Genomic DNA, 56610 nt, shown 5'->3' on the forward strand with positions numbered 1-56610 from the left:
ACGAGGACCAATATCCACCGCTGGAACAGGCGAAGCAACTTCCTTTTCCGCCTCACCGGTGCCGGGGCACCCTCCCCAGCGCGGTGCCGTCGACGCGGCGCAGCACGACGACCGGGACCGTCGAGGCGTGCTTGCCGCTGCCCGGCGTGAACCGCTCGCGCTGCGGCCGCTGCTGGTAGAACCAGGCCAGTTCGGTCCGCGCGCGGGACACCGCCCGGCGTCGGCGCAAGTACCTGCGGATTCCCGGAGCGGCGAGCGCCAGTCCCGCCGCGATCACCACCGTCGACCACAACATCGCGTCCCCTCCCGTCGCGGAGGGGAAATGCGCGAGAACGCCGGTCATGATGCGAGCCGGGGACGCTCCACCCTTTTGGCCCAGCGCCGCTTCACGCTTTCAGCCCAACCGAACACCGAGCGTTGGGCGGATTCCGCTCCCACGACGGGGGCGGGCACGACGATGGCCCCCGCGGGTTTCGCGAGGGCCATCGAGTCTTGATTCGGGGGCGCTACCGGCTACGCACTCGCCGGTCCGGTCCTACGACCGCGCTACCGATCGCCGACAGCGCGGTTCAGGGGCCGCCCTTCGCAGTTCAGCGCTCCGACGCGGGCGGAGGCGTGGCGGATCGCCGTGCTGGATCAGCCGCCCAGCTGCTGGTTGCCGCCGAGCGGGCCGTGCGCGACCAGGTTGCCGACCTGCTCGGTCCCCTGCTGGAGCACCGGGTCGACCTTCTCCAGCGGGAGACCGCCCGGAGCCGCCTTGCCGACCGGCAGGCCCTGGGTCAGGTTGCCGGTGAGGCCGCCGACGACGTCGCTGCCGCCGCCCAGGACCTCGGTCGGGTCGCCGACGCGGCCCAGCGGGGTGCTGTTCACGACACCGTTGAGCGTCTCGCCGACCACGTCCACGTCCTGCGGGAGCTGCTGCTGCGGCAGCTGCGCGGGCTTGGTGGTGGGCTTCAGCTGGTCCACCGAGGGCGCAACGCCGGGCGGCAGCATGTCGGTGGCGCCGCTCCGGCCCACGGGCATGGTGTGCGCGACCGGGACGACGTCGCCGACCGGCAGGGTGCCGAGCAGCTGCTCCGGCAGACCGGTCACCGCGTTGGACTGCTCGCCGGACTTGCCCGCCACACCGGTGAGACCGCCGAGCAGGTCCTGGGCGGGCAGGCCGCCCAGAAGACCGCCGGTGAGGTCGCCGACCGGGTCACCGCTGCGACCGGTGAGCTGCTTGTCCAGCGGGATCACGTCGCCGACGGTCTGCTGCGCGGAGTGCAGCGTCCCCGCAGCGTGGAACGCGGTCTGCGCGAGGTTGTTGTCCGTGGGCAGTTCGGCGGGCAGCTGCCCCGGCGCCGGCGGCATCGGAACGGGTTCGGCGTTCGCAGCACCGGCGAATCCGACGGCACCGGCGCCGCCGACCAGCACAGCGGCCGCGGCCGTAAGGGTGCGCTTCATCTCGCAATGCTCCTCTCTGCACAGGCCGAAAATCCTGTGCCCGGCCGGAGATTACGGAAGGATCAACCACCACTATTCAGCGATCACTTAGGTGGGAAATGTAGACACCCGGTCACTGATTTCCCGGTCTCACGCCCCACTTTCGAGCGACGTAGACCTGTCGTGACTACTGTCTCGACCCGTCGATCGCTGCCGACCGCAACCGCCGCAGCGGAGAAACCGCCCAGCCGCCTCCTGCTCAGCCCACCGGGACGACGCCGCCCACCGGCACGGCACCGGTGGCGCCCTCGACCAGTCCGCCCAGCCCCTGCGGCAGGAGCTGACCGGCGTTCATCGCGTCGAGCGAGCCGGTGCCGGACTTGCCGGCGAGGTCGCCCAGGCCGCCGTTGTTCGGCAGGAAGCTGAACGGCTCGGTGATGGGCATGCCACCGGTCACGGCGTTCGTGAGCCGCGCCGGGTCGTCCAGGGCGCTGCGGCCGGTGAGCTCCTCGTCCAGCGGCACCACGTCGCCGACGGTCTGCTGCGCGGACGCCACGGTGCCCGCGGCGTGGAAGGTGGTCTGCGCCAGGTTGTTGTCCGTCGGCAGCTCCGCGGGCAGCTGCGGGGTTCCCTCCGCGCTCGCAACACCGGCGAATCCGACGACACCGGCGCCGCCGGCCAGCACAGCGGCCGCGGCCGCAAAGGTGCGCTTCATCTCGCAATGCTCCTCTCCGCACAGGCCGAGATCCTGTGTCCGAACGGAGATTACGGACGAATCAGCTCCCACTGTCCAGCGATCACGCGAGCGGGAACCATAGACGTTCAGTGACCAATTTCCCGGCGATGCGCCCCACTTTCGAGCGATAAAGGCCCGGCGTGACTACTGGCTCGGCCCGTCGGTCGCTGCCGACGGCAACCGCCGCGCCTGTTCGGCCCGCAGCGCGTCCACCGCGTCGGCGAACTCCGCGTACGCCTGGCGCTCGCTGTCGAACCGGCGGTACCGCCCGACGCGCAGCTCCACGGATTCGTACTCCCGCTCCAGGGAGTCCGCGGTCTGCTGCAGCGCCTGCGCGCGGTCCCGGTACTTCGCGTACCCGGCGAAGGCCGCGGACACCGCGACCAGCAGGCTCAGCAGCGCCGCTACCCAGCGCAGATCCACAATGGACATCGCGGTGGCGGTGACCGTCGCGGCCACTATCGAGCCGCCCACCACCACCGTCTGCAGGGCGTTGTCCTTCCACCGGTCGCGCCGCGCTTCGCCGCGGTAGCGCTCGACCAGCTCGGGCAGCTGCGCCCGGTAGCGCTTGTGCGCCCCCAGCAGGTCCCCGTTCCCCAGTTCGTCCAGCAGGTGCTCGCGGTGGCCGTGCTCCAGCGCACGCAGTTCTGTCTCCACCGCGCGCACCTTAAAGTGCTGCTGGTAGACGAACTTCGCCGCCACCGCGATCGAGGCGACCGCCAGCACGAACACCACCGCGGCGGGTACCGCGATCCCCCATAACGCCAGCGCGACCGCTCCGAGCACCACCAGCAGCAGGTTGCCCGGCACCGCCCAGAGCAGCAGCATCCGCTGGACCATCCGGGTGCGGTAGAGCTGCTCGGAGCGTTCCGCGATCCGGCGCTCCCAGTCATCCGGTCGGTTGTCCCCGGCGAGCACTCCGCCGCCGACGATCCCAGCCGTGTCCACTCGCTCCATCACTATCCTTCCAGCGCGTTAATGCGATCGAAGTAGCTACCGGAGCACCACGACAATCGGCCAGGAGGGTGATGGCAAGTTCGGCCTTCCGGACCACTTCCGGCTGCGCCGGGTGATCGCCGCTGGGTTCGGAGGTCGTTCGCCGCGCGATACTCCGCAGTGATAACAGCGGGTACCGCCCGTCGGGCGGCGCGACCGGCTCCGGGGCCTGCCACTGTGGCAGCGCCGATCGCGCGACGACCAACCGGGTCCGGACGCGGGGAACGCTTTTCAGCCGAGCAATTCCGCGGAGCGGTCGGCGTAGAACTGCACCGGGTCGACCGGTCGTCCGGCGACGTCGAGCTGGAAGTGCAGGTGCGGTCCGGTGGATTGGCCGCGGTTGCCCATCGTCGCGATGACCTCACCGGCCCGCACGGATTCCCCGACTTCCGCGAAGTCGGCGTCGATGTGCCCGTACGTCGAAATGACGTCGCCGTCGTGTTCGATCCTGATCCACATGCCGTATCCGCTCGCCGGTCCGGAATCGATGACCACTCCTTCCGAAGCGGCCCGGATCGGGGTTCCTTCGCCGTTGGCGATGTCGACCCCGTTGTGGGTGGTCCCCCATCGATCGCCGAATTCGCTGCTGATCTCGCCCTCGGTCGGCGGCACCCACTCCTCGTCGTGCACCGGGGTCGGCGCAAGCCTCGGAGCAGCGATGTCGGCGGCGAAGCCAGCCGCGGGACGGGGGTCCGGACGCGGCGCGGTCATGGCGGCGGACAGATCGGTCGCGGTGCACAGGATGCTGGTCGCGAACAACGCGGCGAGACCGCCGAGCGCGGTCTTCTCTCGAATTGCCATCGGATTCCACTCCTCCCCGCCGTCCGCCGCACCGGGCGGTGGCGGGCTGAATTCCGCAGAGGCGCCGAATGCCGTTCGATCCGGCGCGGGGCGGCCCGGGGGAGATTCCAGCCGAGGCGCTCGGGGAATGCATTCCGGAATGGCCCGATGGCATGAGCGGGAAAGGTTTTGCGCGCATCGACCGGAGGACTTCGGAAGTCCGCCACAAGAAACCGCGCCGAACACCCTGGGTCCACAGTGGTCACAATTCCCGGTGAACCGGACCCGGGTCGAATACGAAGATCGTTCGGCTCCTCACGGACGGTGCCGAGCGGGCAGCGGGGCTCCGATTCACCCCTCCAACTCGGCAAAGTCCACCTGATCGAGTGATCATCGTCCCGGCGTGGCGCCGCGATCGACGCCGATCCGCCGCAATCCCGGACCTCGACCCCAAGATCCACTCGTCCGGGTGACGGTAGGGCGGCCTGGTTGCGGTGAGCGATCGCGGGATCAGCGGCTTCCGCCCCGGTGACCGCGAACCTAGTGTGACGGCGGAACGGGACCATCCCGATGGAGGTTGCGATGGCGCGGATCGAGACGGTGGCGGTGCACGGCGGCGAACGGCGCCCGGGCCCGGAGGGCGCGGTGGTGTTCCCGATCTACCAGAGCACGGTCTACTCCGTGCCGCCCGGCACCGACTACCACGACCTGCCCTACATCCGGCTGAACTCCACGCCGTCCCAGGCGTACCTGCACGACAAGCTCGCCGCGCTGGAAGGCGCCGAAGCCGGGCTGGCGACCACGTCCGGCATGGCCGCGATCACCACCGCCCTGCACAGCGTCCTGCGCACCGGGGACCACCTGCTCGTCGGCAACTGCCTCTACGGCGGCACGCACGACTTCCTGACCGAGCACGCCGCCGACTTCGGCTGGGAGGTCACGTTCATCGACCCGCAGCGCCCGGACACCTGGGAAGCGGCGCCCAACACCAAGGCGATCCTGGTGGAGAGCATCGCGAATCCGCTCATGCGCGTCGGGAAGCTGCGCGAGGTGGTGGAGTTCGCGCGGCGCAACGGCCTGGTGAGCCTGATCGACAACACCTTCGCCACGCCGGTCAACTTCCGCCCGGCCGAGCTCGGCTTCGACCTCTCCCTGCACAGCGCGACGAAGTACCTCAACGGCCACTCCGACATCGTCGCGGGCGCCGTCATCGGCCGCGCGGAACACGTGGAACGCGTCCGCACCACGTTGAACCACTTCGGCGGAAGCCTCGACCCGCACGCCGGATTCCTGCTGGCCCGCGGCCTGAAGACGCTGGCGCTGCGCGTCGGAGCGCAGAACGCCAGCGCCCAGCGGCTGGCCGAATTCCTCGCCGCACGACCGGAAATCAGCGAGGTGAACTACCCCGGACTGCCGGCGCACCCGGACCACGAGCACGCCGCGGAGCTGTTCACCGGCTTCGGCGGAATGCTCAGCCTCCGCCTCACCGGCGGCGCACCAGCGGCCCAGTCCCTGATCGATGCGCTCGAAATCCCTTACGACGCACCGAGTCTCGGCGGCGTGGAGTCCCTGATCACGCGCCCGGCGGTGACCTCGCACGCGGGCATGAGCCGCGCGGACCGCGAAGCCCTCGGCATCACCGACGACCTGGTCCGCATCAGCGTCGGCATCGAGAACACCGAGGACCTCATCGCGGACTTCACCCGAGCCCTCACCGAGCTCTGACCCACGTCGCTCCGCAGAACTCCCGCAAATTCAATGGAAATTCGAGGTCTGATTTCCATTGAATTTGCGTCAGGACTTCGGTTCGACGAACTGGACGTCGAGCTGGATCTTGATCACGTCGCCGAGCAGGGCCTCGGCGGGGCCGAAGTCGATGCCGAAGTCGCTGCGGCGGATCTGGGCGGTGGCGTCGAAGCCCGCGTGGCGGCTGCCGTCGAAGACGTCCTGGACACCGCCGAACTCGACGGCGAAGCCGACCGGGCGGGTCACCGATCCGATGGTGAGCTCGCCGTCGAGGGTCCAGTCCTCGCCCTCGCCGCTGATCCGGGTGGAGCGGAAGGTCATGGTCGGGCGCTTCTCGACGTCGAGCAGGTCGGCGGCGAGCACGTGCGCGTCGCGGTCGGCGTTGCCGGTGTCGATGGAGCCGATCTCGACGTTCGCGCTGATCGAGCTGTCCTCGAGCCCCTCCCCGACCACGAGCTCGGCGTCGAACGCGCTGAACCGGCCGCGCACCTTCGACACCCCGAGGTGGCGGATCGCGAAACCGACCGAGGAGTGCAGCGGGTCGATCGCCCAACGTCCGGCGACGAGCGGGAGTGCATTGGTTCTGGTCATGCCCACAACCCTGCGGCCCGCGATCGGGGTGGGGGAGGCCGCGCTGAGACTGGCCCCACGAGGGACACCCTGAGCCCTGCGGAACGCGCTAGGTTCGCGTCGTGAGCGACAACGAGTTCGGCAACTTCCTGCGGTCCCGCCGCGAAGCGGTGCGTCCGGCGGACGTGGGGCTGCCTGCCGGCCCGCGGCGGCGCACGCCCGGGCTGCGGCGGTCCGAGCTCGCGATGCTGGCCGGGATCAGCGTCGAGTACCTGACCAGGCTGGAGCAGGGCCGCGACCGCCACCCGTCCGCGGAAGTCCTGGGCGCCCTGGTGGGAGCGCTGCAGCTGTCGCCGGGGGACCGCGAGCAGCTGTGGCTGATCCTCGGGCACAACAAGCCGACCGCGCTCTGCCCGGCGGCCGCCGAACCGCCGGTGCAGCAGATCCGGTCCGGGGTGCGGGCGGTCCTCGACCGCCTCGAACCGAATCCGGCGCTGGTGGTCAACCGGATCGGCGACGTGCTCGCGCACACCACCGCCTACCAGCAGCTTGCGGGCCCGCTCGGCGTCCTGGACGGTGATCCGCCGAACCTGCCGCGCTTCGTGCTCACCGACTCCCGCGCCCGCGCCGCCCACCCGGACTGGGAACAGCTCGCGGACGTGCACGTCAACCAGCTCAAGCTCGGTTCCCACGAGCAAGATCCGCATTCCGCTCAGCTCGTCGCGGAGTTGTCCGCGGTCGGCGCCGAGTTCACCAACCGGTTCCGCCGGCCGGCGACCCCGGTGGTGCGCCACGGGACGGAGCGGTGGCGGCACCCCGAGGTCGGCGAGCTGCGACTGGACTTCGAGGTCATGGACCTCACCGAGATCGACGTCCAACGCCTGATCGTCTACGTGCCCCACGACGAAGCCACCTCGCAGGCCCTCGACCGCCTGAACGGCCGCGGCCCCGGCGCCCTGCGCGCCGTGCGCAGCTGACCCAGCATCTGGACTTCGCCGCAGCCGCGCGGACTTCCGCACTAGGTTGTGGGGATGCGCAGGAAGATCGTGGTGATCGGCGGCGGCATCGTCGGGTCGTCGATCGCGGCTCTGCTGCCCGACGGCGTCTCCGTCACGGTGCTGGACCAAGGCCCCGCGGGTCGGCTGGCGGGTTCGACCGGCCACGCGCCCGGTTTCGTGGGGCTGCTCAACGAGGCTCCGGTTCTGACCGAGCTGGCGCGGGCGAGCGCGGAGCTCTACGACGACCTGGAGCTGGACGGCACCCGGGGCTTCGACCGGGTCGGCGGCGTGGAGGTCGCGGACAGCCCCGAGGCGGCGGAGAAGCTGGCGGAACGAGCCGAGCTCGCGGCTGCCGCAGGACTTCCCCACCGGCTGCTGGACGCCGCGGAAACCGCGTCGCTGGCACCGGATCTGATCAATCCCGCGCGCTGCCGGGCGGGCCTGCACTTCCCCGCCGACGGAACGGCGCGCGCCGGGGTGATCACCGCAGCTCTGCGCGAGCGCAGCAGCGCGCAGTTCGTCCCGGACGCGGCTGTCGTCGGCATCGACCTGCGCGGGGACCGGGTGGCCGCGGTCCGCACCGGAACCGAGACCTACCCGGCTGACGACGTGGTGCTGGCCAGCGGGATCTGGGGCCCGGTGGTCGCTTCGCTGGTCGACGTGCAGCTCCCGCTGACGCCCGTGGCGCACCCCTACGTCTACGGCCCCGAGCGCGCCTCCGGCCCGGCAACGCCGTTCGTGCGCTGGCCGGAGCACCACGTCTACGCCCGCGACCACGGCGGACGGCTGGGCCTGGGCACCTACGACCACGCCCCGCAGCCCGTCCCGCTGGACGAGCTCGGCCGCAACGCGGAACAACCGTGGCCGGGCGAGCTGTTCGACGACCCGGTCCGGCGCGCGATGCAGCTGCTCCCCACCCCGTTCGACCTGGCGGAACGCCTCAACGGCGTGTTCGCCATGACCCCGGACAACCTTCCCTTCCTCGGTCCGGTCCCGCACGTCCCGGGCCTGTGGTCGGCGGTGGCGATCTGGGTGACGGCGGCGGGCGGCGCGGCCCGAGCCCTGGTCGACCAGCTCCTCGGAGCCGAACCCCGCTTCCCGGACCTCCACACCCTCGCCCCGACCCGCTTCGCCGGCCAAGACCCGGCGAACCTCCAGGCCCGATCCCTCACCCTCTACAACGACATCTACGCCAGCCTGTGACCGCCCCAGCTTCGTGAGTGCTTTGGGGCGCTATGACACCCCAAAGCACTCACGAGCGAGCGGCCCGCGCTCACCTGGGGAAGCTGCTCGCCCGCGTCGCATCGTGAAGCCTTCGGGTTGCCCGATCCGGAATGCTCGTGAGCACTTTGTGGCGTTATAGCACCACAAAGTGCTCACGAGACCGTTCAGCTGGCGGTGCGGGTTCGCGCGGCTGTGATCGTGGCGAGCGCGGCCAGTGCGAGCAGGGCGCCGAGGCTGAAGGCCGCCGTCGGGGAGATCGCGTCCACCGCTCGTCCGCCGAGGAAGGCGCCGAGGGAGATCGCGATGTTGAACGCCGAGACGAACAGGGCTGATGCCGCTTCTCGGGACTGCGGTGCGGCGGTGAGCAGCCAGGTCTGCGTGCTGACCGAGACCCCGCCGTAGGCCAGACCCCAGACGAGCAGGACCAGGACTGCACCGAGCGGACCGATCGGCAGGACCAAGGCCACGACCGCCGCCGGGAGCACCGCGGCGATCACCATCAGCGTGTGCCGGGGCTGCTTCGCAGCAGACGCCCCGCCGAGGAAGTTCCCCACCACACCGGCCAAGCCGTAGGCCAGCAGCAACGCGCCGATCAGCTTGACGTCCACAATGGACTCAAGGATCGGGCGCACGTAGGTGTAGGCGGCGAAGTGGCCGGACACCAGGAACAGCACCACCAGGAGTCCACTTCGGATGGATCGGCCGCGGGCCACGTCGCGCACCGTGCCGAGCCGCATCGCCTCCTCCGCGGGCAACGGCGGGAGCAGCACCGCGAGCAGTCCCGCGACCAGCAGCGCGAGGACTCCCAGCACCGCGAACGACGTGCGCCAGCCGCCGAACTCGCCGACGAAGGTGCCGGCCGGCACGCCGAGGACCGAGGCGATCGCGATCCCGCTGAAGATCACCGAGGTCGCGGTCCCGGCGGACTCCTGCGGCACGAGACGTCCGCCCAGTCCAGCCGCGATCGCCCACACACCGCCGATGGCGACCCCGACCAGCACCCGCGCACCGACCATCAGCGCCAGGTTCGGCGAGACCGCCGACACCAGGTTCGCCGCGGCCAGCAGCGCCACCAGACCGGCCAGCAGCCACCGGCGGTCCATCCGGCCCGCGGCGACCGGGACCAGCGGTGCTGCGAGAGCGGCCAGCAGCCCGGGCACGGTCATGGTGAGCCCGGCGAGCCCCTCCGACACCCCCAGTTCGGCGGCCATCGGGGTCAGCAGGCCCACCGGCAGCATCTCGGCCGTGACGACGGAGAAGGTCGCAGCGGCCACGGCGAGCACCGCGGGCCATCGGGTCGTGAGGTCGGTGGTAGTCATGATCACAGCCTCGACGGGGCGCTGACCGGGAACAACGGCGTTGTCGTCATCCTTTGATTAGCGGGGCTCATCGAGGGAGGGCGGATGGCCGGCCTGGAAACGCGCGAGCTGGAGTGCTTCCTGGTGCTCGCCGAAGAACTGCACTTCGGCCGCACCGGCGAACGCCTCTACGTCTCGCAGGGCAGGGTGAGCCAGCTGCTGCGCTCGCTGGAACGCCGGATCGGCGCCCGCCTGGTCGAACGCACCAACCGCCGGGTCGCCCTGACCCCGCTCGGCGAACGCTTCCGCGACTCGCTGCAGCCCGCATATGCGCAGCTCAGCGCGGTCGTCGAGCAGGCCCGCGCGGAAGCTCGCGGGGTGACGGGCGTGCTCCGGCTCGGCTTCCAGGGTCCGGCCGACGAGTGCGTGGTCTCGGCGATCCGCACCTTCGAGTCCCGCTTCCCCAGCTGCACGACCGAGCTCACCGAGCTGCCGCTCAACGACCCGTTCAGCGCCCTGCGCCGCGGCGAGGTGGACGCGGCGATCGTGCTGCTGCCGGTGGAGGAGCCGGACCTGCTGGTCGCGGCGACGTTCCCCGCCGAGCAGCAGCACATCGCGATCTCGGCCCAGCACGCCTTCGCCGACCGCGACGAGGTGTCGGCCGAAGACCTGGCGGACCTCCACCTGATCGCCCCGGCATCCCCGGCCCCGACCTACTGGCAGGACGCCCAAACACCACCGCGCACCCCGTCGGGCAGGCCGATCCCCCGCGCCAGCACGGTCACCACGCTGCAAGAGGCCATCACCCGCACAGCCGCGGGCCAGGGCGCGATGCTGCTCTGCGGCCCCACGGCCCAGCACCACGCCCGCCGGGACATCCGCTTCGTCCCGGTGACCGGGCTGCCGCCGTCAACGCTCGGCCTGACCTACCCGCGAGCAGCGGAAACGTCGCAGCTGCGGGCCTTCGCCGCAACCCTCGCCGAAGCCTGACCGGCTCACACGCCGACGGTTCCGTCGATGGCTTCGCGGAGCAGGTCCGCATGCCCGTTGTGGCGGGCGTACTCGTGGACCAGGTGCAGCATCACCATCCGCAGCGAGACGTCCTTGCCCCATCGGGCGTTGTGCACGGTCACGTCGAGCGATTCGGCCTCGCGCTCGATCCTGCGCGCGTGCTCGATCTCGTTCTGCCAGGCGGAGAACGCCTCCTCGCGGCTGGATCCGCTCGCGTCGTAGGCGGCCTGGAAGTCGCCGTCGTCGGACCACACCAGCGGGAGGTCGTGCTCCTCGCCGATGGTCCGCCGGAACCACGCCCGCTCCACCTCGGCCATGTGCCGGACCAGCCCGAGCAGCGACAACGTCGACGGGGGCATCGCCTGCCGCCGCAGCTCGTCGTCCCCGAGGTCCGCGCACTTCATCGCCAGCGTGGCGCGGTGGAAGTCCAAGTGCCCCCGCAACATCTCGCGCTCATCGCCGACGACCGGCGGCGCAACTCGCTCCACGACAACTCTCCTCTCGGTTCCCCGATCATCATGCTCCCCGCCATCGCCCCGAAGTACGGGTTTCCGCTGGTGATCAGCCCTTGCGCATCAGCAGGTGGCCGTGGCGGACCGGCCGCTCGTCCTCGTGCGGCTCGCGCAGCATCCGACCGACCTCGACGAACCCGGCCTTGCGCGCCAGCTCCGCGAGGTCGTCGATCGGCCACCGGTAGGCGGTCGTCACCTTGTGGTCGAACGCCTCGACCAGCCCGTCCTCCGACTCGAAGAAGCCGAGCAGGAGGTGGCCGCCGGGCTCGAGCACCCGCTGGAACTCGGAGAAGTACGTGGGGATCTCCTGGGGCGGCGCGTGGATGACCGAGAACCAGGACAGGATGCCCCGCAGCGCGCCGTCGGCGATGTCCAGGCCGTCCATGGAACCGACCTCGAACCGCAGGTCCGGGTGCGCCTCGCGGGCCAGGTCGATCATCACCGGTGACAGGTCGACGCCGAAGACGTCCAGCCCCAGGTCCCGCAAGTGCGCGGTCAGGAATCCGGGCCCGCACCCCAGCTCCGCGACGGGTCCGGCGCCCGAGTTCCGAGCGAGCTCGGCGAACGCGGCGATCACGGCCCGGTCCAGCGGGAACCCGTCGAGCGAATCGCGGAAGAGCTCGGCGTAGAGGACGGCAACGGAATCGTAGGCGCCCGCCGTTGTTTCGAGGTACGAGGAAGGTTCAGCCACGAGCGAGCACTCTAGGGCCACCGACCGACCAGCGAGGTGAACACGGCATGCCGGCCGCGAACCACTCGCCGGCGCCGTGATCCCCGGAAATCCGCTCTGACCTGGCAGGATCAGATCATCGAAATTTTTTCGGCACGAGGTGTCGATCCCGGCGGTTCCCGTTCGATGCGTTGGTGGGAGCAAGCCGGAACAACCTAGGAGCACCACATGCGCACCCTGATCGCCAGTGCCTTCGTCTCGCTGGACGGCGTCGTCGAGGCCCCCGGCGGGGAGCCGGGCTACCGCAACGCGGGCTGGACCTTCAAGGACATCGCGTTCGACGAAGCCGTCTTCGAGCTCAAGGGACGTGAGCAGGAAGAAGCCACCGCCCTGATGATGGGCCGGGTCAGCTACGAGGCGTTCTCCCCGGTGTGGCCGGACATGACCGACGAGTTCCCCCGCTACAAGGTGATGCCGAAGTACGTCGTCTCCACCACGCTCCAGGACGAGGACCTGGTGGACGACTGGGGCGAGATCACCATCCTGCGCTCGCTGGACGACGTCGCCGCGCTCAAGGAGACCGAGGGCGGCCCGATCATCATCGCCGGCAGCGCCACCCTGATCCGCGACCTCTCCGACGCGGGCCTGATCGACCGCTACCACCTGCTGCTCTTCCCCGTCCTGCTCGGCGCGGGCAAGAAGCTCTTCAGCGACACCGACAAGGACAAGCAGAACCTCGAGCTCGTCGAGAGCACCGCCTACTCCAACGGCGTCCAGAAGCTCGTCTACGACGTCATCCGCTGACGCCGGTCGAGCGCCCCCACCACCGAGCGGGGGCGCTCGACCCGTCTCCGATCAGGCCCGGGTGGCGGCAGCGAGCCAGCGCTGCCAGGACTCGGCGCGCTCCTGCGGATCGTCGAGCTCGCCGTAGTGGTGGTCGCTGACCGCGATCGGCATGCCGATCGCCGACCGCTCGTGGAACCGGATGAGCTCATCGGAGGTGCGCAGCCCGACGAACTTCTCGGTCAGGTAGTCCACCTCGCCGACGATCTGCGGACCGCCGGGCAGGTCGATCGTCACCTTCGCGCCGAGCTCGACCGGTCCGAGCAGCCTGTCCCAGCCGCCGACCGCAGGCGCTTCCGCTTCCACGTAGGCCGCCGGACGACCGCGGAAGTGCCGGAAGTACTCGGCGAGCGTGAACAGGTACATGTCCCAACCGCTGCTGGTCATGCCCTCGTACTCGTCGCCCCAGTCGTCGCCGAGAACTCCGCTGTGGACGAATCGGAGCACGCTCGACCCGCCGTCCCTGCCCTCGATCAGGTACTCGAAGGCGTTCGTGGAGCCGTCATCGGCCGTCGGCGTGCGAATGGTCAGCTTGCGCGGCGGGTCCCACTCGGCGACGTCGGCGCCGTTCGGGTCGATCTCCATCGGCATGAACCACGCCGCCAGGCCGGGCCCGGTGGCGATGGCCTGCCAGACCTCCTCCGGCGAGGCGTCCAGCTCGATCTCCTTGGGCAGCTCGAACTCACGCCCCATCTCGGTCCTCCTCCGCTCGGTCCATCGAAGGGTGCAGGGCCGCCACCAGCCGGTGCCTGCGCCCTCCAGCAGCGCTCTCATCGTGGTACTTCGCCACCAGACCCGCGACCGCCTCGGACAGCTCCTGGGCGAACGCGGCCCGATCCGCCGCATTCGCGAAGCGGACCTCCCCGTCGACGGCGAAGGTGGCCACCCGCTTGCCCGCCTCGTCCCCTGCGCCGATCAACGCTCCGACGTCCTGCACCAGACGAGCGGCCAGCGCGAGCAGCCACCGCGCGGAGAGCCGATCCGGTGAGCGGGACGGATCAGGCGCCACCGGCCCAGAAGCCGAAGGCGAGATCACGTATGCCCCGGCGGTCGCGCGCATGACCCGCTCGGTCATGTTCCCCTTGCGCCGCTCCTCGACCAGTTCGACGAGCCCGTGCTTCTCCAGGTCGCGCAGGTAGTAGTTGACCTTCTGCCTGGTCAAGCCGACCTTGACCGCGAGCGACGAGGCAGACCCCGGCACGGCGAGCTCGTGCAGCAACCGCGCCCGCACCGGTTCCAACGTCACCGCGGCCGTCGACGGCTCATCGATGACAGCGACATCCAACATGCCACCGAGCATGCCCTTGACAAATTTTCTAGTCAAGGCAACTCGAGTTGTCGTAGCTCACAGGGCGCGTTCGCGCTTCTAATCGACGCCGATCTCCTTGCGGAGCGAAGCGGTGAACGCCTGCAACGCCGAGATGGCCTTCTCCTCCGCGTCGTCGCTCTTGACGCTCCAGCAGGACTTGACGAAAGCATTGGCGTGAGCGCGGGTTTCCTCGGTGCACAGGGTGTGGATGACCGCCCGGCCGCGCTGCAGCTGCGCTTGCCATTCCCGCAGCTCGCTCGGCTCGAAAGCGTCGATCCACGCGGGGCTGCCGATGCGGAGCTCGAAGATGCTGGTCCCCGCGCTGACCATCTCGGCAGCACCGGCCAGCTTCTGATCGCGGAGCCACTTCCCGTGCTCGGCCCGGCTCTTGATCCACGCCCCGAGCAAAGCCCCCGAGAACCCCAGCAGCGCCCCGATGATCCCGGCTAAGACGTTGGCCATGCCGCGAAGGCTAGGGCAGGCACAAGGGTCCCCCAAGATCCGCGGTCAGCGCCAGATCACCGGGCACCTCACGGGCGGCACAACGATGCGGAGCCGGGCGGAACCTCGTCGGAGTCCACCTCGTCCCAGACGTCGACTTCCCACGCTTGGAACGGAGCCCAGCGACGTGACTGCCCTGTACCGGATCTCCATCGTCGAGAACACCGATGCCACCGTGCGCGGCCGGTTCCACATGATCAATCCGGATGCGGGGATCCTCCCGGATGCGGACGACGACATCCTCCCGCTGCAGATCATGCTCGACGCGTGGGACCGGATGAAGCGCGGGCTCTTCTTCATCGCCGACGGGCTCACCGGCGACCGGCTGCCCGTGCCCTTCGAGCAGGCGGAGGAAATCGCCGACGCCCACGTGCTGCGGGAGGCCTTCGCGGAGGAGCTCGACGACGAGGCGGAATCGGACGAGTACCTCTTCGACCGGATCGAGGAGATCATCGAGTCCGCCGAGGTGGGCGAGCAGCAGAACACGCCCGGGTTCTGGGAAGCCGACGGCTTCTGGGACGCCTGCACCGACGACGACTTCCCGGAAGACGTCGCCGCCTACCCGTACGTCGAGTTCACCTTCACCGCGACCGACGCCCGCTACGTCGCCCACCTGATCCCCGGCACGCACTGGTCGACAGCGCAATACTGCGACTGAACATCACGACTGCTGCACAATTCCACAGTGGACGAACGCGCGGTCCGTCTTCCTCCCGGCCGCGCCGGGTTGGCCGAAAGTAGTAGTCCGGACTAGCCGGAATCCGGACGTGATCGACCTCCTGCCGGGGCAATCCTGGACTGGTCAGCAGGAAGACCTAGCGAGGACAACATGATCACCGTCCAGGGATTGACGAAGCGGCGCCGGGGCACCACCGCGGTCGACGACCTGTCCTTCACCGTGCGCCCCGGTGTCGTGACCGGCCTCCTCGGCCCCAACGGCGCCGGGAAGTCGACCGCGATGCGGCTGATGCTCGGCTTGGACAAGGGGCGCGGGCGCACCGCGTTCGGCGGCAAGACCTACGCCGAGCTGGCCGATCCGGTGCGCACCGTGGGCGCGCTGCTGGACGCGAAGGCCGTGCACCCGTCCCGCACCGCGCAGAGCCACCTGCGGGTGGTCGCCGCCGGGGCCGGGCTGCCCGAGCGGCGGGTGCGGCAGGTGCTGTCGATGGTCGGGCTGGACGAGGTGCGGACCCGCCGGCTGCGCGGGTTCAGCCTCGGCATGCACCAGCGGTTTGGCCTGGCCGCGGCGCTGCTCGGCGATCCGGAGTACCTGGTCCTCGACGAGCCCGCCAACGGCCTCGACCCGGAGGGCGTGCACTGGATGCGTTCCCTCCTCAAGGGCCTGGCCGACGAGGGCCGCGTGGTGCTCGTCTCCTCCCACTCGTTGCCGGAGATGTCGCTGCTCGCCCAGGACCTCGTGGTGATCGGCCGGGGCCGGTTGATCACCGCCCAGCCGGTGCGGGACTTCACCGCGGCGCACGCCGACCTGGAAGAGGCCTTCCTGGCCGCGACGTCCGAAGCCACCGAGTTCAAGGGAGAAACGGCATGACCGCGGAAACCCCCACCACGACGAGGAATCGCGAACGGCGGAGCTCCGGGTTCGGCTCGGCGCTGCGCTACGAGTGGACCAACATGCGCACGCGGCGCTCGACCTGTGTGCTCAGCGGCCTGGTGGCCCTGCTCCAAGTCGTCACCACGGTGTGGAACATCGGCTCCGGCGTCTCCGACATCTCCGTCGTCTCCGGCGATGAGATGTTCTCCTACGGTCTGCTCCAGCTGACGCTCTTCTCGTGGTTGCTCGTGGCCGCGATCGGGGTCAACGCCTTCAGCACCGAGTACCGCCACCGAACGATCACCACCACCTTGCTCGTGGTGTAGTCGCGAGTGCGAGTGGTGCTGGCCAAAGCCGTCGTGGTGGCCGGGATCGGTGCGGCGACGAGCGTGCTCGCGGTCCTCGTCAGCTTCCTCGGCCTGCTGGTCCACTTCGGACCCGTGGTCGATCCGGTCCGCGGTGCGGCCGCGGGATCCGGCACGGTGCTCCACATCATGCTGTGCGGTCTGCTTGGGCTCGCACTGGCCGGGCTGACCAGGTCGGCGCTGGCGGCGTACGCCTCGCTGCTCGCTTGGCTCATCGGGGAGCAGCTGGTGCTCGACCACGTCGACCCGAACATCTTGCCGTTCTTCTCCGGGTTTTGGCTGGCCGACGTTTCGCCCGAGTACGACTGGACTCCGGCGCTGCCGATGGTCGCGCTGACCGCCGCCGCGCTCGTCGGCGCGGTGGTGGCTGTGTCGCGCCGGGACGTCTGAGCCGGGGTGGGGATGCCGGACGACTACCGTGTGCGCGTGGGTTCCCTGGACACGCGCCGCGGTTGGTTGACCTGGTGGGACGGCAAGTTCCGGTCGTTGGCGCTCGACGTCGCGGTCGCCCTGTCCGCCGCGTTCTTCGTCGACCGGGTGGAACGCGTGAGCCTCACCGGCGCCGACGAGGAGCGGAGGCTGGTCCTCCTCGGCGTGCTGGTCGTGGTCGCGCTCGCCCTCCTGGTGCGCCGGCGCTTCCCGTGGCTGGCGGTCGCGGCCTCGGCCGGTGCCGTGCTGACGCCCACCACCGCGGCCACGGGCATCTTCACCCCGATCGCGATGTACACGATCGCCCGGCGACGCGGGCCGGGCGCGCAGCTGTGGACCGCGACCGAGATCGTGTTCGCCGCGAACGGGACGCAGCTGATCTGGGGTCCGCACGGCCCGCTGTGGGATTCCCCGCTGCGCGCCCTGCCCTACATCGCGTACACGGTGATGCTCTCGGCATCGCCGGTGCTGCTGGGGTTGTGGCTCCGCCAGCGCGAGAAGTTGTTGGCAGCGCTGCAAGAACGCGCTGAACAGGCCGAGCGCGAACGCGATCTGCTCGCCGAGCGCGCGGTCGCGACCGAGCGCAGGCGCATCGCCCGGGAGATGCACGACGTGATCGCCCACCGGTGCAGCGTGATCTCGTTGCAGGCCGGCGCGTTGAGCGTGAGCGCGCCGGACGAGCGCACCGGCGAGGTGGCCGAGGTCATCCGCAAGACCAGCGCGACCGCCCTGACCGAACTGCGCAGCATGCTCCGGGTGCTGCGCGACGACGACGCGGAACACCGCGGTGAAACCCCCGACGACCCCACCGTCGGCAGCATCGAAGCGCTGGTCGCCGACTCGATCGAGTCGGGCGCGAACATCCGCCTGGACATGCCAGAGCAGCTGCCGGAAACCTCCGGCGAGGTCGGCCGGGCGGCCTACCGCGTAGTGCAGGAGGCGTTGACCAACGCAGCCAAGCACGCCCCGCACTCCGCCGTGCGCGTCGAAGTCGCGGCGGAAGGGGAAGAACTCGTCGTCGCGGTGTCGAACCAGCGCGGGCGCAGCACGGACACGGACGCCGTCCCGGGCTCGGGCTACGGCCTGATCGGCATGCGGGAGCGGGTCACGCTGGCCGGCGGAACCTTGCGCACCGGGTGGGCCGAGGACGGCGGATACCGTGTGCGGGCAATGTTCCCGTTGGGCGACGAGGTGGCTGCGTGAGCGTCAAGGTGGTCCTGCTCGAGGACGAGGACCTGGTGCGCGGCGGGATCCGGATGATCCTGGACGTCGACCCGGACATCGAGGTGGTGGCGGAGGGCAGCGACGGCTCGGTCGCCGTCGAGCTCGCCCTGAAGCACCGCCCGGACGTGGTGCTCACGGACATCCAGATGCCCGGCGTCGGCGGGCTGGAGGCCACCCAGCGCCTGGTCGCGCTGCCGGACCCACCGGCCGTGGTCGTGCTGACCACGTTCGACCTCGACGAGTACGTCTACTCCGCGCTGCAGAACGGCGCGGTGGGCTTCCTGCTCAAGGACACCTCGCCGCAGGAGCTGACCCGCGCCGTGCACACCGTCGCGCGCGGTGAGGCGATGCTGTCGCCGCGCATCACGACCAAGCTGCTGTCGGCCTTCTCCACCAGCGCCCCGGCCCAGTCCGCGAAGGCCCAGCTGGAAAAGCTGACCGCCCGCGAGCGCGAGGTGGCGGTGGCCGTCGCGCAGGGCCTGAGCAACGCCGAGATCGCGAACGCCCTGCACATGAGCCAGTCCACGGTGAAGGTGCACATCGGCCGGATCATGACGAAGCTCGGTGCGGCCAACCGGACCCAGGTCGCCATCCTCACCCATGACGCCGGCCTGGCCTGAGCGGGTTCAGCTGGGCCGACTGGTGGCCATCTTGACGGCGAAGAAACCGAGCAGGGTGCCGGACGCGTAGCGCTGCGCTTTGAGCACGCGGGGGTGGTGCGACAGGTACCCGGCGAGCGCAGCGGCGGTGAGCACGACCAGGCCGTTGACGGCCACACCGACCACGATCTGCGCGGTTCCGAGCTGGATGAACTGCCACCACGTCGCCCCCAGCGCGGGATCGACGAACTGGGGGATCAGCGCGGCGTACAGCAGCGCGATCTTGGGGTTCAGCAGGTTCGTCAGCAACCCCGTGCCGAACAGCCGCGCCGCCGAGTGCGGCACCAGTTCGCGCGGTTCGAACGGCGACCCGCCACCGGGCCGCAGGATCTGCCAAGCCATCCACGCGAGGTACGCCGCCCCCAGGAACTTCACCACGTGGAAGGCCTCGGGCACTGCCACGAACAGCGCGGAAAGCCCGGCGGCGGCAGCAACGAGGTAGACGACGAACCCGAGAGCAACCCCGCCGAGCGAAACGAGCCCGGCACGCCGCCCCTGCGAAATCGCCCGCGAAGCCAGGTAGACCATGTTCGGCCCGGGAGTCAGCGCCATCCCCAACTCCACGACCACAACACCGACCAACGAAGCGAACGACACGAGTTCCACCCAGCGAACGTACCGAGCGGTGGCAGCGGAGGCCCCCTTCGCCCAGCAAAAAGAAAACCGCAGGTCACCTGGGTGATCCTGCGGTCTTCTCAGCGAGCCGCCTGAGGGAATCGAACCCTCGACCTACGCATTACGAGTGTCTTTCCGGCCTCGTAGCGTCTCAAAGCATCGCGTAGCGCGGCTACTCCACCGCAGGTCAGCACGGACGATTAGCCCAATCGGGCGGTAGCGTCGTATAGCGCGGCGTGGGGCAGCCTGCTCCACATCTGCCCCACGCCGCAGACCACTGTGGATAATCAAGTCAGCACCTCAGCGAACCACTCGGACCACTCAGTGATCACAACTCTCCGTGATCACCAGCCTCCACTATTTCGCCGCCCTCGCCGTCGCCGTCAGCCACCCCGGGCTGCGCGTCGTCGACGGCGACAACGTAGCCCCAGACGCCTTCGTGACCTTTAATCCGACCATCTTCCGCTGGCTTGGGCGGCCGAAAGACCCACCCCGCAGGCCAGTCGTCATTCCTCGTTTCGAAGTCACACCGAAACCGAGCCTGATCTCCAGGAAGGTTTTCATTCAACGAGGACGACACACGGCGAGTAAGATGCACTGGCCCCTCAAAGGTTGCATACTTAAAATTGGTTCCGTCGCCAAATCGTACCGCGTCAAAATAAACTTCCCCGCCAAACTTTGCCGATAGAAAAAAGGCGCACTTGTCGAATCTGACAACGCTAAAACTAGCCCTATCCTTAAATTGCGCACGAGGAAACGCGACGGATTCAAACCAAGCATCGAAGAAATCAGACTCATCCATGACAGTTTGGCTAAATGAACTAAGTCCACCAAAGCGCGAGTTAGCAAACAAGGCAACTCCTCGGATCTGTGCGCGGTCAAACGCTGCCCTGCCCGCAAAGCGGGTATTCCTGAAGGTTACCCCCTTAGAGAACTCGGCCCCAATAAATGTAGCGACATCGCCAAATTGAGCTGCGCGGAATTCCGCCCCGCCAACAAACGATGCATAATCGAATCTGCACCGCGCAACCCAGCACCCGGAAAGGCTGAAATTTATAAGGGTGGCGCCAGTTAAATCCAGGTTGATTCCGTCCCAAAAATTCGAACTTACGAGCATGCCGTCATCCGAACCGGGTGGCCGCAAATGCTCCGCAAGAAATCGCTGCGCCGTTAGCCGGACTTCCAATTCTTCATATTCATGTTCAACTCCAACCAAGCCAGAGTCTACACCACTCTCAGTTTCTTTATTCTCACTCTTTACCCCCCTTGGCGACAAGGGGAGTATGCGCCGAAGCCGGTCGGGACGCACCGGCGATTTATATGGCATCCGGAGATAAGCGCAGACGATGTCCACGATCTCTTGCCGATGATCGGGATAGCTATTTCCCAGCCTCTTCAGTAGCGTAAGTGCACCAATCCTGACAGCCGCTTTCTCGTGGCCGAGTTGCTCGTTGGCTTGTGCTTGTAGCTCGGTAATCCTCCGCTCCTCGGCGTCATGTCGGGTAACCTCATTCGCTTGTCTCGTATACTCATTCGCCAGCTCGGTAGATTGCTGCCTCCTCGCATGCAACAACAACGCGGCAGCCCCACCGGTCCCCACACCCAAGGTCCCCGCAGTGCGGATGATGTCGAGGGCTTCCTTGGAACCGGGTGGCGGGTACAACCAAAACAGCACGATTCCCGAGCCGATGCTGATAAACAGGATGATCGCGGCTGCGATCCAGATGGTGCGCCAGCCCAGGACTTCGCGGGGGCCACCGGAGGAGCCTTCTGCCATGGCACCAAAGTATGTTAGCGCCGGGGTGGCTCGTGGAGTTTTGCGGACGATCACACGAAAAGAGGAGTCTCGCACACTAGGTGCGAGACTCCTCCTGGTTATTCATTAACGGTTAGAATATTTCGGCAACGCCGGCCGTCCCTGAATAACCTGATGTAGTTACACAGCTACCCGGCATGAAGAATCGCAAGGCCTAGCAGTTGCCCATCGCGTCAAGCACGCCTGGCGATCATGTCCAGCCAGAACTCACATGAACACATGTTCGATATTTGAACACGCAGGGCGGTGTGCGTGGAGCCGCCGATCCCGTGCGAATCCCCGCCGAGCAAGACCCCGGAGGACACCGCGAGCCGTTCGCCCGGGTCCGGCGCCAAGACCGCCGCAATCGACAGCCGAGCGTCCCGAAGCCCGATCTCCCCTCGACCGCCCACGGAGAAACATCCGATACAACGGAAAAATTCAACGACGTCACAAGTAAAACCCTTCAATAACAGGGAAACTCAGAGGTGGCTAGAACCAGGCGTGTCGCCACGCCACTTCGAGGTGTCCGGCCGCTTCGCGCGGACCGTCGTGGTCGAGGCGGATGCTCAGCTCGCCGCCAGCGGGCACCGTGAACGCGGCGAAGTCCGCAGGAAACAGCCGATACCTCGCATTCGTGCGGCCGTTGAGCACCGCCGTGGGCGCCCCGGTATCGATGACGAGGTACTGCCCGGCGGGCAGGGTATCCGCGTAGGCGATCTGCCGTCCCTGGCTGGTGGACAGCACCGGGCGCACGAGCGGGCCGTGCAAGGTGAGCAGCGGCTCGGTCGGTGCAGTGCCATCGTTCGCCAAGTGCAACGTCCCGGAACTCGCACCCGCGCCGAAGGACAGCTTCGCTTCGAAGTCGAGCCCGTCGCCGAAACGCAGACCATGACGACCAGCCGACGACAACGGTGTACAGGCGTGACACCAGTCCAGCGCGTACCGGCGCGGATCGGGCGCCACCAGCTGAAGGCTCCACTCGAAGCTCGGGGTCGCCGTCACACCAGGTTTGGTCAGGATCTGATCGTCCAGGAAAACATCGCAGGTCACCGGACCGATCTCGGAATAGCAGGTCAGCGGTACCGAACGGTGCGGATCAGCCAGCAGCCCGGTCAGCTGGTTGGCCGCGCGACGCAAGGTTGCGACGTCGGGGGCGAAGGCCCGGCCTTCCAAGGTGATCGTCCGCTCGGCTCTCCATCCAAGGGTGCGGATCGCACCGTGCCGGGACAGGTGCGGATGAAGCTCCGCACCTGTCGCCGAGCCTGCCCAAAACCCTTCCTCCTGAGTAAGAATCCAGTGAACACCGCGACTATCGGGCTTGTCAGGGCCAAAGCTGATCGAGTCAAGGCTCCACTGTGGAGAGCCATCCATGGTCACCCCAGTGTCAACGCCGCAGGAAACTCACCAACTCGACCCAAGGGCCAATAATCGCACATTCTATCCAGTGTTCGTTCCCCTATTCATTAAGATGGAAACAAAATCATGGCCACCAACCCGGAGCTCACTTCTCGTCTCTTTAATTTTTCGATAGAATGGGTCGTCCATATCATCCCCTTCTTTATCAATGCGCGTGCGCTTGAGAAATCCATCCGAATCCCGCCTCCAGGAAATGTTCTGAGCGTCACGGAAGCGGAATTGAGTAGGGTTCAACTGACGTGTCGAGTTCCTGAATGCCGACCGTCTTGCTCCGGAATGCTTGTCATCATCCACCCCATCGCCAGAAAAAGCGATCTTCAGCGACTCGAACATCCCGTCGTATCGATCTTGAATCTGCCGAGTAAGGGGCTCAAGGAAGTACTCCCGCACTTCCTTCGTCGGCTCGACAACATCCATGCCGGACCTGGCATCAGGATAATATACCGGCATGATCGCCAGGTCGTAGATTGGCAGTTCACTCATGTTCGCGTACCTAAGATAGACCTCAGGACGCTTATCGGAGCCTTCTTTTACCGTCAACCATGCTGCGAATTTGACTGCTTGTTCACGTTCGGCTTGCTCATCGCGATACCGCTGTTGATCTGCGGAAAATTTGACCTGCTTCCACGCGGCGCGAGCTGCCAAGCTAGCAATACCGAAGGCTGCCATCGACCCAATAGCGGAAATCCACGACGGCACATTACCCCAGTCCACGCTTGTCATAGCAATCGATCTTAGCGTCAAATGGAGCAAGTAACGCCACGAACAAGGAAGGGATGAACCTACAGCCGTGAGCGAATACGTAGCCGCCGGTCGAGGGCGGCGGCGATGTGCTCAGGGCCGGCGTCGGTGCGGGCGTTGACGGTGATCTGCGGTGACCACACCTGTTGCCCTGGGGTGGTCGCCTGGGCTCCGTGACACCCCACGACCTGCGGCACACCTACGCCTCCTGGCTGGTGCAGGACGGGGTGTCGATCCAAGCCGTGCGCGCACTGCTCGGCCATGCCTCCGTCGCCACTACTGAACGTTACGCACACCTGGCGAACGCGGAGTGGGACAAAGTTCGCGCGGTCCTCGGGCTGACGCCGGAGAACCCAGCTTTGGGACACGCAGAGCCGGAAATTACCCCATATTTGCCCCATGAAAACGACACTGCGGCGGGAGCCGAGATCATCGATCTCTTCTCCCGCCGCAGGTCAGCGGGTTGACCGCTGCGGAGCCGCCTGAGGGAATCGAACCCTCGACCTACGCATTACGAGTGCGTCGCTCTGGCCGACTGAGCTAAGGCGGCATTGCGCGGTCAAGTGTAGCGGGCCCTCGCGACGCGGTGCGCAGGACCCCCGGTTCAACCGAAGGTGGGCGTCACTTCGCGGAGCGTGCATCGTTGAGATCAGCGTGATGCCCGTCACGTGATCTGGAGGGGTCGGATGCGTGCTGTTCGTCGACTGGGCGTGTGCACCGCCGTGTCGTTGGCCGTAGCTGGGCTTTCGCTGCCCGCCGCCTTCGCGCAGAGCTCGCCTCCGACCACTCCGATCCCCGGGCCGGCGGAACCCGGGCAGCCCCCGGCTTCCATGCCGACGCCGGCTCCCGGGCCGGTCGTCGCCGACGCCGGGACCATGGTCGGGATCGTGCGGATCCTGCCGAACACGGTGCCGACCGACTCGATCCTCGACGACCCGGACTTCGAGTCGAAGCTGCCGAAGCAGTCCGTCGCCGAGGCCGGGATGGGGCGGGCCATCGCGCAGGCCAACTCCACCGCGTTCTTCGCCACCGAGCGGGCGGTCGCCGAGGCCTCGCCGTTCGGGGTGTCGCTGCTCGGGAAGACCCCGCAGACGCCGGTCGGCCTGGTGCAGGCCGCGCTGCCGGACCGGGAGCAGCCGACCAGCGCGAACATGCAGCCACCGAGCTCGCCGGCCGACCAGCTGGTCAAGCTCAACGGGCTGAACGGCAGCGTGCACGCCCGCTGGAGCGAGAAGACCGGGCCGTGCGTGTCGCCGATCGCCGACGCCCGGTACTCGATGGGCAGCGCATCGGCCGTGAACGCGCTGCCGGAAGGCCTGTCGCTGGGCGGGCTGCTCAACGGCGGGAAACCCGCCGCGAACGGCGCCGGATCGCTGCTGCGGATTCCGGAAACCGCGGAAGCGCACTCCAACGTGCAGCTCGTCAACGTGCCCGGGCAGGACCGCAAGGCCGTCCAGGCCACCTCGAGCCTGCAGCTGGCCGGTGTCCGGCTCTTCGCCGGGACCCCGCAGGAGATCCAGGTCGACGTGGTCGGCTCACCTCGCCTGACCGCAACCGCCACCGGCGACCCGTCGACCTCCACTGTGGACTACCAAGTGCCGGTGCTGCGGGTTTCGCGCGGCGGCCAGGAGCTCGGGAAGCTCGACGCCGCGCACCCGAACCTGGACGTGCCGCTGCCCGGACTCGACCAGCGCGTCGTCGACGCCGGGGTGATCCGGCTCAGCGCCGGCGAGCTCAAGAAGGACGTGGTGGGCACCGAAGTCCGCGCCGCAGCACGGCTTTTCGACCTCCAAATCCTGCGCGGCCACGCGGTCGGCCTGCCGACCTCGCTGGTGCAGGTGTCCTTCGGCGAGCAGATCGCCCGCGCCGCGGCTCCCGACGGAGGCGTGGACTGCACGACCGCACCGGCCCCGGCCGCCGCAGCGCCAGCGGGCACGACCCCGCAAGCAGTGGAACGTCTAGCCCTCACCAGCAGCGGCTACTACGTCGTCCCGCTGTTCTGGACCGGCACGGCGCTGCTGCTCATGGGCGCCATCATCATCGCCGTCCTCCCCCGCCGCCGCGCCTGAGCGCAAGGAAGTCCACTGTGGACGTCAGCCGGTGTGGAGGGTGGCGAGCATCGCTTCCACCGCGATGATCGGCTTCACGTTCTGGGTCAGGGCCACCCGGCATTCGAGGACCGCGTCCAGGCGGCGGAGGGCCGACTCTGAGGTCCACTCCTGCGCCGCTTTGGCGATCGAGCGCTCGAAGTCCGGGTGGTTCAGGGGCGCCGGTGCGCCCGCCCGGGTCACCAGGACGTCGCGGTAGAAGCCCGCCAGGTCGACCAGGGCCAGGTCGAGGGCGTCTCGCTGGGAGCGGGTGGCGCGCGACTTCTGGCGCTTCTCCAGCTCTTTCAGCGCCGCGTTGGCCCCTCGGGTCGCCGCGGCCGTGCCCTTGCCGGTGCCGCCCGCGCCCATCGCGGTCTTCAGCTCTTCCTTCTCCGCCTCGTTGCGGTCCTCGTTCGCCGTGGTCGCCTCGGTCTCGGCCAGCCTCACCAGGCCGGTCGCCGCGGTGAACACGTCCGAGAACCTGCGCATGCCCGTCGGGATGCGCAGCACCGACTCGCGCCGCTCGCGCGCTTCCTCGTCGGTCGCCAACCGCCGCGCGCGGCCGATGTGGCCGCCGCACACCGACGCCGCCCACTGCGCGCGTTCGGCGTCGACGCCGTCGCGCTCGTGCAGCACCTCGGCGATGGCGTCGGCCAACGGCGTGCGCAGCTGCACCACGCGGCAGCGGGAGCGGATCGTGACGGACACGTCCTCCGGGTGGTCCGAGGGCGCGCAGAGCAGGAACACCGTGCGCGGGGGCGGCTCTTCCACCGCCTTGAGCAGCGCGTTCGCCGCGCCTTCGGTGAGGCGGTCGGCGTCCTCGATCAGCACGATGCGCCATTGGCCGGTGGTCGGCCGGCGGGCCGCCGCTTGCACCAGGGAGCGCATCTCCGCGACCGAGATCGACAGGCCTTCCGGCGCCACCACGCGCACGTCGGCGTGGGTGCCCTGCAACACCGTGCGGCATGCCGCGCAACCTCCGCAGCCCACCGCCCCTGGGTCGGTGCACTGCAGCGCAGCGGCGAAGGCGCGGGCCGCGATCGAACGGCCCGAACCGGGCGGGCCGGTGAACAGCCAGGCGTGCGTCATGGCGCCCGGCGGGACCGGTTCGCCGCGGACTTGGAGGTGAGCCGCGTTCGCCGCGGCGTGCAGCGTCCGCACCGCATCGGGCTGGCCGACGACCTCCGCCCACACCCCGGTGTTCAGCTGCTCCGGAGCGTCGGTCCGCATCGCGTCGCCTCCCGTGTCGAGTGCGCGGGTCGTGAGTGCGAAAACCGGTTGGAGGCGGTTTTCCCACTCACGACTCTACGGTGCTGCCCTGACGGCAGGCGGAGGCCTCAGCCGAACACGGAGAGCAAGATCATCAGCACTGCGAAGGCGAGGAACAGGTAGCAGCCGATCGCCCCGGCCTTGCTGTTCTTCTTCTGCTGCTGCTTCTTCTGCGGAGGCTGCTGCTGCGCGGGCGCCTGGTGCGCGGGTCGACGCCGAAGCGGCCGGTCGAGTTCTTCGACCGGTTCCGGGACCGGCGCGGACGGCGCCACCGACTCTCGGGTCGGCGGCGCCGCGTGCGCAGAGGTCAGCGCATCCGGGAAGTGGTGCAGCGGCGACAGCGCCTGCGTGCCGTCCTGGCCCGAAAGCGCATCCCGCCGGGTCACGACGACTTCGACGAGGAGCTGGCCCGCTTGGCCGTGGTGCCGGTCGTCTTCTTCGCCGTGCTCGTGGTCTTCTTCGCCGCGGTGGTCGTCTTCTTCGCCGCGGTCGTCGTCGACTTCTTCGCGGTGGTGGACTTCTTGGCCGGGGCCTTCTTCTTGGCCGGGGCCTTGGCCCGCCGCTCCGCGAGCAGCTCCATCGCGCGGTCCATCGTCAGCGACTCGACGTCGTCACCCTTGCGCAGCGACGCGTTGGTCTCGCCGTCGGTGACGTACGGGCCGAAGCGACCGTCCTTGATCACCAGCGGCTTGCCGGTGTCCGACGCCTCGCCCAGCTCGCGCAGCGGCGCCGCCGCTGCCCGCCGACCGCGCTGCTTCGGCTGCTCGTAGATCTTCAGCGCCTCTTCGAGGGTGATCGAGAAGATCTGCTCCTCGGTGTCCAGCGACCGCGAGTCCGTGCCCTTCTTCAGGTACGGGCCGTAGCGGCCGTTCTGCGCGGTGATCTCGTTGTCGCTCTCCGGGTCCTTGCCGACCACGCGCGGCAGCGACAGCAGCTTCAGCGCGTCGTCGAGGGTCACGGTGTCCAGCGACATCGACTTGAACAGGCTGCCGGTGCGCGGCTTGCCCTTGCTGCCCTCGGGCAGGACCTCGGTGACGTACGGGCCGAAGCGGCCCTCCTTGGCCACCACCTCGTGCCCCGACTCCGGGTCGGTGCCGAGGCTGCGGCCCTCCATCGGAGTGGCGAACAGCTTCTCCGCGATCTCCAGGGTCAGCTCGTCCGGCGGCAGGTCGTCGGGCAGGTTCGCCCGCTGCGACGTCTCGTCCTCCAGCGTCCGCTCCAGGTACGGGCCGTAGCGGCCGACCCGCACGTAGATGGTGCGGTCCTGCTCGTCGGTGAACATCGGGATCGAGTTGACCTCCCGCGGGTCGATCTCCTCGACGCCCGAACCGACCAGCTTCTTCAGCCCGCCGACGCGGCCGATCGAGCCCTCCGGGCCCACCGAACCGCCGAAGTAGAAGCCGGTCAGCCAGCTGGTGCGCTGCTCGCGGCCCTCGGCGATGCGGTCCAGCTCGTCCTCGAGCGTCGCGGTGAAGTCGTAGTCCACCAGCCGCTCGAAGTGCTTCTCCAGCAGCCCGACCACGGCGAAGGCGATCCACGACGGGACCAGGGCGGAGCCCTTCTTCCACACGTAGCCGCGCTCCTGCACGGTGCTGATGATCGAGGCGTAGGTCGAGGGACGGCCGATGCCCAGCTCTTCCATCGTCTTGACCAGGCTGGCCTCGGTGAAGCGCGGCGGCGGGTTGGTGGTGTGCCCGTCCGGCGACAGCTCCGGCGCGGTGACCGGCTGGTCCTTGACCAGCTGCGGCAGCCGCGACTCGGCGTCGTCGGCGACGCCACCGGCCTCCGAGTCCACCGCCTCGACGTAGGCCTTCAGGAAGCCCGCGAAGGTGATGGTGCGGCCGGATGCGGCGAACGTGCACTCCTCGCCGCTGGTCGCGGTGCCGGTGATGCGCACCGACAGGGTGGTGCCCTTGGCGTCGGCCATCTGGGAGGCGATGGTGCGCTGCCAGATCAGCTCGTACAGCTTGAAGCCGTCGACGTCGTTGCCCAGCTCGGCGGCGACCGCGCCGGGGGTGCGGAAGCTCTCGCCCGCCGGGCGGATCGCCTCGTGCGCCTCCTGCGCGTTCTTCACCTTGCGGTTGTACTGGCGCGGCTGCGGCGACAGGTACTGCTCGCCGTAGAGGTCACGGGCCTGGTTGCGCGCCGCGTTGATCGCCGTCTCCGACAGCGTCGTGGAGTCGGTACGCATGTAGGTGATGTAACCGTTCTCGTACAGCCGCTGCGCCGTGCGCATCGTGCGGTCCGCCGAGAAGCGCAGCTTGCGGCTGGCCTCCTGCTGCAGCGTGGAGGTCATGAACGGCGCGTACGGCTTGCGCGTGTACGGCTTCTCCTCGGCGCTGGAGACGTGCAGCTGCGCATCGGTCAGCGCCGCGGCCAGCGCGCGGGCCTCGGCCTCGCCCAGCACCCGGGTGTCGGCGTTCTTCAGCTGGCCGTCCGGGCCGAAGTCGCGGCCGGTGGCCAGCTTCGCGCCGTCCACGGAGACCAGGCGGGCGCCGAAGCGGCGCGGCGAGGCGTCCGGGCCGGCGTCCATCTGCGCGGAGATGTCCCAGTAGTCGGCCGGGACGAACTTGATCCGCTCGCGCTCGCGCTCCACCACGATCCGGGTCGCCACCGACTGCACGCGGCCCGCCGACAGCTTCGGCATGACCTTCTTCCACAGCACCGGGCTGACCTCGTAGCCGTACAGCCGGTCCAGGATGCGGCGGGTCTCCTGCGCGTCCACCAGGTCGTTGTCCAGGTCGCGCGGGTTCGCGGCGGCCGCCTGGATCGCCGACTCGGTGATCTCGTGGAACACCATCCGGCGCACCGGGACCTTCGGCTTCAGCGTCTCCAGCAGGTGCCAGGCGATCGCTTCGCCCTCGCGGTCACCGTCAGTGGCGAGGTAGAGCTCGTCGACCTGCTTGAGCGCTTCCTTCAGCTCGGTGACCGTGGACTTCTTGTCGGAGGAGACGAGGTACAGCGGTTCGAAGTCGTTCTCGACGTCCACGCCGAGCCGCGCCCAGGCCTGGCCCTTGTACTTCTCCGGCACGTCCTTGGCGTTCTTGGGCAGGTCCCGGATGTGGCCGCGGGAGGACTCCACGATGAAGTTCGAGCCGAGGTAGGAGGCGATCTTCTTGGCCTTCGCAGGCGACTCGACGATCACCAGACGCCGGCCGCCGGAGCCAACCCCGCTGTTGGGGGACCCCGAAGCCCGGCCGGTCCCGCCAGCCTTCTTCGTCCGTGTCGACCCAGCCACGCTTACCCGCTCTCTTCTCCCGGAAGCATCCTTTGCTACCCGACAAGTCCTTCAGTGTGCCCCGCGCGCAGTTCGATGCGCTGCCCGGGAAGGCACAGGGTTGCACATAACACGCCTGTGCACGTCGGCGTCTTGCCCTACGAACGTATCGGGTGACGAAAGTGTTCCGTTGCGTGACCTGGCGTGATATGCGTCAAACCGGTCAGGACACCAACGGCCACGTTCGCTCGATCGCACCATCGGGCATCGGCCCGACCAGCTCGACGAGCCTGGTCAGGCGCTTGCGCCCGGTGACGCGGAGCGCCGGGCCACCCGCGCGCGGACCGACCGGCTTGACCGGGAGGCCGCAGCGGGTCAGCGCCGCGGCCAGCGGCGCGTGCGTGTCCGGCGCGTGCGGGTCGAGCCCGAGGCGGTAGCCGGCGGGCTCGGCGGAGCCCGCGGTCAGCGCCCAGATCCGCAGGGCGGCGCCGTCCGGGACGTAACCGCCCGGGACGGACTTCACCGCGCCTCGCAGCCAGTGCGCGGCGAGACCGGTGAGATCGCTGCGGAACGCGGTGCGGATCAGCGGGTGCCCTTCTTCGGAGCGGCCGAGCTCGGCGTCCACCCCGCGCTGCGCGCACGCCTCGACCAGAGCACGGGCGCGCCACTCGGCGTCGACCACGACCGACAGCCGGGCGGCGGTGCCGCGGCCGAAGCCGACCGCTTGGCCCGGTCCGCACAGCATGCCCGCCAGGTCGGCGACGACGGGTTGCCGCGCCTCGGCCGAGTAGAAGGACAGCTGGTCCACGGCCCGCATGCTAGAACAGTAGTTCGACCTGCGCCATGCCTTCCACCCGATTGCGCGAACGGGAACCACAGTTTCAATTGAAACTGCGCCCCCACCAGCCCCGAGATCCGCAAATTCCATTGAAATCGGACGTCTGATTTCAATGGAATTTGCGGACCCATCGGACAGGTGGGGTCAGCGGGGTGGTTGTTGGTCCTTGGGCTTGGTGAAGAACGGTTGGCACTCGGGGGCTCGGTGGGCCGCCGCGTTGAGCTCCGCGTTCTGCTCCAGCTGGACCAGCTTCTGCTTGAGGTCGAGGTGGCTGCCCTTGTCCAGCTCCTTCTGGAGATCGGCCATGCCCTGCTCGAAGCGCTGCTTGTCGCCGGTGTCGATCTGCTCGGCCTTGCCCCGCGCGCCGCGCAGGACGTCGCGCACCTCGGAGAAGCCCTCCTGGAAGCCGGTGCCGATCTGCTCCGCGCCCTTGACCGGCGGGGCGCCGAGGTCCGTCAGGCCGCGCACCGTGTCGTCGGCGGACTTCTCGGCGGCGTCGATGCGGGCGATCACCGACTTCTTCACCGAGGTGGTGTTGGTCCGGTCCAGCCCGGGCATGTGCTGCTGGGACTCGCTGAAGCCGCTGACCAGCCCGCACACCTTTCCGGTCCAGTTGACCGCCTGCGCGCTCGGCTCGGGCGGCGGAGCCGGGGCCGCCGGTCCTCCGGCGCAACCGGCCAGCGCGAACGGGACGGCGGCCAGCACCGCGATGGGCGTCGAACGTAACTTCATGCGCACTCCTCGCACGGATCGGAGTTGCCTTCGGCGTGCCGCAAGACTCTCCCCCACCCGCGATCCCGCCCCGGAACCCGGGGGCGCCGTGCGGCAGAAGCCCCAGCGCACGGCGGAGGGCGCCTCCCCGACCGGGAAGACGCCCTCCAGGAGCTGATCCGCGAGTTATGAAGGTGCGCCGTTGATCGCCTTGTCATCGGAGTCGTCGTCGGAAGGGGATGACTCCGCGATCGACGTCGAGCGCCGCTTGGAGACCACCACCGCGCCGACGATCACCGCGACCGCCACCACCGAGATGGCGATGCGCACCGCCGGGTTCGCGGTGTCGCCGACGGTGAAGGCCACCACGGCCGGCGCGATCAGCACCGACACCAGGTTCATCACCTTCAGCAGCGGGTTGATCGCCGGGCCCGCGGTGTCCTTGAACGGGTCGCCGACGGTGTCACCGATGACCGTGGCCGAGTGCGCCTCGGACCCCTTGCCGCCGTGGTAGCCGTCCTCGACCAGCTTCTTCGAGTTGTCCCAGGCGCCACCGGAGTTGGCCAGGAAGATCGCCATCAGCGTGCCGGTGGCGATCGCACCGGCCAGGTAGCCGGCCAGCGGGCCGACGCCGAGGCCGAAGCCGACCGCGATCGGTGCCAGCACCGCGAGCAGACCCGGCGTGGCCAGCTCGCGCAGCGAGTCGCGGGTGCAGATGTCGACGACCCGGCCGTACTCGGGCCGCTCCGAGCCGTCCATGATCCCCGGCTTGTCCCGGAACTGGCGGCGCACCTCGTAGACCACCGCGCCCGCGGCGCGCGAGACGGCGTTGATCGCCAGACCGGTGAACAGGAACACCACCGCGGCACCGATGATCAGGCCCACCAGCACGTTCGGCGCGTAGACGAAGAACTCCGAGACGCTGAGCTGACCGGCCACGTCGCGCAGCGCCGCGCCGATCGCATCGGTGTAGGAGCCGAACAGCGCGGTCGCCGCGAGCACCGCGGTGGCGATCGCGATGCCCTTGGTGATCGCCTTGGTGGTGTTGCCGACGGCGTCGAGCTCGGTGAGGATCTTCGCCCCGTCGCCCTCGACGTCACCGGACATCTCGGCGATGCCCTGCGCGTTGTCGCTGACCGGCCCGAAGGTGTCCATCGCGACGATCACGCCGACGGTGGTCAGCAGACCGCAGCCGGCCAGCGCGATGGCGAACAGCGCCACCGGCAGCGAACCGGACAGCAGGAACGCGCCGAACACGGCCGCACCGATGATCAGCGCGGTGTAGACGGCGGATTCGAAACCGACCGACAGGCCGGAGAGGATCACGGTGGCCGCACCGGTCAGCGACGACTTGCCGACGTCCTGCACCGGGCGGTGCTCGGTGGCGGTGAAGTAGCCGGTGAGCTTGAGGATGACCACCGCGAGCAGGATGCCGATGATCACCGCGACCAGCGCGATCACCGCCGGGTTTCCGCTGGTCTGCTGCAGCGCCGGGGACACGCCGTTGAGGTCGGCGAAGGAGCTCGGCAGGTACAGCAGCGCGGCGACGGCGCAGAGCACCGCCGAGATCCCCGCGGAGATGTAGAACGACCGGTTGATCGCGACCAGCGCGCTCTCCCCGCCTCGGGCCTTGGTGATGTACACGCCGATCACCGCGGTCAGCACGCCGATGGCCGGCACGATCAGCGGGAACAGCAGGCCGTGCATGCCGAACGCGGCGGTGCCGAGGATCAGCGAGGCGACCAGGGTCACCGCGTAGGACTCGAACAGGTCGGCCGCCATGCCCGCGCAGTCGCCGACGTTGTCCCCGACGTTGTCGGCGATGGTGGCGGCGTTGCGCGGGTCGTCCTCGGGGATGTTCTGCTCGACCTTGCCGACCAGGTCGGCACCCACGTCGGCGGCCTTGGTGAAGATGCCGCCGCCGACTCGCATGAACATCGCCAGCAGGGCGGCACCGAAGCCGAAGCCCTCCAGCACGCGCGGCGCGCCACCGGCGTAGACCAGCACCACCAGCGCGGCGCCGAACAGGCCGAGGCCGACCGTGGTCATGCCGACCACGCCGCCGGTGCGGAACGCGACGCGCATCGCCTTCTCGCGCCCCTCACCGGCTTCGCGGGCGGCCGCCGCGACGCGCACGTTCGCGCGGGTGGACAGCCACATGCCGAGGTAGCCGATGGCGGCCGAGAACGCGGCGCCGAACAGGAAGAAGATCGAACGGCCGATCTGCTCGCCGATGGTCTCCGCGGGCAGCGCGAACAGCAGCAGGAACACGACCACCGCGAAGATCGCCAGGGTGCGGAACTGCCGGTTGAGGTAGGCCGAGGCGCCTTCCTGCACGCCTCGGGCGATGTCCTGCATCTTGGCCGTGCCCTGTCCGGCGGCCAGCACCTCCTTGATCAGGACGTATCCGAAGGCCAGCGCGGCCACGGCGATCACCATGACCACGCCGACGACCGCGTACTCGGCGCCGCCGAGTTCGATTCCGGAGGCTTGTTGGGCGAGGTTCATCCGGGATTGCGAGCTCGGTGGTGCAGCGCCCTGGGCCCAGCCGTGCTGGACCGGGGTGAGCAGGGACATCCGTCCTCCTGGGTTGTGCTCGGTTCAGCACCGGAATGCCCGCCGTTCTCGACCGGCTCCAGTGCGCGGTAGGCGGCCCCGCCCGCACGGCCGGTAATCGTCCGCTGGCCGTCCGTGGCGACGTCGTGGATCGGAAGTCTATTCAGGCCACAAGTGGCTTACCTCACGGTGTGATGTGCACCTCTCTCCGACGTGGGAATTTGTTATCGATTGATCGATCCAGTAGCCAACTTGATCACCCAGACGGGCCGATCTTGATTTGGACCGATCGGGTGACATGAGGTATAGGATGCGCCCTCGCAGGATCCGCCGCGGTTCGACGGCTGCCAGCGGGCTCCCCGACCGGATGGCCAGAACCAACCGATCGAGCGATACCGACACGACTGCGAGAACCGGGAACTCGTGCGCAGGCCTGACACCCGGCTGTGCGAGGCTCGCTGGTGTGCGCGCAGCGGACCAGAACACAGGGAAGCGGTTGCTCGACCGCGTGCTGGCCGGGGTGCCGACCGGCGAATCACCGATCCGCCACGTCGCGCAGCTGCCGAACCGCCCGGCCCGCACCGCCGACTGGCCGGAGTGGGCCCCGCCGCAGCTGGTCGACGCCCTCCGCGACCGCGGCGCCGAACGGCCGTGGGTGCACCAGGTCGAAGGCGCCGAAGCCGTCCGGGCCGGCGAGCACGTCGTGGTCGCCACCGGCACGGCATCGGGCAAGTCGCTGGTCTACCAGCTGCCGGTGCTGTCCCGGCTGCTCGAAGACGACCGCGCGACCGCGCTCTACCTCGCGCCCACCAAGGCGCTGGGCGCCGATCAGCTGCGCACCGTCGACGAGCTCGGGCTGAAGGAGGTCCGCGCGGCCGCCTTCGACGGCGACACCGCGCAGGTCGAGCGGGACTGGATCCGCGCGCACGGCCGGTGGATCTTCACCAACCCGGACATGCTGCACTACGGGATCCTGCCCGGCCACGGCCGCTGGGCCCGGTTCTTCCGGCGGCTCACCCACATCGTGGTCGACGAGTGCCACACCTACCGCGGCGTGTTCGGGTCGCACGTCGCGCTGCTGCTGCGCCGACTGCGCCGGATCGCGCAGCACTACGGCGCCGACCCGGTCTTCGTGCTCGCTTCCGCCACCGTGTCCGATCCGGATGCGCTGGCCGAACGCCTCACCGGAGTGCCCTGCCGCGCTATCACCGACGACGGCTCACCGCGCGGAGCCCGGACCATCGCGCTCTGGGAACCGCCGCTGCTGGAGGAAATCCTCGGCGAGAACGGCGCCCCGGTGCGCCGGGCCGCGGGCACCGAGGCGGCGCGGATCATGACGGAGCTGGTCATCGAGGACGCCCGGACGCTGGCGTTCATCCGATCCCGGCGCGGTGTCGAGCTGGCCGCGATCGCCGCGCAGCGCGCGCTGTCCGAAGTGGATGACGAATTGCCCGCCAAGGTCGCCTCCTACCGCGGGGGATACCTGCCCGAGGATCGGCGCGAGCTGGAGCGCTCGCTGCTCACCGGCGAACTGCTCGCGGTGGCGACCACCAACGCGCTGGAGCTGGGCGTCGACATCTCCGGGCTCGACGCCGTGGTGGTCGCCGGTTACCCGGGCACGCTCGCCTCGTTCTGGCAGCAGGCCGGTCGCGCCGGGCGGGACGGCGAAGGCGCGCTGGTGGTGTTCGTGGCCAGGGACGATCCGCTGGACACCTACCTGGTGCACCACCCGCCCGCGATGCTGGACCGGCCGGTCGAGGCCACGGTGCTCGACCCGACCAACCCGTACGTGCTCGAACCGCACCTGGCCTGCGCAGCCGCGGAACTGCCGCTCGACGAGACGTCGTTCGAGATCTTCGGCGGCGAACCCGCGCAGCTCGCGGTGCAGGCGCTCACCGCGGACGGCGTGCTGCGCAAACGCCCGCACGGCTGGTTCTGGACCTCCCGGGAACGTCCACACCGGACGGTGGAGCTGCGCGGCGCCGGCGGGCACCCGGTCGCGGTGGTGGAGGGCGATTCCGGCCGGATGCTGGGCACGGTGGATCCGGATTCCGCCTGCGGCACCGTGCACCCGGGCGCGGTGTACCTGCACCGCGGCGAATCGTTCGTGGTCGACGACCTGGACCTGGAGACCGGTATCGCGCTGGTGCACCCGGAGAGTCCGGACTGGACGACCTCGCCGCGCAACGTCGTGGACATCTCGGTGCTGCGGACCATCGAGCGCCAGGACACCGGACGGGGTGTGACGATCTGCCTGGGCGAGGTGGAAGTGACCTCGCAGGTCGTCGGCTACCTGCGGAAACGGCCGTCCGGGCAGGTGCTGGACCAGGTCGCGCTGGACCTCCCGGCGCAAACCCTGCTGACCCGCGCCGTCTGGTACACGGTCAGCTCCGAGCTGCTGATGAGCAGCGCACCGGGGGGCGCCGGGCTGGATCCGGCGCGCATCCCCGGTGCGCTGCATGCCGCCGAGCACGCGGCGATCGGCCTGCTACCGCTGTTCGCGACCTGTGATCGTTGGGACATCGGCGGGGTGTCCACCGCGATGCACGTCGACACCGGGGAGGCAACGGTGTTCGTGCACGACGGGCATCCGGGAGGGGCCGGATTCGCCGATCGCGGTTTTGCCGCATTGATCCCTTGGTTGGCCGCGACGCGGGAAGCGATCGCTTCCTGCGATTGCCCGGCTGGGTGCCCGTCCTGCGTTCAGTCGCCCAAGTGCGGGAACGGCAACGAACCGCTGGACAAGGCGGGGGCGGTGGCTGTTCTCGACGCGGTGTCGACCGTGCTCGGGGGTGGCGCTGGGTGAGGATCGGCTGGGCTGCACGACCGTCCACAACGGGTCTTGAGCACAGAGGAACCGTTGCGTGCTCGGATGTGTGCGTGTCCGGTCGTGTCGGGGAGCCCGGGCGCGGATGCCGATCCGCTCGGCGCCAGCACGGTCGGCAGGGTTAGCTGCTCGCCGCGAGGAGTTCCGCCACGTCTGGGTCGTTCTCGAGGTTCTCCCGACCCGTGCAGAGCGCTTCCTGCACGAAGTCCGGAGTGGGCAGCCGCCAGGCGCAGACCTCCGGCTTGACCCTCCAGTGCACCGAACCGCCCGGGTAGGCGGAGGGTGGCATGGGCACCCAGCTCCCCTTGCCGTGCAAGCGGATTCCGGGCACGTCGGCCAGCTCGGGGGCGAGTTCACCACCACCGGCCATCATGAAGTACCAGCGTCCCTTCGGGGTCGCCACGATCGGCACCGGGAAGCCGAGGGCGCGCAGCACCGAGGCTCCGGCCCGGCCGAGGACCGGGTCGACCTCGAGCGCGTCGACCGTGCTGCCGGTCGCGATCAGCAGGCTGTAGGGGTGCTCGGCCCACCAGGCCGTCACCTCGTCGGGGTTGGTGCCCAGCCGGGTCTGCCAGTCGCGGTGCACCGGCATCGGGCCGTGCTCCTGGCGACCGTGCCGGCCGATCCAGTGGTCTCCATCGGGATAGGTTCCGGGAAGCACCGGCCAACCGCGCGAAGCGAATCCGATTGCCTGCACGCGCAGTTCGATCCGGCTGCTGGTCAACCCGGCCGGGTGGGCCGGGACGCCGCGGAAGGCGCTCTGCCACCTCTCCGCCGACCATTGCATCTGTTCCGCCTCCTTGCTCCACAGTGGGCGGTTGACCGGTGGTCTTCGGGGGAACCACCTGTTCTCGACCTCGTTGTCGTGAACTCGTTGAGTCGTCCCGCTCACACCTCTAATCAACGGCATGCCACCCCGCCGAGTACACCCCGCGTCGGCGACCGGTCGTTCAGCCGCGACGAACGCGCTCGGGCGGAACACGTCAGCAGAAAGATCATCTGGATGAACGGTTTCGGAAGCACTGATGGCGCGGACTTCCCCAACCGTTCATCGACCGTTCGTCGTGGCTACCCCGATCACCCGTCGATCGGCCCTGCGTGCGCCCGTGCGCTGGCCTTTCCGCCGAACGGCGGAGTCGCGGGAAGATCAGCTTGAACGGTCACGCGGGCGTTCCAGCCCTCCAATCGGCACTCGACGACCGCGACGCGCATGCCGTCGGCGACTTCCGCAGCCCGCTCGCACGCCACTTCCGGCCCGCGCGGCGCGTGCGCTGCGGCGGCCAACGCCGCCAGGTCGGCAGCACCTTCCGCCCGGTGCCGAGCAGTGACGGCCGCACCGAGGTGGACGACGAACACGAGCAGCGCGAGCAGTGCCAGCGCGAGGATCGCGGACAACGCAGTGGCCGCTCCCCGATCGCCGCTCATCGCACCACCTGCCCTTCGACGCCCGGTTCCAGCACGGCCACCGCCCGCGCGTGCAGCCAGCGCCCGGGCAGCTGGGCGGGCAGCGGCATGCTCACCTCCGCGCGGACGACGTCTCCGTCGACCTGCATCTCCAGCGCCGCACCTGCCGGTGCTATCCGGCGGACCGCTTCCTCGACGCGCGCCTGGTCTCCGCGCGCCGCCAGGCGAGCTGCCTCGACCGCCGCGTCCGTGCAGCGGAGGTGGCCGATCAGCGCGTTGGCACCGACCAGGGCCAGCACGAACACCGCCACCACCGAGCAGATGCCCAGTGCGGCTTCGACCGTCACCGCGCCGCGGTCGGGCGCTCCGGCGCCGTGCGGCACCGGAGCCACCTGTGCGGTCATCAGACCTCGCCACCCTCCAGGCTGCGCTCGATGAGACCGGCGAGCGCGTCCTTGATCGTGCCGCCGGTGACGATGTCGAACAGCAGCGAGGCGAACGCGACCGCCGCCACCGTCCCCATCGCGTACTCAGCCGTCGTCATCCCGCCGTCGCCGCGCAGCAACGCGCGCAGCCGGCGAACGGGGAAGTGCAGATCCACCATCTCTCCTCCAAATGTCCACAGTGGATTTGTCGATCACCAGGGCACGGTCAGCCGATGCAGAGTTCCCATGACCACGGGGACCACGCCGAGGCACAGGAACGCGGGCAGGAAGCACAGGCCCAGCGGCGCTGAGATCCACACCGTCGCTCGTTGGGCACGTGCTTCGGCCTGCTCGGTGACCGTGGCGCGGGCGTGCTCGGCCAGCTCGGCGGCCACCTCGGCCAGGCCCTGACCGGTGCGGGCCGTTCGCCTCGCCGCGCGGGCGAGCTCGGCGGTGTCCGGGTTCGACAGCGCCGGTTCCCAGCTCGTCACCGCGTCCGATCCGAGCGCGAGGTGATCGGCGACCTCGCGCAGGGTTCGGCGCGCGGCGCCGGCGAGTTCGTCGGCCACCGCCTGCACGACCACCGGCACCGGCAGTCCTGCCCGCATTCCGGCGGCGAGCAGGTCCCAGCCGGCCGCCAGCACCAGCGGATCGGTGCGCTCGCGTCTTCGGGCCACCGACCACCGGCGCGCGGCGATCGCCGCGGCCAAGCCGATCAGGACCCCCATGACCAGGCCGAACACCTGCACGGCGACCGATCCCACGGCCAGCGGGAGCAGCCACGCGGCGGCGGACGCCCGCTGCTTCGGCTGGGACCGCGGACGCAGCGACCGCAGCCTTTCCCGTCCCGACGCGGTGGGGGCGATCAGCACCGCAACCGCCGCGAGCACCGGGGCGACTTCGATCACGACTGCACCGCCTCGGTCAGCCGCAACGTCCAGATCGCCCCAGCCGCTAGCAGGGCCACGCCCACCAGCAACAACAGCTGTCCCACCAGTCCGCCGTTGAGCACCTCGAGCGGCCCCGATCCGATTGCTTCGCCGAACAGCAGGCCGCAGATCGGCAACCCGGTGAGCACCGCTGCCGTCGAGCGCGGACCGGCCAGCTTCGCCTCGACCCCGCGGCGGAACGCCGAGCGCCGCTCGACATCGCGACGGACCGCGTCGAGCAGGTCGGCCAGCGCGACGCCGTGCCGTTCCGCCAACGCCCACGCCCTGGCGATCCGCCCCAGCGGCGCGCGCAACTCGACGAGCTCGCATCCGCGCAGGACGGTGGCCACGTCCCCGCCGAGCCGCACCGTTGCGGCCATGTCCCGGAAAACTCCCGCGACCGCCGGTCCTGCCTCGTCCGCAGCACCTTCCGCCGCCGACGCGGGATGCGCACCCGCCCGCAGTTGAGCCACCAACAGCCGCAGCCCAGCGGTCAGCTCGTCGGCACGGGCGAGCCGATCCCGCCTCCGCCGCACGGACTGCCAGTGGTGCACGCCGAGCAGCGCCAGCCCCGATCCCGCGAAAAGGCCTGCCGGACCAGCTAGGACGAGCCCGACGACCGATGCCACCAGCACCGCGAGCAACCGCGCGTGGCGCACCGGTCCGAGCGCTGGCCGCGTTCGAACCCCGAGCCGGTCGCGGGAGCGGACCACCGGCCAGCACAGCACCGCTGCGGCCAGCAGCACGGGGATCAGCACGGCAACGCACCGCCCCTCGCCGACAACAACGCGGCCAAGTCCGCACGGCCCGATGCCCAGCCGCCGTCGCGCTGCCAGGCCGGAACGACCTGGACCCGCTCCCCGTCGCGCCGCATCACGCCGATACCGGCCAGATACCGGCCCCGCTGCGCGCTCCGCCGAACGTGCAGCACCACCTGCACGGCCGCGGCGAGCTGGCTGTGCAGCGCCGTGCGCGACAGCCCGCCCAGCGCGGCCAGCGCTTCCATCCGGGCCGGGACCTCCTGCGGAGAATTCGCGTGCAGCGTGCCCCCGCCCCCGTCGTGGCCGGTGTTCAGCGCCGCCAGCAGCTCCCGGACCTCGCCGCCGCGCACCTCGCCGACGATCAGCCGATCCGGCCGCATCCGCAGGGCTTGGCGCACCAGGTCGCGGACCTGGATCTCGCCGACGCCTTCGACGTTCGGCGGCCGGGTGAGCAGCCGGACCACGTGCGGATGGCTCGGGTGCAGCTCGGCGGCCTCCTCGACGCAGACGATCCGCTCGGTCTCGGCGACCTCGCCCAACATCGCCGCCAGCAACGTCGTCTTCCCGCTCGCCGTGCCACCGACCACCAGGAATGCCAACCGCGCGGCGACTACCTCGCGCAGCACCTGCGCGGTCGGCCCGTCGAACGCGCCCGATTGCTGCAGCGCGGCCAGGTCGTGCGCCGCCGGGCGGAGGATGCGCAGCGAGATGCAGGTCCCCTCGCCCGCCACAGGCGGCAGGACCGCGTGCAGCCGCACCGCACCGGAGGTGCTCTCCTGCGGTAGCCAGGCGTCGACCCACGGTTGCGCGTCGTCGAGCCGACGGCCGGTGGACATCGCGAGGCGTTGCGCCAAGCGCCGCACCGCGTCCTCGTCGGCGAAGCGCACCGCAGCCCGCTGGAGGCCGTTGCCGCGATCCACCCAGACCTTGTTCGGCGCGGTCACCAGCACGTCGCACACCTCCGGGTCGTGCAGCAGCGGTTCCAGCACTCCGGCACCGCGAAACTCCTGCTGCACCAGGCGAAGTGCGGCGAGCACATCGGCATCGGCCACCAGCCCGCCGGATTCCTCGCGGACCGCGGAGGCGACGGCGCTGGAGGTCAAGGCGGAACCGCTGCCGACCAGCCGGTTGCGGACCCGGGCCAGCAGCTCGCCGTCCACCGCACCGCCGACCGCCGGTTCCAGAACACGACTCGTGGACATGACTCTCCTTTCAACGCAGGGGAAAACTCGTCGAGAAGGTTCAGGCCGGTTCGAGCGCGGCCAGCACCTGCCGGGCCGCTCGGGCCACCGGACCGCGACGGCGCAGCCGCGCCAGCCCACCGCAGTCCACGAGCGCCGGCAGCTGCGGTTCTGGCCTCATGGTGGCCAGAACCTCGGCGCCCACCGCTCGCACCACATCGGCCGACCGGAGTCCACCTGGCGCGGGACCGCGCACGACCAGGCGGACGGGGCCCGCGGCGTGCTCCCCGGCCGCCGCCACGACCCGCTCGGCCGCCGCCACCGCGCGGACCTCCGCTGGTACGACGACCACCGCGAGATCGGCCTCGCGCAGCGCGGCAGCAGCCGGCTCCGATAGGACGCGCGGCACGTCGCACACGACGACATCACCAGCGCGCCGACCGGCCGCCAGCACCGCTCGCACGCCTTCCGGGGTCAGCCCGCTGGACGGTCCGCCGCGATCGCAGGACAGCACCGTGATCGCGCCAGAGCCGATCCGGCGTTCGGGCAGCGCCTGGTGCAGCGCGCTCGCCCCGAGCCGACCGGCGTTGACCGCCAGCCCCGACCAGCGCAAACCCTCGTCCGCCTCGGCACCCACCGCGAGGTCGACACCGCCGCCCAGCGGATCGCAGTCCACCAGCAGCGCACGCGCGCCTCCGCGAGCGGCGAGCACCGCGGCAGCAGCGGCCAGCACTGACGCTCCAGCGCCTCCGCAACCGCCCAGCACCGCGAGGACCCGGCCGTCCTGCGGCGGGCTGTCCGCCGCATCGGCCAGCAGCTCGATCAGCGCCGTCTCCTGGACGGGCAGGGTGATCACCTGGTCCGCGCCGATCTCGAACGCGACCCGCCACAGCTCCGGCGTCGGATCTCGGCAGAGCACGACGACGCCGCGTCTTCGCGGCAACCCACCTGCTACTCCGGCGGCTGCGGCAGCCGCGTCGAGCAGCACCAACGGCGCCGCGCGCCAAGCCGGTGCGGACAGTTCTCCGGCGCGCACCAGTTCACCGCAGGACGCGGCGGCCAGGCGCGAAACTTCTTCGGCCAGGTCGCCATCTCGCACAACAAGAAGCGGACGTGCAGCAGTCATGACAAAAGCCTTCCGGCGAATTGAGGATCGGAGCGGAAAACCCTGAACGGGCCGCTCGACAACCACGGTGCACCGAACTTCGACTCCTGCCAAGGAGGTTTTCGAAATCTGTGGACAAATCAGTTCTCTGTGGACAACTCCGACTACACGAAAGGGTTGCGAGAGAAGCGATTACCGGACGACTCGCACCGCAGCGCAGGTAGCGGAACCCCCGCGGCACAAGACGAGTCCGCAACGCATGCCGATCCGCCGCATTCCGAAAAAACCTCGGAATTCCGATTTCCCATTGCGCTCGCAGACCTCGAAACCCACCCCGCAGGCGTGACCGACGCGCTCGGCCGACTCCGCGAATCGCGCATCTGACGCGCAGGGGAGCTACCGCAGAAATGGGACGACCCCCGCCAGGGGGGAGGGGCGGGGGTCGTCGTCAGTTCAGCTCCGGGGGGTCGAGCTGAACCAGTCCGGCGGACCGGACTCCACACACTGTATCCCGCAGATCGCTCGCAATGCCCCCCGTCCATTTGAGGGAACGTTATTGCTCTCGGTGCGCACCTATCAGACGCAAGCAATCATTCGAGTCAAGAAATGTATCCCGCTAGCCGGAATACCCGAGCCAGAATGCACGCAGCGTGAAATAACACCGGTACGGGCCACGGCCCGTGCGCGGCCCGCGATCGACCCGCCGCAGCTCGTATGCTGTGCGGCGTGACAGAGCCCGCGAACCCCTCGCCCCACACCGGCCGCCGGGTGGCAGCGTTCTTCGACCTGGACAAGACGATCATCGCCAAGTCGAGCACGCTCGCCTTCAGCCGACCGTTCTTCCAAGAGGGACTGATCAACCGGCGGGCCGTGCTCAAGAGCGCCTACGCCCAGTTCGTGTTCATGCTGGCCGGTGCCGACACCGATCAGATGGACCGGATGCGCGCGCACATCACGTCGCTGTGCTCCGGCTGGGACGTCGAGCAGGTCAACGCGATCGTCGAGGAAACCCTGCACGACATCGTCGATCCGCTGGTCTACAAGGAAGCCACCCAGCTGATCGCCGAGCACCAGGAGCAGGGCCACGACATCGTCGTGCTGTCGGCCTCCGGCGAGGAGGTCGTCGCCCCGATCTCGAAGCTGCTCGGCGCCGACCACTGGTCGGGCACCCGGATGGTGGTGGCCGACGGCCGCTACACCGGCGAGGTCGACTTCTACTGCTCGGCGGAGAACAAGGCGATCGCCGCCAACGAGCTCGCCGAGCAGAACGGCTACGACCTCTCCGAGTGCCACGCGTACTCCGACTCGATCACCGACCTGCCGCTGCTGGAAGCCGTCGGGCACCCCACCGTGATCAACCCGGACCGCGCGCTGCGCAAGGAAGCGGTGCAGCGCGGCTGGCCGTCGCTGGCCTTCGACCACCCGGTGTCGCTGCGGGCCCGGATCCCCACCCCCTCGCGCGCGGCGGTCACCGCGGCCGGGGTCGGGATGGGCGCGGTCGCCGCGGCCGGCGCCGCGTGGTGGGGATTGCGCGCCTGGCGACGTCGTCGCTGACCCGCGATTTCGCTGACGCCATACCGCAAAGCGCGCGATGATCGCCAGTCTGCGAAGTCGCGACGTCGACAGCGCTCGAAGCCCTTGCAGTGACGGGCGTCACCGTCTACAAATGGAGGTGCGGACGCTGATTGGCCAGGGACGTTACGGAGGAGAAGTAACGTCCACCCCGATCAGACCTCCGCGTGCGAGGCTTGGAGCACCCACGCGTTGCCGCACACAAGGCTGGTCGTTCCACGGGGTTGCGTACCGGGACGCCGGACGCCTAGCCCGGAAGTTACGACAGAGTGCACGCTTGGTAACCCGAGTACTCGCGCAGTGGGGCGGAGCCCGCCGATCCGATCGGCGGGCTCCGCCGTATTTCTGCCTTCCTCCAGCCGTGGCGTCTTTCGCCCACGCCGATCCGATTTCGTTGACCGGCCGTGATGTCGTGAGTAACTTCCGAAATCGTCCGATTTCGTGGTGAACTCTTACCCGTCTGGCGAAGATCCGCCCCGCAGGGAGGCGAACGTGTCCCCGAAGACCCGCACGCGCCGCGCCGCGATCGCGCTCAGCGCCCTGGCCGTCGGAGCGGTGACGCTCACGGCCACCGGTGGTGCGTCCGCGCCGCACCGACCCGCCGATCTGCTCAAGGAGATGACGCTCGAGGAGAAGGTGGGGCAGCTCTTCGTCACCTACGCCTACGGGCGCACCGCGGACACCGCGGACCCCAAGAACAAGGAGGAGTTCGGCGTCGACACGCCGGCCCAGGTGGTGCAGAAGTACCACCTCGGCGGCATCATCCACTTCTCCTGGACCAACAGCCTCTACGAGCCGAAGCAGATCGCCGAGCTGTCCAACGGGTTGCAGAACGCCGCGGTCAACTCGGGGGCCAAGGTGCCGCTGCTGATCTCCACCGACCAGGAGCAGGGCCAGGTCACCCGGATCCACGAGCCCGCGACCCAGTTCCCCGGCAACATGGCGCTCGGCGCCGGCCGCTCCCCGGAGGACGCCGAGCGCGCCGCCGCGATCACCGGCCAGGAACTGCGCGCGATGGGGCTCAACCAGGACTTCGCGCCGAGCGGTGACGTCAACGTCAACCCGGCCAACCCGGTGATCGGGGTGCGCTCCTTCTCCTCCGACCCGGCGCTGGCCGCGCAGCTCACCGCCGCGCAGGTCCGCGGCTACGAGGACTCCGCCAAGCCAGGCGAGACGGTGTCGGCCGCGGTCAAGCACTTCCCCGGCCACGGCGACACCAACCAGGACAGCCACACCGCGCTGCCGGTGATCGAGCACGACCGCCAGCAGTGGGAGCAGCTGGACGCGCCGCCGTTCAAGGAGGCCATCGGCGCCGCCACGGACGCGGTGATGAGCGCGCACATCGTGGTGCCCAAGCTCGACGACTCCGGCGAGCCCTCGACGCTGTCGCCGAAGGTGCTCACCGGGATGCTCCGCGAGGAGCTCGGCTTCAAGGGCGTGATCATCACCGACTCGCTGAAGATGGAGGGCGTGCGGCAGAAGCACCCGGACCCGGAGATCCCGGTGCTGGCGCTCAAGGCCGGTGCGGACATGCTGCTGATGCCGAACGACCTGCAGGCCGCCATCGACGGCGTGCTCAACGCGGTGCGCAGCGGGGAGCTCAGCGAGCAGCGCATCGACCAGAGCGTGGCGCGCGTCCTGGCGCTCAAGGAAGGCCGCGGAGTGCTGGCCAACCCGTTCGTCGACGTGTCCAAAGTGGACCGGTTCGTCGGCAGCAAGGAGCACCTGGACCAGGCGCAGGCGATCACCGATCGCACCACGACGCTGCTGCGCAACGACGGCGTCCTGCCGCTGAAGAAGCCGGGCAGGATGTTCGTGACCGGTGCTGGTGACGACGCCACAGCGGCGCTGGCCAAGCAGATCGGCGCGCGCGGGCCGCAAACCTCAGCGCTGGCAACGGGTCTGCAGCCGACCAAGGAGCAGATCGACCAGGCCGTCGAGCAGGCCAAGCAGAACGACGTGACGGTCGTGCTCACCAACGCCGCTTGGAGCGAGGCCAACGCCGGGCAGCTCGACCTGGTCCGCGCGTTGCAGCAGACCGGCAAGCCCGTCGTCGCGGTCGCCGTCCGCGACCCCTACGACGCGGGCCACGTCGACCTGCCCGCTTGGGTCGCCACCTACTCGGACAAGGCGGTGGCGATGGAATCGCTGACCAAGGTGCTCTTCGGCGAGATCGCCCCGACCGGCAAGCTGCCGGTCCCGGTGCCCGACCCGAACCAGCCCGGCACCGACGCCTACCCCTTCGGCCACGGCCTGGGCTGGTGACGGCCGGTGGCTGAGTTCCAGGTCAACCGCCGCGGACTGCTGACCGCGGCCGCGCTGGCGGTGCCCGCGGTCGGGCTCGCGTCGAGCTCCGCGTGCGCCGCGCCGCAGCAGTCCACCGACCTCGGCTTCGAGGTCAGCACCGGCGCGGACGTGCTCGCCGCCCGGAACTGGGAGGACGTCAGGGGCCGGCGCATCGGCGTGGTGACCAACCCGACCGGCGTGCTGTCGTCGTTGGAGCACGTCGTCGACGTCATGCACGCCAGCGGTGCGGTGGACATCGCCGCGGTGTTCGGGCCCGAGCACGGCTTCCGCGGCACGTCGCAGGCAGGCGGTTCCGAGGGCGACTACCGCGACCCGCGCACCGGTCTGCCGGTGTACGACGCGTACGGGGCCGATGCGGCGAAGCTGGCCGGGATGTTCCGCAAGGCGGGCGTCGAGCAGGTCGTCTTCGACATCGCCGACGTCGGCGCCCGCTTCTACACCTACATCTGGACGATGTACACCGCGATGCAGGCCGCGCAGCAGATCGGGGCCTCGTTCCTGGTGCTGGACCGGCCGAACCCGATCGGCGCCCAGGTCGCCGGGCCGCGGCTGGACCCGCGGTTCGCCTCCGGCGTCGGGTTGCTGCCGATCGTGCAGCAGCACGGGATGACCGTCGGCGAGCTGGCCAGGATGTTCGACCGCGCGTACTTGCCAGAACCGCTGCCGCAGCTCAACGTTGTGCGCGTGGAGGGCTGGAAGGAACGCACCGCGAACACCGGGCTGCCGTGGGTGCCGCCCAGCCCGAACATGCCGACGCAGGACACCGCCGCGCTGTACCCCGGAACCGGGCTGTTCGAGGGCACTGTGCTCTCCGAGGGCCGCGGCACCACCAGGCCGTTCGAGATCATCGGCGCGCCGGGCATCGACTGGCGGTGGGCGGAGGAGCTCAACAAGGCCGGGCTGGCCGGGGTGCGGTTCCGCGAGACCTACTTCGTGCCGACCTTCTCCAAGCACGCCAACGCGACCTGCGGCGGCGTGCAGGTCCACCGCCTCGGCGAGGTCGATCCGATCCAAGTCGCGGTGGCCATGCTCGTCACCGCGCGGCGCCTGTACCCGCAGGTGTTCGGCTGGCGACCGGACGACATGATCGACAAGCTGTCCGGTTCCGACCGGTTGCGCGGCATGATCGATCGCGGCGCTGACGTCGCCGAGATCGTCGATTCCTGGCAGGACGAGGTCAAGGACTTCCGAAGGCAACGCGACCCGTTCCTGCTGTACCGCTGAAGTTCCGCACCCGCACCGCAGACTGGTTTCGAGGGGGAACGCGATGGGCAGGACGATCCTGGCGGCCGTGGCGCTGCTGTCGGTCACCGCGCTGGCCGGCTCGGCAACGGCATCGCCCAGCCACGCGGACGGCCGGTTCGACCGCCCGCAGCACGAGTTCGCCCCCAGCGCGACCGTGCTGCGCGACGGCTCCCCCACCGACGTCGGACTCGATCCGGCCCCTATCGACGCGGCGCTGCAGCAGATCGCGGCGTGGACGGAGAAGACCCCGGGCCGCGATCACCCGATGTACGCGGGGGCGGTGAGCCTGCTGGTGCACGACGGCGTGGTGGTGCATCGCGACGCCGTCGGGAAGGAGCTGCGCTACGCCGACGGCAAGGGCACCGAACTGCCCGCTGACCAGCAAGAACCGATGCGCACCGACACGATCTTCGACGCCGCCTCGATCAGCAAGCTGTTCACCTCGATCGCGGCGCTGCAGCTGGTCGACGCCGGTGCGGTGGACCTGGGCGCACCGGTCGCGGACTACCTGCCCGAGTTCGGCGTCAACGGCAAGCAGGGCATCACCGTCGAGCAACTGCTCACCCACACCTCGGGCCTGCAGGCCGAGGTGCAGCTGTGGAAGTTGCCGCCGGAGCAGCGGATCCCGTCGGTCATGCAGCTGACCCCGGAGCACCCGCCGGGCACCAACTACACCTACGCCGACCCGAACATGATCACGCTCGGCGTGCTGGTGCAGCGCGTCACCGGCGAACCGCTGGACCGGGTGGTGGCCGAGCGGATCACCGGACCGCTGGGCATGCGCGACACCGGCTACAACCCACCCGCCTCCGAGCTGCACCGCATCGCGGCCACGGAGTTCCAGGCCGATCCGCCGCGCGGCATGGTGCGCGGCCAGGTCCACGACGAGAACGCCTGGTCGCTGGGCGGCGTCGCAGGCCAGGCCGGGATCTTCTCCACCGCCGACGACCTGGCGACGCTGGGGCAGGCGCTGCTCAACGGCGGCACCTACCAGGGCAACCGCATCCTGTCCGAGGACGCCGTGACGAAGATGCTGACCAACTTCAACGGAGCTTTCCCGGGCAACGCGCACGGTTTGGGCTTCGAGCTCGACCAGCGCTGGTACATGGCCGGGCTCAGCGCCCCGCACACCGCCGGGCACACCGGCTACACCGGAACGTCGCTGGTGATCGACCCGCTGTCGCGAACGGTCGCGGTGCTGCTCACCAACCGCGTGCACCCGTCGCGGGACTGGGGCTCGAACAACGCCGCCCGGCAGGCGCTGGCGCAGGGCATGGCGCAGGCACTGGCGGTGCGGCCGGAGTTCGGTTCGGATTCGTGGTTCACCGACCGCGCGGGCACGGTGACCACCGACCCGCTCGGCCCCGTCAGCGGTCCGGTGCAGGTCTCGTTCAGCGCGTTCGTGGACACCCAGCGGGACGCCGACGGGGTCGACCCGCTACTGCTGGAGTCCAGTGTGGACGGAAAGAACTGGCAGCCGGTACCGGTGCGCGCCACGGGCCCGGGAGCACCGGAGGGCGTGCAGCAGCAGCTGGCCGGATCGGGACATCGCAGCTGGTGGAAGGTGCGCGGCAGCGTCGCGGCTGAGCCGGGGCAGCGGGTGCTCCTGCGCTGGCGCTACGCCCCGGACGGCCAGTACACCGGACGCGGTGTGAACGTCGACGGCATCCTCGCCGCCGACCGCAACGCAACGCTCCTCGACGGGGAAACCCAGGCCGACCGCCTCCACCCCGACAACTGGACGTCCACCGACCGCTGACGACCTGGAGCGAACGGCCTGTTCACCTCACCTCCCGAGGCGAACAGGCCGTTCGCTCTGTGGACAACTCGCCCCCGCTGTGGAGAACTCCCGCAATTTCAATGGAAATCGGAGGTCCAATTTCCATTGAATTTGCGTCCTGTCCGGTCTGCGACCGCGAAGCACGACCGGCACCGCGGGTCGCATGCGCCGCAGGCGGTCAGGTCAGGGGGTGCCAGCGGGTGGTGCCGGAGTCGGTGATCGCTCGGCCGAACTGGACGTCGGCGAAGTGGCCTCCGAAGCCGATCGTGCCCGGCTCGTGGAGTTCGCGCACCAGGTCCTGGCGGGTTCGGATCGCCTGCTCCTGGTCGACGTCGACCTGGACCGGCCAGGTCGGGTTCGAGATCTGCACCGCGCTGTGCAGCGCGTCACCGAAGACGATCAGCCGCTGGTCGCCCGAGGTGATCGCGTAGGACGCGTGGCCCGGCGTGTGGCCGGCGGAGTACCGCACCCGGACGCCGGGGAAGACCTCTTGTCCATCGTGGACGGTTTCGAGCTGCGCTTCGACGCCGGCCAGCATCTCGTCGGTGACGTCCGGTGCGTGCTGGTCGCGGAGCTTCCACTCCGGCTCCGCCAGCAGGAATCGCGCTGCGGGGAAGACTCCCCGGTGCGCCCAGCCGATGTGGTCCGTGTGCAGGTGGGTGATCGCGACGGCTTCGACCTCTTCGGGAGCCCGGCCCAATGCGGTCAAGTTCTCCAGCAGCTCACCGCCGCGAAGGGCACCGATGATCGGGTTCCCCGGATCCGCCGGGTGGCTCACCGGGCCGAAACCGGCGTCGATCAGCATCGCGCGCGAGCCGTGCTCGACGAGGAGCCCGCCGATGCTCGCGACCAGCTCCCCCGCGTCGTCGAGGTAGTGCGCGTGTTCGCGCCAGTCGTCCTCCGACGTCTCCGGGAACCAGCCGCGCGGCTTGAGCCCGACCGCGCCGTCCGGGACGTAGCTGATCCGCAGGTCGCCCAGCTCGATCGAGCGGATTCCGGCGACCGCGTTCCAACGGTGTTCTGCAACCATGCCGATTAACTTACAACTAGAACTATTCTAATTGCAACATCTCTAACTTGCTATCCTGGTGGCATGGACCGGTCCGCGGAAACCCGGGAGCTCTGCAGCCTGATCAGCGAGCTCTCGCACAACATCGAAGAGCACGTGCGGCACTGCGTGTCGGACAGCGATCTCACTTCGTCCCAGGCGATCGCGCTGCGCGAGCTGGCCGAGCCGCTGAGCATGCGCGAGCTCGCCGATCGGATGCACTGCGCGACGTCGAACGTGACCTTCCTGATCGACCGCCTGGAGAAGCAAGGCCTGGTCACCCGGCGCCCGCACCCCACCGATCGCCGCGCGAAGGAGATCGCCCTGACCGAGGAGGGCGAGCGGCAGCGGGCGCAGATCATCGAGCGCTTCTCGGTGAACACCCCGCTGTCCGGGCTCAGCGAGGACGAGCAGAAGACCCTGCACAAGCTCCTCCAGCAGGCCCTCGCCAACCGCTGAGGGAGTCCCCTCCTCCGGGACTCCCGAGTCGCGATGGCGGCTGCCTGCGGGCAGTGTCGGACTCAGGTGAAACCCGTCGGGAGGAGTTCGAGATGTCGGTGATTCCGCAGGACCGCGCGGACATCCTGGGAAAGCAGGCCTTCGGGCACGTGGCCACCATCGGTCCGCACGGCGAACCGCAGTCCAGCCCGGTGTGGATCGACTGGGACGGCCAGTACCTGAAGTTCAGCCAGACCAAGACGCGGCAGAAGTACCGCAACCTCAAGCGGGAACCGCGCATCTCCATCTCGGTGCACGACCCGGACCATCCGTACCGCTACGTCGAGGTGCGCGGCCGGGTCGCCAAGATCGAGGACGACCAGGACAACCGGTTCATCAACAAGATGGCCAAGAAGTACCTCGACGAGGACGAATACCCCTGGCCCCAGCCCGGCGACGAACGCGTCATCGTCTACGTCGAACCGGAGCACAGCACCAAGCAGTAACCGCTCGCGTGCCGATTTCGCAAGAAATCAACCGTCGGCCCGGACCCGGACAACAGCGGCTCGAAGCTGGCGATCGGGCGAGCGACCGGCCCGATTTCTTCGCGAAATCGGCACTTCGACGGCTGGCGCGCGGGCGTTGTCCAGGGGCGATAGCGGTTCGGAGCGGAGGAAGTCGGGTATTCCCACTTTCGGAGTAGTTGTAGGGAGATGCAACCCGGGTATGAAGTTGCCCCGTCCTCCGGTCGGAAACCCGGAAGAGGGCCATTGACCGCCTTGAGCAACGGTTAGTAAGTTTCCCACATGGCCACAGACGACACTTCCCACGAATCGGCCGAGGCTAGCCCCCTCGTCAAGATTCGTTCGCTGCTGCCGGGTCTCGCGCGAGCCGAGCAGCGGGTGGCCAACATCGTGCTCGCCGACCCGGCGTCGATCTCGCGGCGCAGCATCACCGAAGTCGCCGAAGCCGCAGGCACCAGCGAGACGACCGTGACCCGGTTCTGCAAGGCGATCGGCGTCGGCGGCTACCCGGACCTGCGCATCGCGCTCGCCGCGGACACCGCGCGCACGTCCACGCGCGATCGCGAGCTCGGCAGCGACATCGCCCCGGACGACGACATCCGGCAGATCATCGAGAAGGTCGGCTACGCGGACGCGAAAGCCGTTGAGGAGACCGCCGATCAGCTGGAAGCGTCGGTGCTGGAGCCGCTCGTCGACGACGTCGCGCAGGCCCGCCGCATCGACGTCTACGGCGTCGGCGCCAGCGCGTTCGTCGCGCTCGACCTCCAGCAGAAGCTGCACCGCATCGGCCTGACCTGCTTCGCCTGGTCCGACACGCACAACGCGCTGACCTCGGCTGCGGTGCTGCGCGAGGGCGACGTCGCCATCGGCATCTCGCACACCGGTGCCACCACCGAAACCGTCGAGGCGCTGCGCGAGGCGCGGCGGCGCGGTGCGACGACGGCGGCGCTGACCAACTTCGCCCGCTCCCCGATCACCGAGGTCGCCGACCACGTGCTGACCACGGCGGTCCGCGAAACGACCTACCGCTCAGGAGCCATGGCCAGCCGGATCGGCCAGCTCACCGTGATCGACTGCTTGTTCATCGGCGTCGCGCAGCGCCACCTGGACCAGGCCCGGGCAGCGCTGGAGGCCACCTACGAAGCGGTGGGCGGCCACCGCCTCGAAAGCCGACCGGACCGCCGGCGGCAGAAGGAGGCGTGATGAGCCGGGACCGCGCTGTGCGGGTGGACGCTCCGACCGAACGGACCAACCCGCGGACGCGGGACATCGATCTGCTGCCGACGCTGGACATCCTGCATGTGCTCAACGGCGAGGACCGCACGGTCCCGGTGGCCGTCGGCCGGGTCCTGCCCGAGCTGGCGAGCACGGTGGACATGGCGGTGACCGCCCTGCGCGCGGGCGGCCGCGTGCACTACGTGGGCGCGGGAACGTCCGGCCGGCTCGCCGTGCTCGACGCGGCGGAACTGATCCCGACCTTCAACGTGCCGCCGGACTGGATCGTCGCGCACCAGGCGGGCGGTTCCGAGGCGTTCCGCCGCGCCGTGGAGAACGCCGAGGACAACGCCGCGACCGGTGCCGCCGAGATCCGCGAGAGCGCTTCGCCCGACGACCTGGTGATCGGTCTGGCGGCGTCCGGGCGCACGCCGTACGTGCTGGCGGCGTTGGAGGCCGCGCAGCAGCTCGGCGCGAAGACGGCCCTGATCACCTCGAACCCGGACGTCGGGCAGGTGCCGGCGGACGTGGTGATCGCGGTGGACACCGGGCCGGAACCGATCAGCGGCTCCACCCGGATGAAGGCGGGCACCGCGCAGAAGCTGCTGCTCACCTCGTTCTCCACCGCGGTGATGATCAAGATGGGCCGCACCTACTCGAACCTGATGGTCAGCATGCTGGCCACCAACGCGAAGCTGCGCGGCCGCACGATCGGCATCCTCCAGGAAGCGACCGGTGCTTCCGAGGAGGTCTGCGAAGCAGCGCTGACCGCGGCCGACGGGGACCTGAAGACGGCCCTCGTCCACCTCCTGACCGGCGCCGACGTCGAAGCCTCGGCGGCGGCTCTGGCGGTCGCCGACGGACAGGTCCGGGAAGCCCTCCGAACCCTCACCCCGTAGCCGACAGTTCAGCCGGGGAGGCCGGCGGCGACATTGCGGTAGGCGTCGGTGACCAAGCGCCAGAAGCCCGCGGTGTCCAAAGTGGTCGGAACGGTCGCGTTCCGGCGGTCGGCCGGGGCGTCGAAGTCGGTGACCGTCATGCCGGAGGTGAACCGGCCCTGCGTCTCCACGTCGACGCGGGCGGGCACCGACTCGAACAGGCCGGGGTCGATCACGTACGCCACCGCGCACGCGTCGTGGATCGCCGGGCCCTTCTCCTGGTAGCTGATGTGGCTGCCGTAGAAGTCCAGGCACGGCGTGAGCAGTTCCGCGTCCAGGCGGCCGAGGTCGGCGAAGCCGGAGCGCACCTCGGCCGTCGCGCGCGCCTGGTGGGTGAGGTCGAGGCCGATCATGACCGTCCGCCACGGCGCGTTGAACGCGATCGAGGCGGCCTCCGGGTCGGCGACGATGTTGAACTCGGCGGCCGGGTTCGTGTTGCCGCGGGTGTAGGAGCCGCCCATGATCACGAACTCCTTCACCCAGTCCGCGATCCGCGGTTCCTTGCGCAGGGCCAGGGCGATGTTGGTCAGCGGCCCGACCGCGGTCAGGCTGATCTCGCCGGGCGAGGCGGCCAAGGTGTCGATGATGAAGTCGACCGCGTGCTGTTCGCTGAGCGCCGCCTTCGGCTCCGGCAGCACGGCGCCGCCGAGCCCGGAGTTGCCGTGCACGTCCCCGGCCGTCCGCGGCTCGCGCACCAGCGGCCGTCCGGCGCCCCGCGCAACCGGCACGTCCATGCCGTAGAACTCGCGCAGCCGCAGGGCGTTGTCGGTGGTGTGCTCCAGCTCGACGTTGCCGCCGACGGTGGTCACGCCGACGACGTCGAGCTCCGGGCTGCCGTGCGCCAACCCGAGCGCCAGCGCGTCGTCGATGCCCGGGTCGCAGTCGATCAGGATCTTCTTCACCGAGTCCTCGTTCCTCCGGCTCGATCTGCAGTTTCCATTGAAACTGCGGTTCCCCGTGCCCGGTGTCCGCAGTTTCCATTGAAACTGCGGTTCCTGGGATCAGCCCTCCTGGACCGCGTCGGCGATGGACTTCGCCTCGCGGGCGCCCGACTCCAGCGCCTTGCAGCAGTAGACGATCCACTGCGCGACCTGGTCCGGGTCGCCGGTGGCGAAGCCCAGGGCGAGTTCCGCGTACTCCTCCTGGCGGCGGAAGTAGGCCACCTCCGGGACCACCAGGCCCTTCGGGTCCAGGCCGCTGCCGATCACGCTCAGGCGCGCGGCCGCGCGTGCGATCACGCCGTTGGCGAGGCCGAACGGCTGCAGCGCGAGCAGCTCGCCGTGCACGACGGCGGCCAGCACCGGGCCCGGGCCCTGCGCTTGCGGATCGGTGATGATCTCGGCGAGCAGGTCCAGCCGCTCGGCGACCACCGGGTCCGACTGCGGGCGACCGAGCTCGTCCGGGTCCTCCACCAGGTCCGCGGCGGCGAGCACGTGCATCCGCGCCAGCGCCTGCCGCGGCGCGCGCTGCCAGGTGGGCAGCAGCGCGCCCATCGCCTCGGCGATCCGCAGCGAACCGGCCAGCAGCGGGTCGGAGACCTCCCCGGATTCCGGGATCTCCGCGGCGCCTCCGGCGATGGCCGCGGACGCGCGGGCGGCGCGCACCGACGCTTCCGCCGCGGTGGTCGGCCAGCCGCGGCGGTTGGCCGGGTGCCGGTGGACTTCGTCGATCGCCGCGCGGGCCTCGGCCACGGCGTCGGCCACGCCGTCCAGCTCGACCAACGGGGCCAGCGAAGGCTTGTCGTTCACGCCCGCTGACGCTACCGCCAGGCCTTCCCCCCGCTGGCGGGGCCGGATGCGACATATGCCACAGTGGACCCCTCGACAGCCCCGCGTAGCGCAGTGATTTCGGACAGTACGCCCAATTGGTCTGAACCAATAGCGCTAACCCTCTGTTGCAGTGAGCCCGATCGCATTACGGTGCGGTTAGCACTGGCTACCCCACGACCACGGAGGTTCTCGGCGATGAGCCAGCCCGACGGGCAGAACAACGAACTCAGCAACCTGCTGAACGAGAGCAGGACGTTCCCGCCGTCGGCGGAGTTCGCGTCGCAGGCGAACGCCACCGCCGAGCTCTACGACCAGGCGGATGCCGACCGAGAGGCGTTCTGGGCCGAGCAGGCCGACCAGCTGCACTGGGAGACCAAGTGGGACCAGGTCCTCGACTGGTCCGACGCGCCGTTCGCGAAGTGGTTCGTGGGCGGCAAGCTCAACGTGGCCTACAACTGCGTGGACCGGCACGTCGACGCAGGCAACGGCGACCGGGTCGCGATCCACTGGGAGGGCGAGCCCGGCGACTCCCGCGACATCACCTACGCCGAGCTGCAGCGCGAGGTCTCGCGCACCGCCAACGCGCTGGCCTCGCTGGGCGTCAGCGCCGGTGACCGCGTCGCGATCTACCTGCCGATGCTGCCCGAAGCGGTGTTCTCGATGCTGGCCTGCGCCCGGCTCGGCGCGATGCACAGCGTCGTCTTCGGCGGGTTCTCCTCCGAGGCGCTGCGCTCCCGCATCAACGACGCCGAGGCGAAGGTGGTGATCACCGCCGACGGCCAGTACCGGCGCGGCAAGGCGATGCCGCTGAAGGCCAACGTGGACGAGGCCGTCAAGGAGACGCCGAGCGTCGACCACGTGGTGGTCGTCAAGCGCACCGGCAGCGAGGTCGCCTGGGACGACGCGCGCGACAAGTGGTGGGACGACGTGCTGGACGGCCAGCCCGACACCCACACCCCGGAGGCCTTCGACTCCGAGCAGCCGCTGTTCATCCTCTACACCTCGGGGACCACCGGCCGCCCGAAGGGCATCCTGCACACCTCCGG

55 protein-coding genes, 2 tRNA genes and 1 pseudogene (1 of these 58 cut by a window edge) are annotated in these 56610 nt (G+C 69.5%); 23 read left to right on the forward strand and 35 right to left on the reverse strand.

From position 1 onward, the window contains the following. Positions 1-52 precede the first annotated feature (52 nt). The 5 genes from OU415_RS05080 to OU415_RS05100 all read right to left on the reverse strand — a co-directional run bounded on the left by OU415_RS05080 (position 53) and on the right by OU415_RS05100 (position 3958). On the reverse strand, positions 53-295 hold the full coding sequence (locus tag OU415_RS05080; RefSeq protein ID WP_270947371.1) for a hypothetical protein: 243 nt from the start codon (positions 293-295) through the stop codon (positions 53-55). A gap of 341 nt (positions 296-636) precedes the next feature. Then, positions 637-1446 carry a hypothetical protein gene (locus OU415_RS05085; protein ID WP_270947372.1) on the reverse strand — a complete coding sequence of 270 codons (810 nt, stop codon included), beginning with the start codon at positions 1444-1446 and terminating at the stop codon, positions 637-639. A gap of 238 nt (positions 1447-1684) precedes the next feature. Continuing rightward, a complete protein-coding gene (locus OU415_RS05090) occupies positions 1685-2140 on the reverse strand; it encodes a hypothetical protein (protein ID WP_270947373.1) in 456 nt (151 codons plus the stop codon). Between the two features lie 165 nt (positions 2141-2305). Further along, positions 2306-3118, reverse strand: coding sequence for a DUF4231 domain-containing protein (locus OU415_RS05095; protein ID WP_270947374.1), 813 nt, complete (start codon positions 3116-3118; stop codon positions 2306-2308). Between the two features lie 270 nt (positions 3119-3388). Continuing rightward, positions 3389-3958, reverse strand: a complete 570-nt coding sequence (locus OU415_RS05100) for a M23 family metallopeptidase (protein ID WP_270947375.1) — start codon at positions 3956-3958, stop codon at positions 3389-3391. Between the two features lie 561 nt (positions 3959-4519). On the opposite strand from OU415_RS05100, the gene OU415_RS05105 reads away from it, so the two are divergent. Continuing rightward, complete coding sequence (locus tag OU415_RS05105) at positions 4520-5662, forward strand: trans-sulfuration enzyme family protein (protein ID WP_270947376.1); 1143 nt, start codon at positions 4520-4522, stop codon at positions 5660-5662. Between the two features lie 69 nt (positions 5663-5731). On the opposite strand, the gene OU415_RS05110 is transcribed toward OU415_RS05105, so the two are convergent. Continuing rightward, the gene (locus tag OU415_RS05110; protein ID WP_270947377.1) at positions 5732-6274 is read right to left on the reverse strand and encodes a YceI family protein; all 543 of its coding nucleotides are present in this window, start codon (positions 6272-6274) and stop codon (positions 5732-5734) included. 101 nt (positions 6275-6375) lie between these two features. Between OU415_RS05110 and OU415_RS05115 the strand changes: the two genes are divergently transcribed. Both OU415_RS05115 and OU415_RS05120 read left to right on the forward strand, forming a co-directional pair. After that, a complete protein-coding gene (locus OU415_RS05115) occupies positions 6376-7230 on the forward strand; it encodes a helix-turn-helix domain-containing protein (RefSeq protein ID WP_270947378.1) in 855 nt (284 codons plus the stop codon). Positions 7231-7284: 54 nt separating this feature from the next. Beyond that, on the forward strand, positions 7285-8454 hold the full coding sequence (locus OU415_RS05120) for an NAD(P)/FAD-dependent oxidoreductase (protein ID WP_270947379.1): 1170 nt from the start codon (positions 7285-7287) through the stop codon (positions 8452-8454). 185 nt (positions 8455-8639) lie between these two features. On the opposite strand, the gene OU415_RS05125 is transcribed toward OU415_RS05120, so the two are convergent. Beyond that, on the reverse strand, positions 8640-9794 hold the full coding sequence (locus tag OU415_RS05125) for an MFS transporter (RefSeq protein WP_270947380.1): 1155 nt from the start codon (positions 9792-9794) through the stop codon (positions 8640-8642). An 84-nt stretch (positions 9795-9878) separates the two neighbouring features. On the opposite strand from OU415_RS05125, the gene OU415_RS05130 reads away from it, so the two are divergent. Further along, positions 9879-10763 (forward strand): LysR family transcriptional regulator, encoded by an 885-nt coding sequence (locus tag OU415_RS05130; protein WP_270947381.1) that lies wholly within the window; start codon positions 9879-9881, stop codon positions 10761-10763. Between the two features lie 5 nt (positions 10764-10768). Here the strand turns inward: OU415_RS05130 and OU415_RS05135 are convergent, their stop codons facing one another. Next, positions 10769-11230: a DinB family protein gene (locus OU415_RS05135; RefSeq protein WP_270947512.1), complete on the reverse strand. Its 462-nt coding sequence runs from the start codon at positions 11228-11230 to the stop codon at positions 10769-10771. A 115-nt stretch (positions 11231-11345) separates the two neighbouring features. Further along, positions 11346-11987: a class I SAM-dependent DNA methyltransferase gene (locus tag OU415_RS05140; protein WP_270947382.1), complete on the reverse strand. Its 642-nt coding sequence runs from the start codon at positions 11985-11987 to the stop codon at positions 11346-11348. 207 nt (positions 11988-12194) lie between these two features. Between OU415_RS05140 and OU415_RS05145 the strand changes: the two genes are divergently transcribed. Next, complete coding sequence (locus tag OU415_RS05145) at positions 12195-12770, forward strand: dihydrofolate reductase family protein (protein WP_270947383.1); 576 nt, start codon at positions 12195-12197, stop codon at positions 12768-12770. Positions 12771-12821: 51 nt separating this feature from the next. On the opposite strand, the gene OU415_RS05150 is transcribed toward OU415_RS05145, so the two are convergent. From OU415_RS05150 to OU415_RS05160, 3 genes are all read right to left on the reverse strand, one after another. Next, the gene (locus OU415_RS05150; protein ID WP_270947384.1) at positions 12822-13502 is read right to left on the reverse strand and encodes an SRPBCC family protein; all 681 of its coding nucleotides are present in this window, start codon (positions 13500-13502) and stop codon (positions 12822-12824) included. After that, positions 13492-14097 (reverse strand): winged helix-turn-helix domain-containing protein, encoded by a 606-nt coding sequence (locus tag OU415_RS05155; protein WP_270947385.1) that lies wholly within the window; start codon positions 14095-14097, stop codon positions 13492-13494. The genes OU415_RS05150 and OU415_RS05155 overlap by 11 nt, the downstream gene beginning before the upstream one ends. A 78-nt stretch (positions 14098-14175) precedes the next feature. Then, a complete protein-coding gene (locus OU415_RS05160; RefSeq protein WP_270947386.1) occupies positions 14176-14580 on the reverse strand; it encodes a hypothetical protein in 405 nt (134 codons plus the stop codon). A gap of 166 nt (positions 14581-14746) precedes the next feature. Here OU415_RS05160 and OU415_RS05165 point away from each other — a divergent pair, with 166 nt between their 5' ends. The 6 genes and pseudogenes from OU415_RS05165 to OU415_RS05190 all read left to right on the forward strand — a co-directional run bounded on the left by OU415_RS05165 (position 14747) and on the right by OU415_RS05190 (position 18809). Next, positions 14747-15277: a hypothetical protein gene (locus OU415_RS05165; RefSeq protein ID WP_270947388.1), complete on the forward strand. Its 531-nt coding sequence runs from the start codon at positions 14747-14749 to the stop codon at positions 15275-15277. Positions 15278-15448: 171 nt separating this feature from the next. Then, positions 15449-16093 (forward strand): annotated as a pseudogene (locus OU415_RS05170) (ATP-binding cassette domain-containing protein); the annotation flags it as partial. Between the two features lie 71 nt (positions 16094-16164). After that, positions 16165-16497 carry a hypothetical protein gene (locus tag OU415_RS05175; protein WP_270947389.1) on the forward strand — a complete coding sequence of 111 codons (333 nt, stop codon included), beginning with the start codon at positions 16165-16167 and terminating at the stop codon, positions 16495-16497. Between the two features lie 6 nt (positions 16498-16503). Further along, a complete protein-coding gene (locus tag OU415_RS05180; RefSeq protein ID WP_270947390.1) occupies positions 16504-16926 on the forward strand; it encodes a hypothetical protein in 423 nt (140 codons plus the stop codon). A 36-nt stretch (positions 16927-16962) separates the two neighbouring features. Then, complete coding sequence (locus OU415_RS05185; protein WP_270947391.1) at positions 16963-18168, forward strand: sensor histidine kinase; 1206 nt, start codon at positions 16963-16965, stop codon at positions 18166-18168. Then, positions 18165-18809 carry a response regulator gene (locus OU415_RS05190; protein ID WP_270947392.1) on the forward strand — a complete coding sequence of 215 codons (645 nt, stop codon included), beginning with the start codon at positions 18165-18167 and terminating at the stop codon, positions 18807-18809. Before OU415_RS05185 ends, OU415_RS05190 begins: the two co-directional genes overlap by 4 nt. Positions 18810-18815: 6 nt before the next feature. Here the strand turns inward: OU415_RS05190 and OU415_RS05195 are convergent, their stop codons facing one another. The 5 genes from OU415_RS05195 to OU415_RS05215 form a co-directional block, all read right to left on the reverse strand. Beyond that, positions 18816-19400 carry a LysE family translocator gene (locus OU415_RS05195; protein ID WP_270947393.1) on the reverse strand — a complete coding sequence of 195 codons (585 nt, stop codon included), beginning with the start codon at positions 19398-19400 and terminating at the stop codon, positions 18816-18818. A gap of 149 nt (positions 19401-19549) precedes the next feature. Beyond that, positions 19550-19636, reverse strand: a tRNA-Thr gene (locus tag OU415_RS05200). Between the two features lie 155 nt (positions 19637-19791). After that, positions 19792-21240: a pentapeptide repeat-containing protein gene (locus OU415_RS05205; protein ID WP_270947395.1), complete on the reverse strand. Its 1449-nt coding sequence runs from the start codon at positions 21238-21240 to the stop codon at positions 19792-19794. 510 nt (positions 21241-21750) lie between these two features. Then, a complete protein-coding gene (locus tag OU415_RS05210; RefSeq protein ID WP_270947396.1) occupies positions 21751-22638 on the reverse strand; it encodes a phage tail family protein in 888 nt (295 codons plus the stop codon). 60 nt (positions 22639-22698) lie between these two features. After that, positions 22699-23400 carry a hypothetical protein gene (locus OU415_RS05215; protein ID WP_270947397.1) on the reverse strand — a complete coding sequence of 234 codons (702 nt, stop codon included), beginning with the start codon at positions 23398-23400 and terminating at the stop codon, positions 22699-22701. Between the two features lie 191 nt (positions 23401-23591). On the opposite strand from OU415_RS05215, the gene OU415_RS05220 reads away from it, so the two are divergent. Further along, entirely contained in the window at positions 23592-23885 is a 294-nt protein-coding gene (locus OU415_RS05220; protein ID WP_270947398.1) for a tyrosine-type recombinase/integrase, read from the forward strand. 9 nt (positions 23886-23894) lie between these two features. Here the strand turns inward: OU415_RS05220 and OU415_RS05225 are convergent. Then, positions 23895-23968: transfer RNA gene (locus tag OU415_RS05225), tRNA-Thr, on the reverse strand. Positions 23969-24104: 136 nt separating this feature from the next. On the opposite strand from OU415_RS05225, the gene OU415_RS05230 reads away from it, so the two are divergent. Continuing rightward, positions 24105-25487, forward strand: a complete 1383-nt coding sequence (locus OU415_RS05230; RefSeq protein WP_270947399.1) for a hypothetical protein — start codon at positions 24105-24107, stop codon at positions 25485-25487. A gap of 24 nt (positions 25488-25511) precedes the next feature. On the opposite strand, the gene OU415_RS05235 is transcribed toward OU415_RS05230, so the two are convergent. From OU415_RS05235 to OU415_RS05260, 6 genes are all read right to left on the reverse strand, one after another. Then, positions 25512-26735, reverse strand: a complete 1224-nt coding sequence (locus tag OU415_RS05235) for a DNA polymerase III subunit delta' (RefSeq protein WP_270947400.1) — start codon at positions 26733-26735, stop codon at positions 25512-25514. 107 nt (positions 26736-26842) lie between these two features. After that, a complete protein-coding gene (locus OU415_RS05240; RefSeq protein ID WP_270947401.1) occupies positions 26843-27160 on the reverse strand; it encodes a hypothetical protein in 318 nt (105 codons plus the stop codon). Beyond that, entirely contained in the window at positions 27157-30012 is a 2856-nt protein-coding gene (gene topA / locus OU415_RS05245; RefSeq protein ID WP_408641777.1) for a type I DNA topoisomerase, read from the reverse strand. Before topA ends, OU415_RS05240 begins: the two co-directional genes overlap by 4 nt. Before the next feature lie 202 nt (positions 30013-30214). Continuing rightward, positions 30215-30808 (reverse strand): hypothetical protein, encoded by a 594-nt coding sequence (locus tag OU415_RS05250; protein WP_270947402.1) that lies wholly within the window; start codon positions 30806-30808, stop codon positions 30215-30217. 165 nt (positions 30809-30973) lie between these two features. Then, a complete protein-coding gene (locus OU415_RS05255; RefSeq protein ID WP_270947403.1) occupies positions 30974-31561 on the reverse strand; it encodes a hypothetical protein in 588 nt (195 codons plus the stop codon). 165 nt (positions 31562-31726) lie between these two features. After that, positions 31727-34117, reverse strand: a complete 2391-nt coding sequence (locus tag OU415_RS05260; RefSeq protein WP_408641778.1) for a sodium-translocating pyrophosphatase — start codon at positions 34115-34117, stop codon at positions 31727-31729. Positions 34118-34559: 442 nt separating this feature from the next. On the opposite strand from OU415_RS05260, the gene OU415_RS05265 reads away from it, so the two are divergent. After that, a complete protein-coding gene (locus OU415_RS05265; RefSeq protein WP_270947404.1) occupies positions 34560-36902 on the forward strand; it encodes a DEAD/DEAH box helicase in 2343 nt (780 codons plus the stop codon). Positions 36903-37044: 142 nt separating this feature from the next. On the opposite strand, the gene OU415_RS05270 is transcribed toward OU415_RS05265, so the two are convergent. From OU415_RS05270 to ssd, 8 genes are all read right to left on the reverse strand, one after another. Then, the gene (locus OU415_RS05270) at positions 37045-37710 is read right to left on the reverse strand and encodes a bifunctional DNA primase/polymerase (RefSeq protein ID WP_270947405.1); all 666 of its coding nucleotides are present in this window, start codon (positions 37708-37710) and stop codon (positions 37045-37047) included. A gap of 290 nt (positions 37711-38000) precedes the next feature. Continuing rightward, entirely contained in the window at positions 38001-38348 is a 348-nt protein-coding gene (locus OU415_RS05275) for an Rv3654c family TadE-like protein (RefSeq protein ID WP_270947406.1), read from the reverse strand. Further along, complete coding sequence (locus tag OU415_RS05280; protein ID WP_270947407.1) at positions 38345-38731, reverse strand: TadE family type IV pilus minor pilin; 387 nt, start codon at positions 38729-38731, stop codon at positions 38345-38347. Before OU415_RS05280 ends, OU415_RS05275 begins: the two co-directional genes overlap by 4 nt. Then, positions 38731-38931 carry a DUF4244 domain-containing protein gene (locus OU415_RS05285; RefSeq protein ID WP_270947408.1) on the reverse strand — a complete coding sequence of 67 codons (201 nt, stop codon included), beginning with the start codon at positions 38929-38931 and terminating at the stop codon, positions 38731-38733. The genes OU415_RS05280 and OU415_RS05285 overlap by 1 nt, the downstream gene beginning before the upstream one ends. A 33-nt stretch (positions 38932-38964) precedes the next feature. After that, positions 38965-39660 (reverse strand): type II secretion system F family protein, encoded by a 696-nt coding sequence (locus OU415_RS05290; RefSeq protein ID WP_270947409.1) that lies wholly within the window; start codon positions 39658-39660, stop codon positions 38965-38967. After that, entirely contained in the window at positions 39657-40439 is a 783-nt protein-coding gene (locus OU415_RS05295; RefSeq protein WP_270947410.1) for a type II secretion system F family protein, read from the reverse strand. The genes OU415_RS05290 and OU415_RS05295 overlap by 4 nt, the downstream gene beginning before the upstream one ends. Next, positions 40433-41644, reverse strand: coding sequence for a TadA family conjugal transfer-associated ATPase (locus OU415_RS05300; RefSeq protein WP_270947411.1), 1212 nt, complete (start codon positions 41642-41644; stop codon positions 40433-40435). The genes OU415_RS05295 and OU415_RS05300 overlap by 7 nt, the downstream gene beginning before the upstream one ends. 40 nt (positions 41645-41684) lie before the next feature. After that, positions 41685-42722 (reverse strand): septum site-determining protein Ssd, encoded by a 1038-nt coding sequence (gene ssd, locus OU415_RS05305; protein ID WP_270947413.1) that lies wholly within the window; start codon positions 42720-42722, stop codon positions 41685-41687. Between the two features lie 720 nt (positions 42723-43442). On the opposite strand from ssd, the gene OU415_RS05310 reads away from it, so the two are divergent. The 4 genes from OU415_RS05310 to OU415_RS05325 all read left to right on the forward strand — a co-directional run bounded on the left by OU415_RS05310 (position 43443) and on the right by OU415_RS05325 (position 49611). Continuing rightward, the gene (locus OU415_RS05310) at positions 43443-44282 is read left to right on the forward strand and encodes an HAD family hydrolase (protein ID WP_408641781.1); all 840 of its coding nucleotides are present in this window, start codon (positions 43443-43445) and stop codon (positions 44280-44282) included. Between the two features lie 510 nt (positions 44283-44792). Beyond that, positions 44793-46565, forward strand: coding sequence for a glycoside hydrolase family 3 protein (locus OU415_RS05315; RefSeq protein ID WP_270947415.1), 1773 nt, complete (start codon positions 44793-44795; stop codon positions 46563-46565). A 6-nt stretch (positions 46566-46571) separates the two neighbouring features. Next, positions 46572-47831: an exo-beta-N-acetylmuramidase NamZ family protein gene (locus OU415_RS05320; protein WP_270947416.1), complete on the forward strand. Its 1260-nt coding sequence runs from the start codon at positions 46572-46574 to the stop codon at positions 47829-47831. Between the two features lie 43 nt (positions 47832-47874). Next, positions 47875-49611, forward strand: coding sequence for a serine hydrolase domain-containing protein (locus OU415_RS05325; protein ID WP_270947417.1), 1737 nt, complete (start codon positions 47875-47877; stop codon positions 49609-49611). Positions 49612-49810: 199 nt separating this feature from the next. On the opposite strand, the gene OU415_RS05330 is transcribed toward OU415_RS05325, so the two are convergent. Then, positions 49811-50662: an MBL fold metallo-hydrolase gene (locus tag OU415_RS05330; protein WP_270947418.1), complete on the reverse strand. Its 852-nt coding sequence runs from the start codon at positions 50660-50662 to the stop codon at positions 49811-49813. Between the two features lie 63 nt (positions 50663-50725). Here OU415_RS05330 and OU415_RS05335 point away from each other — a divergent pair, with 63 nt between their 5' ends. From OU415_RS05335 to murQ, 4 genes are all read left to right on the forward strand, one after another. Next, positions 50726-51139: a MarR family winged helix-turn-helix transcriptional regulator gene (locus OU415_RS05335; protein ID WP_270947419.1), complete on the forward strand. Its 414-nt coding sequence runs from the start codon at positions 50726-50728 to the stop codon at positions 51137-51139. 92 nt (positions 51140-51231) lie between these two features. Then, positions 51232-51624 (forward strand): PPOX class F420-dependent oxidoreductase, encoded by a 393-nt coding sequence (locus OU415_RS05340; protein ID WP_270947420.1) that lies wholly within the window; start codon positions 51232-51234, stop codon positions 51622-51624. Between the two features lie 300 nt (positions 51625-51924). Continuing rightward, on the forward strand, positions 51925-52845 hold the full coding sequence (locus OU415_RS05345; protein ID WP_270947422.1) for a MurR/RpiR family transcriptional regulator: 921 nt from the start codon (positions 51925-51927) through the stop codon (positions 52843-52845). Beyond that, complete coding sequence (murQ, locus tag OU415_RS05350; RefSeq protein WP_408641782.1) at positions 52845-53756, forward strand: N-acetylmuramic acid 6-phosphate etherase; 912 nt, start codon at positions 52845-52847, stop codon at positions 53754-53756. The genes OU415_RS05345 and murQ overlap by 1 nt, the downstream gene beginning before the upstream one ends. A gap of 8 nt (positions 53757-53764) precedes the next feature. Here the strand turns inward: murQ and OU415_RS05355 are convergent, their stop codons facing one another. Beyond that, complete coding sequence (locus OU415_RS05355; protein ID WP_270947424.1) at positions 53765-54697, reverse strand: nucleoside hydrolase; 933 nt, start codon at positions 54695-54697, stop codon at positions 53765-53767. A 99-nt stretch (positions 54698-54796) separates the two neighbouring features. After that, positions 54797-55543: a Fic family protein gene (locus OU415_RS05360; RefSeq protein ID WP_270947426.1), complete on the reverse strand. Its 747-nt coding sequence runs from the start codon at positions 55541-55543 to the stop codon at positions 54797-54799. 216 nt (positions 55544-55759) lie between these two features. On the opposite strand from OU415_RS05360, the gene acs reads away from it, so the two are divergent. Next, positions 55760-56610: the beginning of an acetate--CoA ligase gene (acs, locus tag OU415_RS05365; RefSeq protein WP_270947427.1), read on the forward strand. Its footprint extends 1132 nt past the window's final position; only the first 851 of its 1983 coding nucleotides appear in the window; its start codon is at positions 55760-55762; its stop codon lies beyond the right edge, outside the window.

Source organism: Saccharopolyspora oryzae (genome assembly GCF_027853915.1).
In the GTDB taxonomy this organism is placed as follows: Bacteria; Actinomycetota; Actinomycetes; order Mycobacteriales; family Pseudonocardiaceae; genus Saccharopolyspora; species Saccharopolyspora oryzae.

Bases quoted from the DNA above. Each gene is read 5' to 3' on its own strand.
- OU415_RS05110 (WP_270947377.1), bottom strand. From the start codon at position 6,274: ATGACCAGAACCAATGCACTCCCGCTCGTCGCCGGACGTTGGGCGATC.
- OU415_RS05100 (WP_270947375.1), bottom strand. From the start codon at position 3,958: ATGGCAATTCGAGAGAAGACCGCGCTCGGCGGTCTCGCCGCGTTGTTC.
- OU415_RS05255 (WP_270947403.1), bottom strand. From the start codon at position 31,561: ATGAAGTTACGTTCGACGCCCATCGCGGTGCTGGCCGCCGTCCCGTTC.
- OU415_RS05260 (WP_408641778.1), bottom strand. From the start codon at position 34,117: ATGTCCCTGCTCACCCCGGTCCAGCACGGCTGGGCCCAGGGCGCTGCA.
- OU415_RS05150 (WP_270947384.1), bottom strand. From the start codon at position 13,502: ATGGGGCGTGAGTTCGAGCTGCCCAAGGAGATCGAGCTGGACGCCTCG.
- OU415_RS05095 (WP_270947374.1), bottom strand. From the start codon at position 3,118: ATGGAGCGAGTGGACACGGCTGGGATCGTCGGCGGCGGAGTGCTCGCC.
- OU415_RS05280 (WP_270947407.1), bottom strand. From the start codon at position 38,731: ATGACCGCACAGGTGGCTCCGGTGCCGCACGGCGCCGGAGCGCCCGAC.
- OU415_RS05230 (WP_270947399.1), top strand. From the start codon at position 24,105: ATGCGTGCTGTTCGTCGACTGGGCGTGTGCACCGCCGTGTCGTTGGCC.
- OU415_RS05080 (WP_270947371.1), bottom strand. From the start codon at position 295: ATGTTGTGGTCGACGGTGGTGATCGCGGCGGGACTGGCGCTCGCCGCT.
- murQ (WP_408641782.1), top strand. From the start codon at position 52,845: ATGAGCCGGGACCGCGCTGTGCGGGTGGACGCTCCGACCGAACGGACC.
- OU415_RS05090 (WP_270947373.1), bottom strand. From the start codon at position 2,140: ATGAAGCGCACCTTTGCGGCCGCGGCCGCTGTGCTGGCCGGCGGCGCC.
- OU415_RS05195 (WP_270947393.1), bottom strand. From the start codon at position 19,400: ATGGCGCTGACTCCCGGGCCGAACATGGTCTACCTGGCTTCGCGGGCG.
- OU415_RS05270 (WP_270947405.1), bottom strand. From the start codon at position 37,710: ATGCAATGGTCGGCGGAGAGGTGGCAGAGCGCCTTCCGCGGCGTCCCG.
- OU415_RS05130 (WP_270947381.1), top strand. From the start codon at position 9,879: ATGGCCGGCCTGGAAACGCGCGAGCTGGAGTGCTTCCTGGTGCTCGCC.
- OU415_RS05285 (WP_270947408.1), bottom strand. From the start codon at position 38,931: ATGGTGGATCTGCACTTCCCCGTTCGCCGGCTGCGCGCGTTGCTGCGC.
- OU415_RS05335 (WP_270947419.1), top strand. From the start codon at position 50,726: ATGGACCGGTCCGCGGAAACCCGGGAGCTCTGCAGCCTGATCAGCGAG.
- OU415_RS05160 (WP_270947386.1), bottom strand. From the start codon at position 14,580: ATGGCCAACGTCTTAGCCGGGATCATCGGGGCGCTGCTGGGGTTCTCG.
- OU415_RS05125 (WP_270947380.1), bottom strand. From the start codon at position 9,794: ATGACTACCACCGACCTCACGACCCGATGGCCCGCGGTGCTCGCCGTG.
- OU415_RS05330 (WP_270947418.1), bottom strand. From the start codon at position 50,662: ATGGTTGCAGAACACCGTTGGAACGCGGTCGCCGGAATCCGCTCGATC.
- OU415_RS05250 (WP_270947402.1), bottom strand. From the start codon at position 30,808: ATGCGGGCCGTGGACCAGCTGTCCTTCTACTCGGCCGAGGCGCGGCAA.
- OU415_RS05340 (WP_270947420.1), top strand. From the start codon at position 51,232: ATGTCGGTGATTCCGCAGGACCGCGCGGACATCCTGGGAAAGCAGGCC.
- OU415_RS05105 (WP_270947376.1), top strand. From the start codon at position 4,520: ATGGCGCGGATCGAGACGGTGGCGGTGCACGGCGGCGAACGGCGCCCG.
- OU415_RS05135 (WP_270947512.1), bottom strand. From the start codon at position 11,230: ATGTTGCGGGGGCACTTGGACTTCCACCGCGCCACGCTGGCGATGAAG.
- OU415_RS05155 (WP_270947385.1), bottom strand. From the start codon at position 14,097: ATGTTGGATGTCGCTGTCATCGATGAGCCGTCGACGGCCGCGGTGACG.
- OU415_RS05235 (WP_270947400.1), bottom strand. From the start codon at position 26,735: ATGCGGACCGACGCTCCGGAGCAGCTGAACACCGGGGTGTGGGCGGAG.
- OU415_RS05120 (WP_270947379.1), top strand. From the start codon at position 7,285: ATGCGCAGGAAGATCGTGGTGATCGGCGGCGGCATCGTCGGGTCGTCG.
- OU415_RS05310 (WP_408641781.1), top strand. From the start codon at position 43,443: ATGCTGTGCGGCGTGACAGAGCCCGCGAACCCCTCGCCCCACACCGGC.
- OU415_RS05300 (WP_270947411.1), bottom strand. From the start codon at position 41,644: ATGTCCACGAGTCGTGTTCTGGAACCGGCGGTCGGCGGTGCGGTGGAC.
- OU415_RS05175 (WP_270947389.1), top strand. From the start codon at position 16,165: ATGACCGCGGAAACCCCCACCACGACGAGGAATCGCGAACGGCGGAGC.
- OU415_RS05215 (WP_270947397.1), bottom strand. From the start codon at position 23,400: ATGACAAGCGTGGACTGGGGTAATGTGCCGTCGTGGATTTCCGCTATT.
- OU415_RS05345 (WP_270947422.1), top strand. From the start codon at position 51,925: ATGGCCACAGACGACACTTCCCACGAATCGGCCGAGGCTAGCCCCCTC.
- OU415_RS05205 (WP_270947395.1), bottom strand. From the start codon at position 21,240: ATGGCAGAAGGCTCCTCCGGTGGCCCCCGCGAAGTCCTGGGCTGGCGC.
- OU415_RS05325 (WP_270947417.1), top strand. From the start codon at position 47,875: ATGGGCAGGACGATCCTGGCGGCCGTGGCGCTGCTGTCGGTCACCGCG.
- OU415_RS05085 (WP_270947372.1), bottom strand. From the start codon at position 1,446: ATGAAGCGCACCCTTACGGCCGCGGCCGCTGTGCTGGTCGGCGGCGCC.
- OU415_RS05275 (WP_270947406.1), bottom strand. From the start codon at position 38,348: ATGAGCGGCGATCGGGGAGCGGCCACTGCGTTGTCCGCGATCCTCGCG.
- OU415_RS05145 (WP_270947383.1), top strand. From the start codon at position 12,195: ATGCGCACCCTGATCGCCAGTGCCTTCGTCTCGCTGGACGGCGTCGTC.